Here is a 55533-nt window from a genome sequence, read left to right on the forward strand (position 1 = left end):
GGGTTGGTGGTGTGCGGTTGGTGGGGGGGGGGGCGTACCGGGGGGGGGGGGGTGGTTTGTGCAAGGCACCCCCCCCCCCCCCCCCGCTCAACTGCTGTCCGGCAGACGCCCGACCGGCAGCAGGAGCGTGGTCACCGCGCCCCCTTCGGGGGCGTTGGAGAAGCGCAGCTCGATGTCCAGCACCTCCGCCTGCCCGGCCGCGATGGTCAGGCCGAGCCCGTGGCCCCGTCCGCGTCCCGGATCCCCGGTGCGGAACCGCCGCGGCCCCTGCTCGATCAGCTCGGCCGGATAGCCGGGCCCGTGGTCGCGTACGGTCACCAGCGGGCCGGTGACGGTCACTTCGACCGGCGGCCGCCCGTGCTTGTGGGCGTTGACCAGCAGGTTGGCCAGGATCCGGTCCAGCCGGCGGCGGTCGGTGAGCACCACCGCGTCCCGCTCGATCCGTACCGCGACGGGCAGCCGGGTGCTCGCCGCCGCCCGCTCCACCGCGCGGCCGAGTTCCACCCGGGCCAGGTCGGCCCGTTCGACGCCCGAGTCCAGCCGGGAGATCTCCAGCAGGTCCTCGGTGAGCAGGTGCAGGGCGTTCAGCCGGTCGTTGATCATTTCTTTGGGCCGGCCCTCGGGCAGCAGCGCGGCCGCGGCCAGGGATCCCGTGAGCGGGGTGCGCAGCTCGTGCGCGACGTCCGCCGTGAACCGCTTCTCCGCCTCCAGCCGGGCCTGGAGCGAGGCCGCCATCGAGTCGAGGGCCTGGGCCACGTCCCGTACCTCGTCGCGGGAGCGCGGGCGCGGCCCCTCCCCGTCGGCCGGGAAGCCGACGCGTGCGTCGAGGTCCCCGGCGCTGATCCGGCGGGCCACGGCGGCCGTGGTGGCGAGCCTGCGGCTGATGCGGCCCGCGAGGAAGATGCCGGCGAGGGCGACCACCCCGGCGGCGAGGACGGCGGAGACCAGGATGGCGGTGTCGATCTCCCGGAGCCGGGTGCGGGTGCTGTCGTAGGGGACCCAGACGGCCAGGGGTCTGCCGTCGGCCGGTCCGGCCGCCCACATGACCGGTTTGCCATCGTGGGTGCCGGTCATGCTGCCGGTCTGTCCGCGGGCGACCAGGTCGCGCAGTGGGGCCGGGAGGCCGGGCGGGTCGAGGGCGCTGTTCCCGTCGCCGCGTGCGGTGCCGTACTCGTACTGGCCCAGGGCGTAGTCCAGCTCGCGGTTCACGTCCTTGCGGACCTCGCCGACGAGCTGGCGGGCGACCACGTTGTGCACGAGGATCCCGAGCGCGGCCGCGACGGCGCAGCACACCGCGGTGGTGGTCATGGCGATCTTCCAGCGCAGGCTGCTCGTCCGTCGCATTGGGGATCCGGCCTCCTCAGCCGTTTCCGGCGCCGGTGCCGGGGCCTGCGGCCGGGCAGGGGGCGTTGTCGCCCTGGTTCGTGCACTCGTCGAGGGTGAGCTGGGAGAGGTTCATGATCCCGGCCTCCGGGTCCCACACGTAGTCGGAGATGGAGACCTTCTTCGGGTTCGAGGTCGGCTCGCGCACGGCCAGGTGCTCGGCGGCCACCTCCACGCCCTCCAGGACCCCGCGCCGGGACAGGATGCGGGCGATGGTCCCGTCGTCCTGGACGGTGTAGACGCGCAGTTCGCTGAGCCGGCCGTCGATGTCCAGGGCGGTGATCAGCTCCGGTCGGCCGTTGCCCGTCACATCGGCCACCACCGCGGGCCGGACGGGGCAGTCGGGGCCGCCGTCCACAGCCTGTGTGCAGAGTGCGATGCGCTGGATCGCCCGGGGGTCGACGAGCCGGCCGGTGCCGGCGTCCGCGGCGTTGGCGGCGGTGATGTCGGCCCGTACGACGTCCACGGCGTTCACGCCCTGCATGGACAGCGAGGGGACCTTGGCGAGGCCGGGGACGGCGGTGGCCGTACCGGACTGCTGGCCGGGGGCCGGGGGGTCGGGGCGGATGTCCTTCCACAGGGTGCGGGGGGCTTTGGCCGTGCCGAGGTCGCCGTCGTTCTGGAGGCCCTCCACGTCCGCGCAGGCCGTCGCTGCCACCAGGGTGGCCATGGCGGCCGTGCGGAGGATCGCCCGGCTGTGCCGGCGGAGGCTCATGGTCCCGATGCTCCCCCGTGGGGCCGGGGCGGGCTCGGGGGCGGGGCCATTGGAGGGACGGCGCGGCGCCGCTGCCAGGGGCTCCGCCCCCGGACCCCCGCGCCTCAAACGCCGGCGGGGCTGGATTTGGCCGGGCCCCCGGTGGGTGCCGTGCGGCGCCGCTGCCTGGGGCTCCGCCCCCGGGCCCCCGCGCCTCAAGCGCCGGCGGGGCTGGATTTGGTGGGGCCCGGTGGGTGCCGTGCGGCGCCGCTGCCTGGGGCTCCGCCCCCGGACCCCCGCGCCTCAAGCGCCGGCGGGGCTGCGTTTGGCCGGGCCCCCGGTGGGTGCCGTGCGGCGCCGTTGCCTGGGGCTCCGCCCCCGGGCCCCCGCGCCTCAAGCGCCGGCGGGGCTGGATTTGGCCGGGCTAGGGGGAGTCCGTGGGGTTGGCGATGGCTCTGGCTGCTGTGAGTTCCTGGCGGACCGGGGAGAGGACGGAGGCTTCGTCTACCTCCGGGGGTGGGGTGGGGCGGAGCTGGGTGGGGGTGTCGGTGTGGCGGACGCCCTGGGCCAGGGCCCGGAGGTCTTCGGCGATCGCCTCGGCCTCCCCGGGGGCCGGGGACTGGGCGCCGTGGTTGACCCGGACCCGTGCGGCCGTCGTCGCGTCGACGATCCGCTCGACGGCCACCACCAGCGGCCACCACACGGCGGCCCGTTCCCCGGTCGGCGGCGGCTCGGTCAGCGCCCGCTGGAACTCGCTGCGCACGCCGGACAGCTCCCGGTAGATGCGGCGGCGGGCCTGGAGCCGGGCGGTGCGGGCCGCCCGCTGTCCCGCGTCGGTGTCGGGGGCGGGGCCGAAGGCGCGCTCCACGTACCGGGCGGCGTCGTCCACCGCGTCGGCGAGCCGGTCGCCGAGCCGGGTGTGCCAGCTCTCGGGCCAGAGCAGGTACCCGGCGATCAGGGTGATGGCGCAGCCGATCAGGCTGTCGAGCAGCCGGGGCCGGACCAGGTCGAAGCCCTGGTGGTTGAGCAGGTCGGAGAGGAGCAGGATGACCGGGGTGATCGCCGCGGTCTGGAAGGCGTAGCCCTTGACCGAGAAGACGGGGATGAGGGCCGCCAGGACCACCATGACGGGCACGTCCCACCACCCCCGCGGCACTTCCGAGAGCACGGCGGCCGCGACGACGAGCCCGCCCGCGGTGCCCAGCGCGCGCAGCACGGCCCGGGAGAACACCGAGCCGAAGTCGGGTTTGAGGACGAAGGTGACCGTGAGGGCGACCCAGTAGGAGCGCTCGATCTCGACCACCGATACGAGGGACTGCGCCAGCCCGATGCACAGCGCGAGCCGCAGCCCGTACCGCCAGGAGGCCTCGGAGAACATCATGTCGCGCACCGACCGGCGGGCCCGGACCCGCAGCGCGGCGGGCCGGCCGAGCCGGTCGTCGACGTTGTGCATGTCCGGCTCGGCCAGCGGAACGATCGTCGCGGCGTGCCGCAGGGCCGCGTCGATGGCCCGCTCGGACTGGCCGTCGGGCGCGGGCAGGTCCAGTACGGGGATGTCCGTGCGCCCCTCCTCGACGGCCGTCGCCAGTTCCCGTACGGCCGCCGGGATCGCGGGGGAGAGGGGCCTGCGGCGCAGGTGCGCGGCGGGCGCGGCCTCGACGAGCGGGATCAGCACGTTCAGCTGGGCCAGCATCCGCACGAGCGAGGGGCTGTGGCCGTGCACCCGGGCCCGGCGGCCCAGCACCAGGTCGTAGGCCTGGTTCAGGGCCTGGGTGAGCTGCTGGCGGCGTTCCTCGTACGCGGGTCCCGGTCCGCCCGCGGCCTCCAGGCTGTCGGCCAGGGCGCGGTAGGCGGCGGCGACGGCGGCCCGCTCCGGCTGCCGGCCGCGCAGGGGCCAGCCCAGCAGGGTGAGCAGGAGGACGAACAGGCCGCCGGCGCTCAGCAGGAGGGGGGCCGTCCACCAGGGGCTGGGCATCGGGAGGCCGGCGCCGACGACGGCGTTCAGGAGGAGCAGCAGCCCGGAGACGGAGGCCACCGTGCCGATGGAGGAGATCATCCCGGAGACCAGGGCGATCAGGGTGAGGACGCCGACCGCGACCCAGCCGTGCCCGAAGACCAGGGTGCCCAGGGCGACGCCCACGGCGCCGAAGAGCTGGGGCACGGCGATGTTCAGGATCCGCATCCGGTAGGCGTCCGCGGTGTCGCCGATGACCCCGGACAGGGCGCCCATCGAGACGAGTGCGCCGTACTCGGGCTCGTCGACGGCGAAGCCGACGGCCAGCGGCAGGGCCAGGGCGACGGCCGCGCGCAGCGCTGCGGCCCAGGGGATCGGCGCGGAGCTGGGCCGCAGCCCCTTCAGCAGCCAGGCGGGCGGTGCCAGCGGTAGGAACCGTCCGGCGGCCGTCGCCCCGGCGCGTCCGGTCGGCCCGCGCTGTCCGGTCGGCCCGCGCCGTCCGGCCCGCCCGGGCGGTATGTCTTCGGTGCGTTCGGTGCTCATTCCCGCTTCCGTGCCGCCGCTCGTGAATCGGTTCTTCTGTGCTGCTCTAAGGATTCTTCTACGGATTTGCGTGCCAATCCGCCCGTTCCGAGCTTATGGGGTGCGGCGCAGTCGGCCGGTCAGCCAGGCGGCCAGCGCGGCGGCCAGTCCGACGGCCAGCACCACCCAGACGGTGGTCCGCAGGAACGCGGTGAGCGCGTCGTACACCGCTTCTGCGGCCGCCCGGTCGATGTCGGCCGGCAGGTCGTCCAGGGTGAGGCGGCGGCACAGGGCCACGGCCCCCCACAGCAGGAGGGCCCCGACGGTCAGCCCCAGCCCGGTGGCCAGGACGGCCCGGCGGCGCCGGACGGCGACGGCGATCGCGACCGCGGCCAGCACCACGGTGAGCACGGGGAGCCAGACCCCGGCGATCTGCAGCATGCGGAACCCCTTCCGGAGCGCGCCGAGGTTGTCGTACTCCATGACCTTCACCGAGAGGTGGGTTTCCGGGATGCGGTCGGCGAAGGGCACCCCGTTGTCGACGAGATCGCCCTTGACGCTGGCGATCACGGGCGCGAGGTCGATGGTCACGGCGTTGCCGTCACCGGTGGTGAGCGCGTGGAAGAAGGCCCCGTGGGCGGCGCGGTTCGCCGCGTCCCAGGCGGTTTGGTAGGCCGGGGTGCCGACGAAGGAGCGCAGGGCCTCGCCGAGCAGGGCGTCGACCCCGCCCTGGAAGGGGCCGGCGTCGATCTGCCCGGAAAGGGCCCGGCCGGCCTGGGTGACGACGACGTTCTGCACGGCGGGATCCGAGGCGAGCGGGGACATCGCCGCGGTGTAGCGGTCGGCGCTGCCGAGTTCGTGGTCGGCCCAGTACGCGACGGCGCTCGCGGGCACCAGCAGGGCCACGAGCGCGATGAGTACCGCCGAGAGGAAGGTCCGCACGTCACCAGGGAAAGGGGGCCGGGCGCGCGGCGCGAGCCGGGTTGCTGCGGGCGGGTGGTGGGGGCGGGGGTGCGGGCGGGAGCGCGGGCAGGGGCGTGCTCCGGCGCGTTCCTCTTGCCCACAGTAATCTGGACATCTAATATCCAGATTATGAAGATGAGTGAGGGCGTCGAATGGGCCCTGCACAGCTGCCTCAACCTGGCCTGGAGCGGTGACGGCCGGGCGGTTTCGGCGGCCCGGCTGGCGGCCTGGCACGAGCTGCCCGCCGCGTACCTCAACAAGCAGCTCCAGGCACTGGCGCGGGCGGGCATCGTCAGCTCCACCCCCGGCCCGCGGGGCGGCTTCCGCCTCGCCCGCCCGCTGGACTCGATCACGCTCATGGACGTGGTCGCCGCCGTCGAAGGGCCCGACGAGGCCTTCCGGTGCGCGGAGATCCGGCAGCAGGGCCCCGGCGGCGGCGAGGAGCCGCCCGCGGCCGACTGCGCCATCGCGCACGCGATGGGCCGGGCCGAGCTGGCCTGGCGCCGCGCACTGGCCGCGCAGACCCTCGACGAGATCCGGCAGCAGGCAGAACGGCAGGCCCCCGAGGCCCCCGAACGCCTCCGCGCCTGGCTCGCCGCCGGCGCCCCCGCCGCCCCCGCCGCTCATCGGACATCGGACAACTGACCCAGGAGCTTGGCATGACGCGCAGCATCACCAACCCGGCAGAACTCCACGACCCCACCGGCTACGGCTACAGCCACGTCGTCTCCGCACCCGGGGAGCAGGTCTTCATAGCCGGCCAGTACGGCTCCGACCCGACCGGCCACGTGGTCTCCGACGATTTCGACGCCCAGGTCGGGCAGGCCTTCGCGAACCTCCGCACGGCCCTGGAGGCCGTCGGCCTGGGCCTCGGCGACGTGGCCCGCATCGGGACGTACGTCGTCGGGCACGACCAGGAGAAGCTGGAGGTGCTGCTGAAGCACCTGCACGCCGCCTGGGGCACCGAACTGCCCGCCCAGACGCTGATCGGCGTGGCCGCGCTCGCCCTGCCGGACATGCGCTTCGAGATCGACGCGGTGGCCGTACGGGCGGCCTAGGGGGACCGGGCCGGGGACTGCTCCGGTTGCCGGTCCCGGGTTGCGGGTGTGCCCTGGAGGATGGGAGAGAGGAGCCCGTCATGGCACATGCGGCACCCACCGCCCCCCGGGGGCACCGGCAGCAGGCGTCCGGTACGGCGGCCCACACGAGCAGGGCGGCCCTCGCGCGACCGCTGCTCATGGGACTGGTCTACGGCGTCTACGCCGCCTTCATGAAACGTCAGATGGGGCCCGTCGACGCGGGCAACGTCTTCTACGGGATCCTGTGCGGCGCGATCTTCGCCGCCTGCCTGGTGGCCCTGGCCCGGATCGGCCCGCGGCTGGCGCAGGAGCCGCACGCGGCGGCATACGGGATCTTCGCGGGCATCTCCTTCGGCTACCTGTACAGCCTGGCAGGCGAGTCCATCCTGAAGAGCTCGGGCCTGGGCCTGCTCGTCGGCGCGGGCGTCGGCGTGGCGGCCTTCTACCGCTATCACAGCCGCAGCAAGGCCTAGAAAGACCTCTGGAGGACCGAAGCCCCGGCCCCCGCTCGTTGCGGGGGCCGGGGCTTCGGCGTACGTGCCGCGAGGGCGTCAGCCGGTCGTGAAGTAGCCGAGGAGGTCGGTGATCACGTGGTTGGGGCCGCCGTAGCTGTTGAAGATGCTGACCTTGCCGCCGGGGCCGACGGGGGTCGTCACGTGGTTCGGGACCGTGCGGCCGGGGACGGCGTTGAGGCTGCTGGCGGCCGGCAGCGTGCCGCCGGAGGCGTACGCGGTGAGGAAGCCCGGAGCGGTGGTGTCGGTGGCGGTGATGTTGAGGACCGCGCCGAGGGCGTTGGCCGGGAGGCCGGAGACCGTGGTCGTGGCGCCGGGGGCGACCTTGCCGGTGGTGCGGGTGTCGGCGAGGCGCTTGGGGACGACCGGGGTGAACAGGGCCTTGGCGTCCTTGCCGTAGTAGCCCACCGCGTCCAGGATCAGGTGCGTCGAGCCGGTGTTCGTGAACAGGGTGATGGTGCCGTTCGGGCCGACCGGGACGATGGCCTGGTTGGACTTGTCCTTGCCCGGCTCCAGGTTCAGGTTGGAGGTGGCCGGGCGCTTCGCCGGGTCCGGGTAGGCGATGACGTGCGCCTGCTCCTTGGCACCCGTACCGGTCAGGTTCAGCGCGACCGCGGTGGCGTCCGCCGGGATGCCGTTGACGCCCGCGACCTTCACCGTGCGGGTCTTGCCACCGCCCAGCGCGCCGCCCGACGTACGGGTGTCCAGGACCCGGGTCGGCGCCAGCGGGGAGAACCGCTGCCCGGAGTTCGGCTGGTACAGGCCGACGTAGTCCACGATCAGCGAGGCCTTGCCGGAATTGAGCTGGGCCCGGATGTGGCCGTACGAGCCGACCGGGACGGTGACCGTGTTGGAAGAGGTGCCGCCCTTGACCACGTTGACGTTCGAGGTCGCGGGGCGGGGCTGGCTGTCGGGCCAGATGGTGAGGTGGGTGTCTTCGGTGGCGTCGGTGACGGTGACGTTCACGACCACCGCCGACATGCTGCGCAAGGGATAGACGCCCGGCGCGTAGACGTGGCTGAGGTCCACGGTCGTGGGCACCCCGCCCAGGACGGGCGCCTTGGTGATGCGGGTGTCGAGGAGGCGGCGCGGTTCACCGGCCGCGTAGCCGGACGGCGCGTAACCGACCGTCACACTCTGTTTGGCCGTGGACGTCGCACCCTTCGAGTCCTCCACGACGGCCGTCACCTCGTACGTGCCGGGCAGCTTGTAGACGTGGGGGTACCTCCCCAGAGCCGAGCTGCGGCCGCTGGTGCCGTCGCCGTACTCCACGCTCACACGCTTGATCGGACCTTCCGAGGAGGTCATCGTCGTATCGACCTCCACGACCAGCGGGCCGTGCTCCGCATCGGGGCGGTCCGGGCTCGGCAGGATCGATGCGGCTGTGACGACGGTGGTCAGCGGACCGGGGACGGTCGCGCGGATCTGCTGCTCCTGGGAGACCTTGGTGCCGACGCGGTTGTACGCCGTCATCCTGACCACGCAGTGGCAGGGTGAGCTGTACGTGTGGGTGGCGGTGAAGTCGGCCGGTCCGCCCGGGCGGACGAGGGCGGGGGCCGTCCCGTCACCGAAGTCCACCTTGTACGTCATGTCAGCCGGCCAGGTGCTGTCCGAGTTGCCCCGTACCGTCACCGGCGTGCCCACCGTGGCCCAGGGCCGGTCGATCTTCATCCATGCGGAGCTCAGGCCGTCGTTCGTCTCGTGGGCCCCGCGGTCCATGTAGCCACCGTTCTTGCCGGTGTTGGGCACGCGCGGGTCGTCCGCCGTCGGCTGGCCCTGGCTGTCGACGGGCAGCACGCCGGGGGCCGTCGCGTCGGCGGAGTCGACGAGGAGCGAACGGGAGAAGACGTCCTCGTGGATGGGGACCAGGATGTCGTGCGCGCCCTGCCCGCTGGCCGCCAGGAATGCCGCCGCGCTCGCGTGGGCGGTGCCGGCCCAGCGGTAGGGGACCGTCGAGACGCCCTTCGCGCCCGCGATCAGGTTGTAGTCGGCGCGGGTGCCGGATGCCGCGCTCTTCGACACGGTGAGCTGGGTGAGCGTGCAGCCCACGTGCCCGTTGCCGGCCTCGAGAAGGTTGTTGAACACCGAGGAGCCGGTCGAGGTGCCGCTGATCGAGAGGGTCGCCGGGCAGGTGCCCTTACCGGTCTCCTTGTCGCTGGCGCTGACGATGTTGTTGTTGGTGATGACGGTGCCGGGCGCGTCCACCACCGTGAGCGGTGGCGAGGTGCTCGCCAGGTAGTTGCGGCTGAGGACGGTGCGCCGGGACCCGCCTTCGATCCGGGCGTCGGCCAAGCTGGTCCGGGTGACCCGCACGTCCGTGCTGCCCCCGTCGACCAAGAGCGAGGGGAGCGTCTGCGGTGAGCCGTAGGAGACGTCCTCCAGCAGGACGTCGTGGGAACGGCTGACGTGCAGCTTTTGACGTATCCAGGCCCCTCGGAACACGACGTGCGAGGCCCCGCTGACGGTCAGCTGGTCGGCAGTGTCGTCCCAGCTGCCGTCGTCCATGAAGGAGAACGTGATCGGCTTGCCGGGCTCACCCGAGCGGTTGATCGTGACGTCGAAGGTGTACTGGTCGTGAGGGTAGATCCGCACGGTCTGGCCCGGCTTGACCGCCTTGACCGCCGCGTCGATCGTGCAGAAGGGGGCGCTCCGCACGCCGGACAGGTGGTCCCCGCAGTTCTTGTTCTTGTTCACGTACAGGTCGGGCAGGGGCTCGGCGGCGGCCGCGGAGGCCGGTATGCCGAGAAGGGTGACGAGGCCTGCGGTGAGCAGGGCCATCGTGCGGGTAGGGCGCACCAGCGGAGTCCTTCGGCGAAGAGGCGGCGGGGATCGACCGGGTGGCGCGCCGCCGAGCGAAGGGCGCCCGGACGTTCCCCCTGCAACGGCCGAGCACGCGCGAACCCAAAGATGGGCCATGATCGCTGGTCAGGGCAGGTTTTGTCACTGGGGACAACTCCACCGAGCGGTACTTTCGGCTGGGCAGATCGGGACAAAAGATTGAGGCCGGCGGGTGGGTCGGTGGCCGAGACTGGATGAGGCGCCGGTTCCCGTGCTCCGTGGTCGAACCTCACGTGACCACTCTCCGTTGCCGAGGGCGCGGGAACCGGTGCCTCCTCATGTCCTGATGCCCTACGCGGCCGTGTCGTCTCCGGTCGGGTCCTCGGAGGCGGTCTGGGTGCCGGTCTGGGCGGGCTTGGCGGGCTCGGGTTCCTGTCGGCGGACCGGCGGGGAGAAGCGGGAGGCCTCGGCGCGGAGCATGGCGTTCAGGGCGAGGTACGGGTCGAAGGGCATGGCGGAACCTCACGGTGTTTCGGGGGTGTGGGGGGACGCGCGCCCGGGGTGCTCGGGGGCAGGGTGAGCTGCCGGGTGTGCCCGGTGCCGGGTGCGCGGTGCTGCTGCGTGGACGCTCGGTCCGGTCAGCAGCGCAGGACCACACTCCGTACCGCCCGCAGGGATGCCGCCGGAGCGGCGGCCACGGTCGGGTGCGCGGCCGCCTCTTCGGGCCCGGACCGGGGAGGTTTCACGTGGAACACCGGCCGCTGGAGGCCCCGTACACCGGGGACGCCGCGTGCGGGAACCCGTACGGCCACCCGTACTTCGGGATCGCCCGCCGGATCGGCCGGTGCCTCGGTGGGCTCGGCCGGGGCGGTGGGGGCGGAGCGGGAGCCTTCGGCCGTCGCGGTGGACGGGCCGGCTCCGCCGACGCCGAACAGGCACAGCAGCACGGCGCAGAGCACTGTCAGGACCGTCATCAGGGCCCTGTCCGGTGCCGTTCGCGCGTGTCGCGCATGCCGCGTATGCGGCGTCCTGCTCATGCGGAGGGTGTGCCCCGACACGCGGGCCAACTCTCCCCCGGGACCGCAGCATCCCCCGACCGGGGGACGAAGACACCCCCCACGGCTGTCAGGTGGCCGCAGGGGGTGTCCGTCTTCCGGGGGGCGTCCGCCGGTCAACGCAGGGTGCGGCGGTGGCCGGTGAGGCGGGCGAGGACGGCCGTTTCGCCGCTGATCAGCCGGAGTTGGGCCCGGCCGGACGGCCCGCCCCGTCCGGAGATCCCGGGGGAGACCCGGGTCACGGTGAACACGGCCGTACGCCGGTCGGCGCGCGCCACCTCGATCGACTGCCCTCGGCGCAGTTCGCCGAGCCGCGGCAGGTCTCCGGAGACCACGGCGGTGCCGGCCGCGCCCGGGGCCGGGCCCGCGGAGTCCCACACGGCGCTGTCCTGGACGTGGGGCTTGGCGTCGGCCGCGCCGGCTTCGAGCTCCTCGGCGTACAGGCCGCCCGGTCCCGTGTCCGTCCCGCCGGTCGATGTACCGGAAGTTAGCGGTACGTCCGTTCCGAGCGCCGGGATGACCAGGCGCAGCGGCGGCGAGGCCGGCAGGGCGGTGACCCCCGACCGTCCGGGCCGCCGGGCGCCCTTGCCGGTGGTGTGTCCGCCGGAGTGCTCCAGCTGCCGGGCCAGCCGGCGCGGGCCGGACAGCCCCAGGACCCGCGAGGGCAGCGCGTCGCCCGCGGTCGGGGCGGCCGGCCGGCCGCCTTCGGTGGTGCGCAACACCCCCAGGCCGGTGCACAGCAGAGCCACCGTCAGTACGCCGACCACCCACTGGGCGCGGGGCATGGGAATCCCTCCTGGTCCGGCTCGGTCGGCCGGTCCCGAGAGCAGTGGACCCTTCCGCGCCCCCCGGCGGCGCGCGAAACACGGCGAACTGACGTCACGTCATCGGCGCGGCGCGCTCCCGCGGGCACGTCTTCGCAGATGGAGGCCGGTGGGCCGGGGCCGGACCGGGTGTGGAGGACGTGCGCCCGAACGGGTGAGAACGTCAAGGGCGAACCTTGGGCGTGTCGGATCGGCGGCACGTTCTGCCACATGCGAAAACCTGTCAAACAGGACGATATGACGGGCCGTCGGCCGGAGTTGCGGGGCGGGGGCGGGCGCCTTGTTCTTGGATCATGAACGATCCGTACGCATACGCCCTGGCCATGGGTCCCCATCACCTTCCGGCCTTCCCGACCCGGCCCGCCCCGGGATCCCCCGCGGGTGCGGAGGCCGCCTTCACCGGCGGCGTCCGGCCGTTGCCCAGGAAGCGCTCCGAGGCCGCCTCCCGCAGTGCGTCCGCCAGGCCGTCCACCACCCGCCGCTCCCGCCAGGGGCGCTCCGCCGCGCTCACACCCGCTCCGGGGTCCGGGCGGGGCGCCGGACGGGAGGCAGGACGGGCGCCGCAGCCCGGGTGAGGTACCCGGCACCGAGCGGCGGGCCGTCCAGCTCGGTCGGGGCGGCCGCGGGCTGGAGCCCCGAGAGGCGCCGGAGCAGTCCGGGGGCCAGCTCCGGGCCGACCGCCCGGGCCAGTGCGGAGGCCTCGGTGGGGTGCGCGTGCACCCAGCCGATGTGGCGCAGCCCCGACCAGCCCGGTTCCTCGGCGGCCTCCGCCAGGGCGCGGGCGGCGGGGGCCAGGGGCAGCAGCCTGACCGTCGCGGGGGCCCCGGGCTCCGGGTCCCGCGCGGGACCCGGCCGGACGGACTCGGCGACCGCGAGCCGGGTGAAGGCCGGCCGGGGCAGCTCCGCGTGGTCGGCCAGGTCGCTGACGGTCGGGGCCAGGCAGTGCACCCCGGCCGGGAACCCGTCCCGTACGGCCGCGGCGGCGACCGCACGCCCCGCCGGACCCGCGTCCCCGACGGTGACCAGGTGGAATGCCGTACGCCTCTCCCCTCCGGAGGCGAGGGGCAGCAGCGCGGCCGCGGTGGCGGCGGGCTGTTCCACGCACCAGACGGCGTCGAAGCGGCCGACGGGTGCGGGGGCCGGCGGGGCGGCCGGGGCGGCGGAGCCCGGTGGGACGGGTGCGGCGCCGGCCAGGACCTCGGCGCCCCGGCGCGCGTGGAGCCGGGCCGCGAGGAGGTCCACGTACTCGGGATACAGCCCGATCAGCGCGAGCTGACGGGCCAGCAGGAGCCTGCTCTGCCGTACGTCGCCGGCGGTGAGCAGGGTCAGGTGGTGGCCGCGGCCGAGCAGCTCGGCGGCGAGCCGGATGCCGGTGGGGCTGGCCGCCCCGGCGAGGGCGATGTGCACGGCGGTACTCGTTTCGAAGGAGGTGGGGCGCGTGCGTCTACGCGGTGGCGGTGTTTCCGGGGGCTCCGGGTGCCCGGGCGGGCTCGGTGGGCCGGGCGGCCCCGGCGGCCCGGACGGTCTCGACGGGCTCGGTGGCCCGGGCGTGTTCGGTGGGTGTGGTGGCCGCGGCCGGGACCGGGGGGAGTGGGGTGGTGACCGTGACCTCACCGGGGATTCCCACCCGTACGAGGAAGGCTCCGCGCTCCGGACCGGCGCCGATGACGGAGAAGCAGACGGAGTCGCCCGCCCCGACCAGGCCGTTCACCACGTCGGTGTAGAAGAGCACCGGGGTGGCCGAGGTGACGAGGTTGCCGAGCTCGCGGGCGTGCGCGGGGGCCTTGCGGGTGTCCAGGCCGGCGAGCTGGTGGTAGTCCTCGACCAGGGCCGGGCCGGCCTGGTGCGTGTAGATCCGCCGGACCTCGTCCACGAAACCGGGGCGGTGGGCGTCCATGGTCTCCTGGTTCATCATCATGCCGCGCGAGTAATAGCGGGCCAGCTCCGGTCCGTTGAGCCCGAATGCGGACAGCTCGGCGGAGCCGGGAAAGCCCGGCGGGTGGGCCGCTCCGCCTCCGGGGTAATGGATGAGCGGATCGCTGAATCCGGGCTCGCCCCCGAAATCGAGGGAATCGCGCGAATAGAAACCGAGACCGGCCTCGAAGCTGTCGTCCCGCTCGAATACCAGGGCGGTCGCGGCATCGGAGAACAGCGCCCCGGAGCACCACAGGGTGTGCGCGAAGGGATGCTCCCCGTCCGCGCCGCTGTACTGGGAAATGATGCCGTTCTCGTCGATTCCGATGGGGCTGGCGGCGTTGTACGAGATCACCAGCGCGCGGCGGGCCCCCGTACGGGCCAGGTGCGCGGCGACGCGGGAGAGCCCGCCGCAGCCGGCGCCGAGCTGGAAGGGGGGCACGCTGTCCGGGATGCGCAGGCGCCGCAGCAGGTTGAAGGCGTCCTGGTCGAGCATGATCTCGTACGGGGTGCACGTGGCCACGAAGACGGCGTCGACGTCCTCGGGCTCGGTGAGGGCGGACCGCAGTGCGGAGCGGGCGACGTCGACGACGGTGTCGAGCGAGGCGAAACGCTCCCGGTCCCAGCTCTTGGATTTGACCCCGAGTATGCGCTCGATATCGGTGCCGCTGATTTCCTTGCCGGCCCGCTTGCGGTGCGGGATGTGCGCGAGCCGGGCCCATTCCTCGACGGAGATGATCTCGCCGATCTGGGCGCCGACACCGGAAATCCGATAGGGGAACGGGTACGCGTACGCGGCGGGAGCGGGGGAATTGGCCGTATCCGAGGCAGACATGCTTCTCCGGTCCGTGGAATCCGATGGGGACGGCTCCAGCGAACACCAGCGGGCGGACGGGGAGAAGGGAATACGGGGGGTGGAGTGGTGAAAGCGTTGAATACGGGGCGGGCGTCGTGAGCGGGCAGCGGGTGGCCAACGCCTGGCTCGGGGACCTGCTGGCCGAGGCGGGCTGGAGCGGTGCGGAGCTGGCGCGGGCCGTGAACGCCCTCGGGACCCTGCACGGGCTGGCCCTGCGCTACGACCGGACCGCCGTGGCGCACTGGCTGTCGGGCACCCGGCCGCGCCGGCCCGTGCCCGAGCTGATAGCGGCGGCGCTGACGGAGCGGTGCGGGCGGCTGGTCACCGTCGCGGAGGCGGGCCTCGGTGCGAGCTCGACGGGACCCGGCGTACGGACCGACCCCGGCGGGGCGGCCGAAGACGGGGGCGAGGGCGGGGACGAGGGGCTGCTGCGGCTCGCGCTGCAGGCCAGGGCGGATGTGGACCCGCACAGCAGGCCGCCGCTGCTGCGCAGCCCGTACCAGCCGGTGCCGGTGCCCGTAGCCGCGTGGGACCCGGAACCGGAACCGGAAACGGAACCGGCGGAGGGCGGCCCCGGCAGCCCCGGCGGCGCGGGCACGCGTACGGGATCCGGCACCGGCACCGGCCTCCCGGAGCTCGCCGCCCGGCGGCATCTCGCGGCGCACGCCGAGCAGTTGAGGGCCCTCGCGGTGAGCTTCTCGGGCCTCTACCTCACCCACGGAGGCGTCCACACCCGTGCGGCCCTGGCGGCCTGGCTGGCCCAGGACGCGGGAGCCTTCGCCGCCCGCCACACGGCCGGCCGGGGGCCCGCCGCGCGCGGCCGGGGGGCGGCCGGGCAGGGGTGCGGGGTGCCGGACGTCTGGCGCGGGTACGCCCAACTCGCGCACCTGCTAGGGGAGATGACGGCGGACTCCGGGTACCACGGGCTCGCGCAGGAGTACCACGGCATCGCCCTCGGGCTGGCCCGGCAGGCCGGGGACCGGCGGATGTACGCCATCACCCTGCGCGCGATGAGCGCGCACGCGGGCCGGCTCGGGCAGTCCGCGCACGCGGTACGGCTCGCCCGTACGGCGGTGGAGACCGCGCCCGCCGACGGGGAGCCCGGCACACTGGCGTTCCTCCTGGTCCAGCGCGCGGCCGCGCACGCCCATGCCGGGCAACGGGCGGCCGCGGCCGCAGACTTGGCCGCCGCCGACCGGCTGTACGGGCGGCACGCGCTGAAGCCGTCCGACGGGCCCTTCGACTCGTACGCCCGGGCCGACCTCGACTTCGCCCGGGCCCGCACCCACCTCGCCCTCGGCGAGTTCCCGGCCGCGGCCGAGGCGCTGGAACGGTCCCTGCGCGGCCGCGCGGCCGGCCAGCACCGGGCCACCGCGCTCACGCACGCCGCGCTCGCCGAGACGCTGCTGCGCCTCGGGCACCTCACCCGGGCGTGCGAGCACTGGCGGGCGTTCCTCATCGCCGCCCCGGCGGTGCAGTCGCGTGCGGTACGCGAGGCACTCGGCCGGCTGCTGCGCGACCTGACCCCGTACCGACGGATGCGGGAGGCGGTTCCGACCGTCGCGATGGCCCGGGCCCTGGCGGACCGGCTGCCGTGAGCTCGGGGCCCACTCGGCGGCGGCGCCCGCTCAGTGCCCGCCTCCGCCCGCCGGGCGCCGGCCGCCCGCTCAGTGTCCGGCGGACGCCGCCCTGCGGTAGCGGACCTCGGGTACCGGGAAGCCGTCCGTCTCGTCGACGGAGAAGCCGCCGTCGGGGCGGAAGCCGGCGCGCTCGTAGAACCGGCGGGCCCGGGCGTTGCCCTCGAGCACCCACAGCCGTACCGCGGGGTAGGGCGCCCGGCGCAGCACCTCGGTCAGCAGGGCGCGGCCGACGCCGGTGCCGATGACGTCGGGCCGCGCGTACAGGGCGTACAGCTCGCCCTCGTCCGGCGCCGTGCCCTCGGGATCCGTGTCCTCGGGATCCGTGCCCTTGGCGGGCCCGAAGGCGGCCCACCCGACGATCGCGCCGTCGGGGCCCTCGGCCACGAGGTTGGTCACGGTGCCGGCCGGATCGGCGAAGGCGGCGCGCCGCTGCTCGGCGTACTCGGCGGCGCTGAGCCCGTCCAGGTAGGACTGCGGCATCAGCCCGGCGTAGGCGTGGCGCCATCCGCTCACGCGCACGGCGGCGACGGCGTCGATGTCGGGCTCGGTCATCTCGCGTACGCGAGGGCGGGGTTCATCCGCGGCGGTGGCGTCCATCCGGGGAGTGTGCCAGCGCGGGCGGCGCCCGGCACCGGGATTTCAGGGCCGGGCGGAGCCGTCGAGCCAGGGCCTGCGTCCCGGTCCGGTCGGGTGGGTGCCGGTGACGGCCATGACCACCGAGTAGAGGCTGGTCTCGGCGGTGATGAAGAGCCGGTTGCGCTTGGCCCCGCCCCAGGCGATGTTGGACACCGTCTCGGGGACGGCGAGCCGCCCGATCAGGGTGCCGTCGGGGTCGTAGCAGTGCACGCCGTCGCTCATGGCGGCCGCCCAGAGCCGGCCGCCGGCGTCGAAGCGGAGGTTGTCGAAGCGGGCTCCCGGACGGGCCGCCGCGTCGGCGAAGACCGTGCCGTCCGAGAGGGTGCCGTCCTCGCGCACGTCGAAGACCCGGATGCGGCCGCCGCGGGTGTCGGAGACGAAGAGCTGCCGTTCGTCGGGGGAGAAGACGAGGCCGTTCGGGGCCTCGAAACAGTCGGCGACCAGGCGGACTTCACCGGTGCCGGGGTCGATGCGGTAGACGTTGTTGGAGCCGATCTCGCTCTCGGCGACGTAGCCCTCGTAGTCGCTGGTGATGCCGAAGTCCGGGTCGGAGAACCAGATCGAGCCGTCGGACCGGACCGCGGCGTCGTTCGGGCTGTTCAGGCGCTTGCCCTGCCAGCGGTCGGCCAGCACCGTGACCGTGCCGTCGTGCTCGGTCCGCGTCACCCGGCGGTTGCCCTGCTCGCACGTGACCAGCCGGCCCTGCCCGTCGAGGGTGTTGCCGTTGGTGTGCCCGGCGCCCCGCCGGAACACGGAGACGGCTCCGGTCTCCTCGTCCCAGCGCAGCATCCGGTCGTTGGGGATGTCGCTCCAGACCACCTGCCGCCATGCGGGTACGTAGACGGGTCCCTCGGCCCAGCGGCAGCCGGTGTAGAGGACCTCGAGCGCGTCGTCCCCGTTCATGCACCGGCCGGTCCGGAACCGGTCGTCGAACATCTCGTACATGAGATTCCCCCTCATCCTGCACGAACCACAGACGCCGAATATCCTTCGGCTCAGAGGCAACATTGCAAGACTGCATATGGATCACACCACATCATTCCGAAAGGAGAGGTGTAGATCACAGGGATGGCCTCCCCGTCGGGGCGCGTGGGTACCGGCCGAAAGTACGAGGCGGAGCAGGGGGCTCGGCGGCCACTCTTCAAAGGGGAATAAAGACCCCAGACCGGACGTACCCCAGCGAAGGAGCACCATGTCAGCCTCCCCCTCCTCCCTGAAGTCCCTCGCGCGGCGCGTCCTGCGGGGCCTGAACCGCCCCGCCGCCGCGGTGCTCCTGGAGCCGGAGAACCTCCTGGTGCACACCCCCGGTCCGGGCACGGTCTGGCCGCGGGGCACCAGGCAGGCCGTCGCCTGGTACGTGGTGGGCCCGGCCGGCGACGTGGTGGACATCGAGCTCGTCACGATGAACGGCAGCCAGTCGAGGACGGAAGCCGTCCTCGCGACCGGCATCCAGACCCACCACACCGGCGCCACCGTGACGGTCCCCGACCTGGCCCCGGGCCGCTACCTCGTCCTGGTCACGGCCGCCTCGGGCGGGCTCGACGCCTACAGCCAGCCGGTCACCCTCACCGCTTGAGGTCCCGCAGGGCCGTGTTCAGCTCCAGGACGTTGACGCGCGGCTCGCCCATGAAGCCGAGGGTGCGGCCCTCGGTGTGGGCCTTCACCAGCTTCGCCACCTCCTCGACCGACAGGCCGTTGCGCTGTGCGACGCGGGCCGTCTGGAGCTCCGCGTAGGCCGGGGAGATGTCCGGGTCCAGGCCGGAGCCGGAGGAGGTCACCGCATCCGCCGGGATCCGGTCGAGCCGCGGGGCGTAGCCCGGGACGGTGTTGTCGAGCAGGACCTTGGCCTTGGCCTCCTGTACGGACTTCAGCAGCTCCGGGCTGTCGGCCGCCTTGTTGGTGGCGCCGGAGACCTGCAGTTCGTAGCGGGTGTTGACGGTGTTCTCGGCGAGTCCCGCCGCCGGGCGACCCTGGAACCAGCGCAGGTCGTCCCCGTACGACTGGCCGATCAGGGAGGAGCCGACGACCTTGCCGCTCGCGTCCTCGACCTCGGAGCCGTTGGCCTTGTGGCCGAAGGCGGCCTGGGCGACGCCGGTGACCGCGAGCGGGTAGAGGACCCCGCACAGCACGGTGAGGACGAGGAGGGCGCGCAGCCCGGCGCCGAGCAGGCGTGCGGTGTTGCCTACGGAGTTGTTCATGGGGATCAACACGTTCCTAAATTCAGCGCAGGCCGGGGATGAGGGAGACGACCATGTCGATGAGCTTGATGCCGATGAACGGGGCGATGAGGCCGCCGAGTCCGTAGAGGGTGAGGTTGCGGCGGAGCATTTTGTCGGCGCTGGTGGGCCGGTACTGGACGCCCTTCAGGGCGAGCGGGACCAGCGCGATGATGACCAGCGCGTTGAAGATGACGGCGGAGAGGATGGCCGACTCGGGGGAGTGCAGGCCCATGATGTTGAGCTTGTCGAGACCCGGGTAGACCACGGCGAACATGGCCGGGATGATCGCGAAGTACTTGGCGACGTCGTTGGCGATGGAGAACGTCGTGAGCGCACCTCGGGTGATCAGCAACTGCTTGCCGATCTCCACGATTTCGATGAGCTTGGTGGGGTTGGAGTCCAGGTCCACCATGTTCCCGGCCTCCTTGGCGGCCGAGGTGCCCGTGTTCATCGCGACGCCGACGTCGGCCTGAGCCAGAGCCGGGGCGTCGTTCGTGCCGTCGCCCGTCATGGCGACGAGCTTTCCGCCGGCCTGCTCGCGCTTGATGAGGGCCATCTTGTCCTCGGGGGTGGCCTCGGCGAGGAAGTCGTCGACGCCCGCTTCTTCGGCGATGGCCTTGGCGGTCAGCGGGTTGTCACCCGTGATCATGATGGTCTTGATGCCCATGCGGCGCAGCTCGTCGAACCGCTCCCGCATGCCCTCCTTGACCACGTCCTTGAGGTGGATGACGCCCAGGATCCGGGCGCCCTTCTCGTCCTCCAGCGCGACGAGCAGCGGGGTGCCGCCGGCGCCGGAGATCTCGTCCACCTTCGCCCGCGCGTCCGGGGCGACCGTACCGCCCTGTTCGCCGACCCAGGCGATGATCGAGCCGGCCGCGCCCTTGCGGACCTTGCGGCCGTCCACGTCGACGCCCGACATGCGGGTCTGCGCGGTGAAGGGGATCCATTCGGCGCCGACCAGTTCGCCCTGGTGGCGTTCGCGCAGGCCGTACTTCTCCTTCGCGAGGACCACGATGGAGCGGCCCTCGGGGGTCTCGTCGGCCAGCGAGGAGAGCTGGGCGGCGTCGGCCAGCTCGGCGGCGATGGCGCCGGTGACGGGGACGAACTCGGAGGCCTGGCGGTTGCCGAGGGTGATGGTGCCGGTCTTGTCGAGCAGCAGGGTCGAGACGTCGCCGGCGGCCTCCACCGCCCGCCCCGACATGGCCAGGACGTTGCGCTGTACGAGCCGGTCCATGCCGGCGATGCCGATGGCGGAGAGCAGGGCGCCGATCGTCGTCGGGATCAGGCAGACCAGCAGGGCGGTCAGCACGATCATCGACTGCTTGGCGTGCGCGTAGATGGCGAACGGCTGGAGGGTGACGACGGCGAGCAGGAAGACGATGGTCAGCGAGGCGAGCAGGATGTTGAGCGCGATCTCGTTGGGCGTCTTCTGCCGGGCCGCGCCTTCGACCAGGTTGATCATGCGGTCGATGAAGGTCTCGCCGGGCTTCGTCGTGATCTTGATGACGATCCGGTCCGACAGCACCTTCGTGCCACCGGTGACGGCCGAGCGGTCGCCGCCCGACTCGCGGATGACGGGGGCGGATTCGCCGGTGATGGCGGATTCGTCCACGGAGGCCACACCGTCGACGACGTCGCCGTCGCCGGGGATGATGTCGCCGGACTCGCAGACCACGAGGTCGCCGATACGGAGCTCCGTGCCCGGGACCTGCTCTTCCGTCGAGCCGTTCAGGCGGCGGGCGACGGTGTCGGTCTTGGCCTTGCGCAGGGTGTCGGCCTGGGCCTTGCCGCGGCCTTCCGCCACCGCCTCGGCGAGGTTGGCGAAGATCGTGGTCAGCCACAGCCAGGCGGTGATCGCCCAGCCGAAGAGGTTGCCCGGGTCGGAGATCGCCAGCGCGGTGGTCAGTACGGAGCCGATCAGCACCACGAACATGACCGGGGACTTGACCATCACCCGGGGGTCGAGCTTGCGCACCGCGTCCGGGAAGGACTTCAGCAGCTGCTTCGGGTCGAAGGTGCCGCCGCCGATCTTGGCCCTTTCGGGCTTGTGACCGCTGTGCAGGTCCCCGTGCGGGGCTCGGGTGGGGGTGACGGTGCTCATGAGGCGAGCCCTTCGGCGAGCGGGCCCAGCGCCAGGGCCGGGAAGTAGGTGAGGCCCGTGACGATGATGATCGTGCCGACGAGCAGGAAGGTGAACAGCGGCTTCTCGGTGCGCAGGGTGCCCGCGGTGGCCGGGACCGGCTGCTGTTCGGCGAGCGAGCCGGCCAGGGCCAGGACGAAGACCATCGGCAGGAAGCGGCCGAGCAGCATCGCCAGACCGGTGGTCGTGTTGAACCACTGGGTGTTGGCGTTCAGGCCGGCGAAGGCGGAGCCGTTGTTGTTGCCGGCCGAGGTGTAGGCGTAGAGGACCTCGGAGAAGCCGTGCGCGCCGCCGTTGGACATCGAGGTGACGGGGGTCGGCAGGGCCATCGCGAGGGCCGTGAAGCCGAGCACCAGGGCCGGGGTGATGAGGATGTAGCAGGCGGCGAACTTGATCTGGCGGGTGCCGATCTTCTTGCCGAGGTACTCGGGGGTGCGGCCGACCATCAGGCCGGCGATGAACACCGCGATGATCGCCATGATCAGCATGCCGTAGAGCCCGGAGCCGACGCCGCCGGGTGCGATCTCGCCGAGCTGCATGCCCAGCAGCTGGATGCCGCCGCCCAGTCCCGTGTACGAGGAGTGGAAGGAGTTGACCGCGCCGGTCGAGGTCAGCGTCGTGGCGACCGAGAAGATCGCGGAGGCGCCGATCCCGAAGCGGGCCTCCTTGCCCTCCATCGCCCCGCCCGCGGCCTGGAGCGCCGGGCCGTGGTGGCCGAATTCCGTCCACATCATCAGGGCGGTGAAACCGAGCCAGATGGTGACCATCGTGGCGAGGATCGCGTAGCCCTGGCGGACCGAGCCGATCATCCGGCCGAAGGTGCGGGTGAGCGCGAAGGGGACGAGGAGGATCAGGAAGATCTCGAAGAGGTTCGAGAAGGGGGTGGGGTTCTCGAAGGGGTGGGCGGAGTTGGCGTTGAAGTAGCCGCCGCCGTTGGTGCCCAGCTCCTTGATGGCCTCCTGGGAGGCGACCGCCCCGCCGTTCCACTGCTGCTTCACGCCGAGGCTGTGCCCATTCATGAACTGCCCGACCTCGTGGATGCCGGAGAAGTTCTGGATGACCCCGCAGGCCACCAGCACGACGGCGGCGATCACCGACAGCGGGAGCAGGATGCGGACGGTGCCGCGCACCAGGTCGGACCAGAAGTTGCCGAGCTCGCCGGTGCGGGAGCGCGCGAAGCCCCGTACGAGGGCCACCGCGACGGCCATGCCCACGGCGGCGGAGAGGAAGTTCTGCACCGCCAGGCCGCCGGTCTGCACGAGCGGGCCCATGGCCTGCTCACCGGCGTACGACTGCCAGTTCGTGTTCGCGACGAAGGAGGCGGCCGTGTTGAAGGCCTGGTCCGGCTTGATGGAGACGAAGCCGAGGGAGCCGGGCAGGTGGCCCTGCAGGCGCTGGAGCAGGTAGAGGAAGAGGACGCTCACCGCCGAGAAGGCGAGGACCGAGCGCAGGTAGGCCGGCCAGCGCATCTCGGCGTTCGGATTGGCGCCGACCGCCTTGTAGATCCACTTCTCGGGGGCGTAGTGCTTCTTCGAGGAGTAGACGCGGGCCATGTAGTCGCCCAGGGGGCGATAGGCGAGGGCCAGGGCCGCGACGAGCGCGAGCAGCTGGAGCACCCCGGCGAGGACGGGACTCATCGGCGCTAGAACCTCTCCGGGAAGACGAGGGCGACGACGAGGTAACCCAGCAGGGCGACGGCGACCAGCAGGCCGATGACGTTTTCGGCGTTCACAGCTTGGCCACCCCCTTGGCGACGAGGACCACCAGCGCGAAGACCGCGATCGTGGTGACGACGAAGGCCAGATCGGCCATCGTGAGCTCCAGGAGGGTTCGAGGACGGGCGTTTTCCGGACACCTCTGAGTGGAACGCCTTTTCGGCCGCTCACAGGCTTCCTTGACGGGCCCCATACGCCCGTCGGCGCGGCCTTGACGGGTCCCTAACGCGGGGGCCGTTCCACCGGCACACGAAAGATCGACTTCCATCTTGTGGAAACTCACTTCCGCCATGCGGTATCCGCGTTATGCTCCGGCCGTCCGCACCGGAAAGAAGCCCTGCAAAGAAGCCCTTCCAGGAGGCCTGCCATGTCCGAGACCCTCGCCGAGTCCGGCACCGAGACCCGAGTCGCCCTGATCACCGGTTCCTCCTCCGGCATCGGCGCCGGCATCGCCCGCAGGCTGGCCGCGGCCGGCATCCGCGTGGTCCTGAACTCGGCGCGCAGCGAGGACGCGGGCAAGGCGCTCGCCGCCGAACTGCCCGACGCGGTCTACGTACGGGGCGACGTCGCGGACGCCGACGACGCGCGGCGGATCGTCGGGACGGCGATCGACACGTACGGACGGCTCGACATCCTGGTCAACAACGCGGGCACCACCCGGTTCGTCCCCCTGGACGACCTGGAAGCGGCCGACGCCGCGGCCTGGCGGGAGATCTTCGAGGTCAACGTCGTCGGCACCTGGCAGATGATCACCGCTGCCGCCCCCCACCTGCGGGAATCCGGTGCGAACGGCTCCCCGGCCTCGATCGTCAACATCTCCTCGGTCTCCGCGACCCGCGCGCTCGGCAGCTCGATCCCCTACGCCGTCAGCAAGGCCGCGGTCAACCACATGACCCGGCTGCTGGCCTCCCAGCTCGGACCCGCCGTCCGGGTGAACGCGATCGCACCCGGCCTGATCGACACCCCCTGGTACGAGGGCGAGGACCAGGTCTGGGAGAGCTCGCGGGAGTGGATCACGCAGAACACCCCGCTGCGCCGCGTGGGCACCCCCGAGGACGTGGCCGAGGCCGCCCTCTACCTGGTCGACGCCGCCTACACGACCGGCGACGTGCTCACCGTCGACGGCGGCCGGCATGTCGTCTGACGCGCCCCGCCCGCTCCCGGCCATCCCCACCGGATTCCACATCGTGGACAACTACCCTCGGAATATGAACGCAGAAGCCGACGCACGCGATGCCGCCGCACTGGCCGCCTCCACCAAGGCCACGGTGAAGGACGACGACCGCAGTCACGTCTTCCACTCCTGGTCGGCCCAAGAGCTCATCGACCCGCTCGCCGTGGCCGGCGCCGAGGGTTCCTACTTCTGGGACTACGACGGCAACCGCTTCCTCGACTTCTCCAGCGCGCTCGTCTACACGAACATCGGCTACCAGCACCCCAAGGTGGCCGCGGCCATCGCCGAGCAGGCCGGCAAGCTCTGCACCGTCGCGCCCGGCTTCGCCGTCGACGTGCGCTCCGAGGCCGCCCGGCTGATCGCCGAGCGCACCCCGGGCGACCTCGACAAGATCTTCTTCACCAACGCGGGCGCCGAGGCCGTGGAGAACGCCGTCCGCATGGCCCGGGTGCACACCGGCCGTCCCAAGGTGCTGTCCGCGTACCGCTCGTACCACGGGGCCACCTCCACCGCGATCAACCTCACCGGGGACGCGCGCCGCTTCGGCAACGACACCGCCACCGCGGGCGTCGTGCACTTCTGGGGCCCCTTCGCCTACCGCTCGCCCTTCTACGCGGCCACCCCCGCCGAGGAGTGCGAGCGCGCGCTGCGCCACCTGGAAGACACCATCGTCTTCGAGGGCCCGCAGTCCATCGCCGCGATCATCCTGGAGACCGTCGGCGGCGCCCCCGGCGTGCTCGTGCACCCCGACGGCTACCTGGCCGGGGTCCGCGCGCTCTGCGACCGCTTCGGCATCGTCTTCATCCTCGACGAGATCATGGTCGGCTTCGGCCGCACGGGTAAGTGGTTCGCTTCCGAGCACTGGGACGTCACCCCCGACCTCATCTGCTTCGCCAAGGGCGTGACCAGCGGATACATCCCCCTCGGCGGGGTCGCCATCTCGGCCGCCATCGCCGAGACCTTCGCCCGCCGGCCCTACCCGGGCGGGCTGACGTACTCCGGGCACGTGCTGGCCTGCGCCGCCGCCGTCGCGACGATCAACGTCATGGAGGAGGAGGGCATCGTCGAGCAGTCCGCCCGCACCGGCGCGGAGCTGCTCGGGCCGGGCCTCGCCGCCCTCGCGGAGCGCCACCCGTCCGTCGGGGAGGTGCGCGGGCTCGGCACGTTCTGGGCCCTGGAGCTCGTACGGAACAAGGAGACGCGCGAGCCGCTGGTCCCGTACAACGCCGCCGGGGCCGACAACGCGCCGATGGCCGAGTTCGGGGCGGCCCTGAAGAAGGCCGGCCTGTGGCCGCTGCTCGCCGGGAACCGCATCCACGTCGCGCCGCCCTGCAACGTGTCGGCCGAGGACGTGGCCAAGGGGCTGCGGATCATCGACGAGGCCCTGACGGTGGCCGATGCGCACACCGTCTGACCTGCGCCGCTCATAAGGTCGCCCAAACCGTGGGTGCCTGTTCTCGGAGGATCCGCTCTCTTACGAACGGCATGTGAACGTGCTGGAATCAACAGGCACCTACGGACCGGGATGCACGTCAGTCCCGGGGCGGTCCACGCGAGGAATCGGCGTGACCGAACGGCGGGGGGCGGGCTGCGCGTCCGCCGGACGCCGGGCGTACGGGATCCAGACAACCGGACTCCGTGTTCCCGAGTACCCGAAGGAAGACAGCGCATGAGCAAGCACATCCTCGGCCAGAACCAGTACGGCAAGGCCGAGAACCGCATCGTCAAGGTCACCCGCAAGGGCAGCGACGGCTCCTGGCACGAGATCCGCGACCTCAACGTCTCCGTCGCGCTGCGCGGCGAGTTCAGCGACGTCCACCTCACCGGCGACAACGCCAACTGCCTGCCGACCGACACCACCAAGAACACGGTGTACGCGTTCGCCAAGGAGTACGGGATCGAGTCCCCGGAGGCCTTCGGCATCCTGCTCGCCAAGCACTTCGTCTCCTCCCAGCAGCCGATCCGCGGCGCGCAGATCCGCATCGAGGAATACGTCTGGGAGCGGATCCCGGTCCCGACGCGCAAGGAGCAGCACTCCTTCGTCCTCAAGGGCCAGGAGGTGCGCACCGCGCAGATCACGTACGGCGAGGACGCCGGTCTGCAGGTGATCTCGGGTCTGAAGGACCTGACCGTGATGAACTCGACCAACTCCGAGTTCCACGGCTTCATCAAGGACAAGTACACGACGCTGAAGGAAGCGTACGACCGCATCCTGGCGACCAAGGTCACCGCGCGCTGGGCGCACTCGGCGCTCGCCGCCGACGACGCCGAGTACGACTGGGACCAGTCGTACAAGAAGGTCCGCAAGAACATGCTGGAAGCCTTCGCGGAGACCTACTCGTACTCCCTGCAGCAGACCCTGAACCAGATGGCCGAGCGCGTGCTCGACAACTGCCCCAAGGTCAACGAGGTGCGCCTCAACCTCCCCAACAAGCACCACTTCCTCGTCGACCTGGAGCCCTTCGGCCTCAAGAACGACAACGAGGTCTACTTCGCGGCCGACCGCATGTACGGCCTCATCGAGGGCACCGTGCACCGCGACGGCGTGCAGCCGGTGATCGCGACGAGCGACTGGATCGTGGCGTAACGCCCGCTCCGCCCCTTCGGTAGTTCGGCCCGGACCGCGTCGCGGGGTCCGGGCCGTTCCGCGTGCTCAGTGCGGTGGCTCGGGCTGCCCCACGAGCAGGTTCCAGCGCCCGGAGCGCCCCGTCAGCGTCGTCGCCGACCCCGGCCGTACGTCGAGCCGCCAGAAGGCCGCCGCCGGCAGCTCCAGGGCCCACACCACGGCCGCCCGTACGACGCCCTGCCCGGCCACCACCGCCCGGTGCGTCCCCGGCTCCAGTGCGCCCAGGTGCGCGCCGACCCGCGCGATGAGCGCCTCCACCGACTCTCCGCCGCCCGGGGGCGCGTACGCGGTGTCGGTCATCCACCGCCGCAGCCCCTCGGGGTCCTCCCCGGCCACGTCGTCCATGGCCCGACCGGCCCAGGCGCCGTGATCCTGCCCGCGCAGCCCTTCGTGCCCGGGGCACGGATCCGCGGACGGGAAGCGGTGGAGGCGCCCCGCCTCGTCCAGAGGCGGAATCACGAGGCGGACTCGTACGGTGGTGGGGTGCACCGTCCGATGGTGCCGGGGTTTCGCACCGCGTTCAACCATCGGCCACCTGCCGGGCGCGGACATGACCATCAGCCCGGCGAGCGTCTTCCCCCTCAGGGCAAAACCCTTGTAAAGGAAGAACATTGACCATACGTTCGGCCGCCCGCGCCTCCGCACTGCTGCTCTGCACGGCACTTGCGGCATCCGTCGCGCTCCCGGCACACGCCTCCTCGATCAGCAGCATCCGGCCCCAGTCCGAGACCGCGCCGCTGTACGACGACGAGGCCGGCGGCGACGCCAACGCGGATGACCCGTCGATCTGGCGCAACGCCGCCGATCCGGGCCGCAGCCTGGTGATCGCGACCGCCAAGCAGGGGGGCTTGCGGGTCTACGACCTGGAGGCCCGGCAGGTGCAGTCGCTGCCCGCCCCGGCCGGACCGGGCGCCGACGACGCACCCGGCCGCTTCAACAACGTCGACCTGGTCGGCGGCCTGCGCCTGGGCGGCGGGCGCGCCGACGTCGCGGTGGTCAGCGACCGGGGCAACGACCGCCTGCGGATCTACCGGATCGACCGGAACCGGCCCGGCGGCCCGCTCACCGACGTCACCGACCCGGCGGCGCGCCCGGTCTTCTCCGCAGACCAGGCCGAGATCAACGAGCAGAAGACCGCGTACGGCCTGGCCACCTGGACGGACCGCAGGACCGGGCGGTCCTACGCGGTGGTCAGCCAGCGCAACCGCACCCGGATCGCCCTGCTGGAACTGGTAGCCACCCCCGCGGGCACGGTCGACTACCGCCAGGTCCGCACGCTCGACCTGCCGTCCTCCTTCCGCCTGCCGAACGGCGCCGCCTGGACGCCCTGCGCCGAGCCGGGCGAGCTGCCGCAGATCGAGGGCATGGTCGTCGATCCCGCGGACGGCACCCTGTACGCGGGGCAGGAGGACGTCGGGATCTGGCGCATCGACGCGGGCCTCACCGGCACGCCGAAGCTGATCGACAAGGTGCGCGAGTACGGAGTGCCCGGCACCTACGACGAGGAGACCGAGGAGTGCACGCCCGGCGCCGATCCCGGCTACGGCGGCAAGCGCCTGAAGGCCGACGTGGAGGGCCTGACCCTGGTCACCGAAGCCGACGGCGACGGCTACCTGCTCGCCTCCAGCCAGGGTGACGACACCTTCGTCGCCTACGACCGCGAGCGCGCGGACCACAACGAGTTCGAGGGCGCCTTCCGCATCACCGCGGCCTCCGCCGCCCTCGACGGCTCCGAGGTCTGCGACGGTGCCGCCGCCCTCAACGCCCCTCTCGGCACGCGTTACCCACGCGGCCTGCTCGTCGTCCAGGACGGCCGGGAGACCCCCGGAGACGGCGACCGCGAGGCGACCGGCTTCAAGTTCGTCGACCTGGGCCAGGTGGTCGACGCCATCGACTGAAGATGAGACGGAGCCCTCCTGCCGGGACGCTGTAAGGCCGCAATAAAGAGCGGTACCGTAGCGGACGACAAGACGACGGTATGACGGAAGTCCGGTTGAGAATCCGGCACGGTCGCGCCACTGTGAATCCTCCCGGAGGGGGAGGAAAGTCAGACCCGCCACCGTCGTCGAAAGCACCACTGACCGGGACGCGTGTTCCCTCTGGAGGCTCCTGCCATGGCCAACTCCGCCGTGCCCACGACTGCCGCACCCCTGGCCGTCGCACCCATCTCCCTCACCGCTCTGGCCCCTTGGGCGCTGTTCGTCGGCGTCCTGATGCTGGTCCTGCTCTACCTCGTCGGCGCCGAGCAGGGCGCCACCGCGATCTTCGAAGGCGACACCATCCACGAGTGGATGCACGACGGCCGCCACCTCCTCGGCTTCCCCTGCCACTGATCCACCGATCCGCAAGGGACCGAAAACTTCATGAACCCCATTTCCCCCCGCGTGCTCCTCATCAGGGGCATGCTCGCCGGCCTGCTCGCCGGAGTCGCCGCGTTCCTCGTCGCGTACCTCCTGGGTGAGTCCCAGGTCGACGCGGCGATCGCCATCGAGGAAGCCGGAGCCCACGATCACGGCGACGCCGAGGCGGCCCCGGTCAGCCGGGCCCTCCAGGCCACGGCCGGGCTGGGCACCGGAACCCTGCTCTACGGGATCGCGCTCGGCGGCATCGCCGCGCTCGTCTACTGCTACGCCCTGGGCCGGATCGGCCGCTTCGGCCCCCGGGCCACGGCGCTGCTGGTATCCGGCGGTCTGTTCGTCACCGTCACCCTGGTGCCGTTCTTCAAGTACCCCGCCAACCCGCCGGCCGTCGGAGACCCCGAGACCACGGTGCAGCGGACCACGCTCTACGTCCTGATGCTCGCGCTCGGCCTGCTGCTCGCGGCGGCCGCGCTGATCCTGGGTCGGCGCCTCGCGCCGAGCCTGGGCAACTGGAACGCCTCGGTCGCCGCCTCGCTCGCCTTCGTGGTGGCCGTCGGCATCGCCTACGCGTTCCTGCCCGGCGTCAACGAGGTGCCGGCGGGCTTCCCGGCGGCGCTCGTCTGGCAGTTCCGGCTCGCCTCGCTCGCCATCCAGGCCGCGATGTGGGGCACTTTCGGCCTGGCTTTCGGATTTCTTGCCGAACGGGCTCTTGTCCCCGCCGGAACTCCCAAGGAGGCTGTACAGCCTGCGAGTTGACGTCTTGCGTGCAAGTGACTGAAAGGCTGGTGACGGCGCGGTGACGACGGCGACCCGAGAGCTCGGGGACCACCGAAGACCCAAAGACCGCCGGGAGGGGCCGCGCCGCCCGCACCTGCTCCACCTGCCGAACCGGCAGCAGTGGCGAGAGGTGCGGGAATGGCGGGGCTGGACGGGCGCCGCCCCGTTCTGGCTCAACGGGGTGATCCTGCTGCTGACCCCCTTCACCGCCGTCACCCTGCTCGCGCAGATCGGCATCATCGCGGGCCTGACCGCCATCGGCGGCCTGGCCCGCCACCTCTGGTCGGGTGACTACGGCCATGCAGCCATCCACTCCGCCGCCGTGCTGATGGGCGCGGCGGCGGTGACGGTCGTCGTGGTCTGACGAGGGGCTCGCCGGGGGGCTAGCCCCCCGAACGACCCTCCCGGCCACCGGATGGGGTGGCCGAGGATGCTCAACCATCCTCGTTCCATGACCACTTACCGCAGCAAGACCGCAATCGTCGCCCTCTGCGCCACGGCCGTGGCGGCCACGCTGACCGGTACCGCCGGCGCCGCGGCCGCCGGCCCGGCGACCGCCGCCCGGGGCGCCGCGCCCGCCCTGGCCTGGACGGCGTGCACCCACACGGGCCACCTCGACGGCCAGCAGTGCGCGAAGCTGTCCGTCCCCCTCGACTACGCCGACCCGGCCGGCCCGCACGTCGACCTCGCCGTGTCCCGGCTGCCCAGCACCCGTCCCGCCGCCCGGCGCGGGACGCTGGCCGTGGTGCCCGGCGGCCCGGGGAGCTCGGGCGTGCAGCGGCTCTCGCAGAAGGGGGCCGCGCTGGCGGGGCAGTTGGCCGGTGCGTACGACCTCGTGGCGCTCGACCCGCGCGGAGTCGGCGGCAGCGTCACCGCCGAGTGCGGCCTGGACGCGGCCGACCGGCGGCTGACGACCCTGCGCTCCTGGCCCGGCGCCGACGGGGGCATCGCGGAGAACGTCGACCGCTCCCGCCGGGTGGCCGAGGCCTGCGCCGCGAACGGCGGCGCGGAGCTGCGCAGTTTCACCACCATCAACCAGGCGCGCGACATGGACCGCTTCCGGGAAGCGCTCGGCGAGCGGAAGCTCTCGGTCTGGGCCGTCTCCTACGGGACCTACGTGACGGCGGTGTACGCGCAGAAGTTCCCGCAGCGCACCGACCGCCTGGTGCTGGACAGCAGCGGGGACCCCGATCCGCAGCGGGTCGAGCGCGGCTGGCTCGCGAACATGGCACAGGGCGCCGACGACCGCTTCCCCGACTTCGCGGCCTGGGCGGCGGACCCCGCGCGGGCGCCGGAGGGGCTGCGGCTCGCCGAACACCCGGACGACGTAAGCCCGTTGTTCCTGGCCCTCGCTGCGGAGTTGGACCGGTCCCCGAAGCCCTCGAACGTGCCCGGTCTGCCGCTGACGGGCACGATGCTGCGCCAGGCCATGCAGCTCGCCCTGTACGGCGATGCCCAGTTCCCCGCCTTCGCCCGCCTCGTCCGCGCGGCCCAGCTCCCCGCGGCGGTCCCGGAGCTGCCCCAGGAGCTCGCCGCGGTGCTGCCCGACTCGGACGCGGCGCTGATGGTGGGGGTCATCTGCAACGACGTGGCCTGGCCGGAGAACGTCTCCTCGTACGAGCAGGCAGTGGCCGCGGACCGGGCCGCGCACCCCCTGACGGCCGGGATGCCCGCGAACATCACCCCGTGCGCCTTCTGGAAGGACGCCCCCGCCGAACGCCCCACCCGGATCACCGACCGGGGTCCCTCGAACATCCTGATGGTCCAGAACCTCCGCGACCCGGCGACCCCGTACGCGGGCTCCCTGAAGATGCGCGAAGCCCTCGGCTCGCGCGCCCGGCTGCTCACCGTCGACCACGGGGGCCACGGGGTCTACCTCGGCAACGGCAACGCCTGCTCCGACCGCACGGTCACCGCGTACCTCACGACGGGGGAGCGTCCCGCGCGGGACTCCGTGTGCCCGTCCTGAAGATCCGGTCCAGGTGGTGGCGCAGCACCGCGACGGCCGACTCGGGGCCCCGCTGGCCGACCAGGATGCTGGTGCCCATGGTCGCCGCCATGGCGAGCAGGCTGATCGCCTCCGTGCGCGCGTCGACGTCCGGGTCGGCCAGGCCGGATTCCTGGGCCTGGGCGATCAGCCCGGCCACCGCGTTCTCGGCGGCTTCGGGGTTGTCGATGAAGGGCTGGGCGGCGAGGGCCTCGTCGGTCACGGACAGGATCGAGTAGGAGCTGTAGAGGAGGTGGAAGGTGCGGCTCTCCTCGTCGGTCGGCAGGGAGGCCAGCAGCAGTGCCTCGATCGTCGCGCGCGGGCCGGGGGCGGGGCCGGCGGCGGCGAGGCGTGCGCCGACCCGTGCGGTGAAGCGGTCGGTCAGGTGCTGGAGGCCGTAGAAGAGCAGCTTCTCCTTGGTCTGGAAGTAGTACTGGACCAGGCGCAGGGAGACCCCTGCCTCGGCCGCCACGTCGCGCATGCCGACCGCGTGCAGCCCGCGGCGTCCGGCGACGCGGATGAGTGCCTCGGCGATCTGGGTGCGCCGTTCCTCGTGGTCCACGCGTTTCGGCATGTTGGTGTCTCCGCCCGTCGGTGCCCGTGGGTGATGAGCCCCCGGCTCGTTTTCATGGTACCGCCGTATCAACATTATGGTACGGTCGTATCACGAAGAACGGATCCCCGGTCCTCCAGGAGGTGCCCCGTGCCCGACAACAAGCCCCGCCGAGACATCGGCCGCTACGTGAGCGACGAGCTGCGCGACCGCTACTTCGCCGCCTGCGACGCGCTCTACGCGAAGGGAGCGCCCGCCCGCTCCGAGACGGACGTGGAGACCAGCTTCGGGACCACGCACGTCTACCGGTACGGCCCCACGGACCCGGCGGCGGCGTCCCGTACGCCCGTCGTCCTGATCCACGGCTCGGGCGGCTGCTCGGCCCAGTGGTACCCCAACACCGTCGCCCTCAGCGCCGACCGGCCCGTCTACGCCCTCGACACCCCCGGCGACCCGGGCCGCAGCGTCCAGCGCGAGGTGATGTGGCAGCCCGAGCGCGCGGCCCAGTGGATGGACGAGGCCCTCGACGCGCTGGGCCTGGACCGCGTCCACCTGGTCGGGTCCTCCTACGGCGGCTGGCTGGTCATCAACCAGGTGCACCTGCGCCCCGGCCGGCTCGCCTCGGTCACCGCGCTGGACCCGGGCGGCCTGGAGAAGGTGGGGCTGCGCTTCTTCGTGTGGATCTTCGCCAGCCTCTTCGCGACCTTCGCCCCCAAGGCGCTGCGCCCGACCCTGGCCAAGTGGCTGGAGCAGCCGGTGCTGATCGACCCCGAACTGCGCGCGATGATCCAGACGAGCGTCCGCGCCTTCCGGATCAAGCGGCCCGCCCCGCTGCCGCTGTCGGACGCGGAACTGGGCACGATCCGGACGCCGTTCTACCTGATCATGGGCAAGCGGAGCCTTCTCGTGCACCCCAAGCGCCAGCTGGAGCGGGTGCCGCGGCTGATCCCGGGAGCCCGCGCCGAGATCGTCTCCGCGACCGGGCACGGCCCGCAGATCGACCACCCCGAGCTGGTCAACGCCCGGATGCTCAGCTTCTTCGAGGAGGTCGACTCCCTCGACCCGGCCGCGCGCAGGGCCGCGTAGCGCGGGCGGGGGCAACGCTCAGGCCGCCCGGGCCGTCCGGAAGCGGAGCCGGTACTCCGTCGGCGTGGTGTCGAGCGTGCGGCGGAACGCCCGTACGAGGGTGTCGGCCGTGCCGAACCCGCAGGCGGAGGCGATCCGGTCGAGCGTGGCATCGGTGGTTTCGAGCTGGCCCCGCGCCAGCTCCACGCGGGCCGACTCGACGTAGGCGGCCGGGGTCGTGCCCAGCTCGGACTTGAAGATCCGGGCCAACTGCCGCTCGCTGACGTGCGCGTACGCGGCGATGTCGGCGAGGCTGAGCCGGTCGCCGAGGTGCCGCCCGATGAAGTGCCGCAGGTCCTCGCCGCGCCGCGTCGCCGAGACGGGCTCCAGGGGGACGCTGAACTGGCTCTGCCCGCTCGGCCGCTTCAGGTACATCACGAGCTGCCGGGCCACGCGCAGGGCGACGCCCTCGCCGAAGTCCTCGGCCACCAGGGCGAGCGAGAGGTCCAGGCAGGCGCTGATCCCGGCGCCGGTCCACACCTCGCCCTCCCGGATGAAGATCGGGTCGGCGTCCACCTCGACCTCCGGGTGGTCGGTGGCGAGCTGCTGCGCGGTGGACCAGTGGGTGGTGGCCCGCTTGCCGTCGAGCAGCCCGGCCGCGGCCAGCAGATGGGCCCCCACGCAGACGGACGCGACCCGGCGCGAGCGCGCGGCGAGCGTCCGCACCCGGTCGACGACCTCCGGGTCGGTGAGGGCGCGGACCCGGCGCTCGGCGTCCAGCTCGACCGCGCCGGGCACCAGGAGCGTGTCGATGCTCCGCGCGGCGGCCTCGCGGAAGGTCAGGTCCGGCAGGATCCGCACCCCGGCCGAGGTGGTGACGGGGTCGAGCGTCCGCGCCGCCAGGACGACGCGGTAGCCGGCCGCGTCCTGCGTCTCCCGTGGCACCAGGGAGAACACCTCCGGAGGTCCGGTGACGTCCAGCAGGTCGACGCCCTCGAAGAGCACGATCACGATCAGTCGGGCGACGGGCCCCAGGGGCGCGCGCTCCGCGGAATCGAGGTCCAGCCGGTGTCCATAGCTCTCCATGACGTCTCCGTGGGTGCATCTCGGCAGGCGCTCCCGAGCAGGTGTGTGCAGCGCTCACATGGATCGTAAGCGATGATTGCGATCCATGTGAGCGCTGCTACCATCGACGTCATGTCTACGGCCCGAGAGCGCATGCTGGAAGCCACCGAGGAGCTGCTCGCCACCAAGGACGCGGCGGCGATCTCCACCCGGGCCATCTGCGACCGGGCCAAGGTCGGCATGCCCGAGATCTACCGCCAGTTCGGCGACAAGGAGGGGCTGCTCACCGCGGTGGCCGACATCGGCTTCGAGCGCTTCCTCGCCAACAAGCGGCGCAATCCGCAGACCGACGACCCGGTGGCGGACCTGCGCACGGCCTGGGACAGCCACGTCGCGTTCGCCCTCGGCAACCCGCACCTCTACCGGCTGATGTTCACGCCGGCCGGGACGGCCAGGCCGCAGGCGATCGGGGAGGCGCAGGCCCTGCTCCTGACGGCCGTGGGGCGGTGCCGCGACGCCGGCCGGCTGCGGACGACCCCGGCGCTGGCCGGACAGTCGATCCTCTCGGCGAACGTGGGCGTCTGCCTGATGGCCCTGTCCTTCCCCGAGCTGTACGGGGGCCCGGACATCTCGGTGTCGGTCCGTGACGCGGTGATCGGAAAGGTCACCGGCGACGAGCGGGAGGACACCAGGATCGGCGCCGCGACCGTCCTCGCCCAGGCCCTGGTGGACACCCTCACCGGAGCGGCGCCGGCATAAGGCCTTGTGGCCCTGCCGACGGTCGGCGATGATCTGGGTTTTCCATCGGTCGGGGGCGTTGTCGGTGAGTGGTTGGGTTTTTCTGGTCGCGGTGGTCGCGCTGGTGGTGTTCTGCGTCTCGCTCGGGATCTACCTCCACGCGAGCCCGCTGCTGAAGCGGGGCATCCGGCACTCTGCCGTCTGCGTCAACGTGGGCCAGATCGCGCAGGGTTCGATGCTCCTGCTCGAGTACACCCCGGTGGGCTCACCCGCACGCCAGTACACCGTGGGCCCGTACGTCTTCCCGCCGGTGCAGATCGGGGGCCGGATGGACGTCATCTACGACCCCAAGCGCCCGCAGACGGTGACCCTGCCGGACCGGCTGCCCCGCGGCACCCGTGGCGCGGCCATCACCAGCGCCGTGTCCGGCGCCGTGCTCGCGGCCTGCGTGCTGCGGATCGTGCTCGCCGTACAGGGCTGAGCGGCGCTAGGTCGTCTCTTTCGGATCTTGCGGGCCCGGCAAGATCCGAAAGAGACGGCCTACGCCCGCCCCGCGCGGGTGAAGCCGTCGACCAGCTCGACGAACTCGTCCTCCTTCTCGAAGAAGGCGACGTGCCCGGCCTCGATCTCGGCGTACGAGCTGTGCGCGATCGCGGCGTGCAGCGCGCGGCTGTTCTCCACCGGGACGGTGATGTCCAGGGTGGCGCCGATGACGAGGGTCTCCGCCTCGATGAGCGGCAGCAGTCCGCGGATGTCGATGCGGGAGTCGAGGTCGACGTGGCGCAGGGTGCCGGGGGTGGGGGGCAGGTTCGGGATCAGGAGCTCGACCTGTTCGCGGCCGATCGCGTTGAGGAACCCCCGGCTGAAGCCGGTCATGGTCACGGCGCGCCCGAAGGCGGCCGGGTCGGAGGCGCCGAGCTGCTGCCACAGCGTGAAGACGTTGCGCAGGTACTCGTCCCCCTCGGTGTGGGCCCAGCCGGAGACCAGGATCAGCCGCCGCACGAGGTCGGGGCGCAGCGCGGCGACGGCGGCGGACACCGGCGCGCCCATGGAGAAGCCGAGCAGGTCCACCGGCCCGGTGCCCGCGTCCTCGATGACGGCGATGACCTGCGCGGCCAGCCCCTCCACGGTCAGCGGACCGCCGTCGTCCGTGGTGCGGTCGGTGCCGGAGAGGTCGGGGGTGATCACCGTGTGGCCGGCGGTGAAACGGGGCCGGGTCTGCCCCCAGTTGACGGCGGAGCCGCTCGAGCCGGTGCCGTGCACGAGGACGAGCGCGGGGCCGGTGCCGGTGCGCTCGTAGTAGACATCGGCGTCGGCGACGCGCACGGTGGCGCTCACGATGGCGTCGGCGTCGGCGGGGGCGATGAGGGTCGTGGACATGGCTGCTGTTCCTCCTGGTCGGTGTGGCCGCCGGGGGCGTTTCCCCTCCGGCTCGACCAACAGTGCCGCCGGACCCCGGAGGGCGGGAGAGAACCCGCGAACCTGGGACTGGCGATCCCTGGATGGGCGGCGGCCCCGTCCACGACGTGATCACCGCGTAGGCCGCGCCGGAGACGTCCGGCAGGATGATCGACATGACGATCGACCGCCGTGAGCTCGCCGATTTCCTCCGCCGTTCGCGCGACCGGGTCCGCCCGCAGGACGCGGGCCTCACCGCCGGGCCCCGGCGGCGCACGCCGGGGCTGCGGCGCGAGGAGGTGGCCCAGCTCGCGGGCATGTCGGCCGACTACTACATCCGGCTGGAGCAGGCCCGCGGCCCCCAGCCCTCACCGCAGATGCTGTCCGCCCTCGCCCGCGCCCTGCGCCTCGACGACGACGCGCGCGACCACCTCCACCTGCTCGCCGGGCACCGCCCGCCCGCGGCGCGGGTCGCAGGGGACCAGGTCGGGGCGGGACTGCTGCACCTGCTGGACCAGTTGCCCGGGATTCCGGCGCAGGTCCTCAGCGGCCTGGGCGACGTACTGGCCCAGAACGAGATGGCCCGCACCCTCCTGGGCGGCGTGTGCACGGTGTCCGAGCACGGCCGCAACGTCGTCTGGCGCTGGTTCGCCGGCCCGGCCGCGCGGGCCGCGTACCCGGCGGAGGAGCACGAGCACTACAGCCGGCTCCACGTGGCGGACCTGCGGGCGGCCGTCGGCCGGCGCTCCTCGGACCCGGCCGCCACCCGTTTGGTGGAGCGCCTGCGGGAGGCCAGCGCGGAGTTCGCCGCCCTGTGGGAACTCCATGAGGTCGCCGTCCGCCGGCACAGCCGCATGCGGGTGATCCACCCGGTCGTCGGCCCCGTGGACCTCGACTGCCAGGTGCTGCTCGCCCCGGAGGGCGACCAGCGCCTCGTGTTCCTGACGCCCCCGCCCGGCACGGACTCGGCCGAGCGGCTGAACCTCCTCCGGGTTGTCGGCACCGAACAGTTCACGCGGCCGGGCTGACGTACCGCCCGGGTAAACCACCTCTCCCCATAAAACATCCCAAAGTGCACCCCACCGGGTCTGCTGTTGAGATGGGGCGATGCACGGCGTCGACCCCCGCGGAATGGAGCGAGAGATGGCCAACCTCCCCCTGGAGAAACTCCCCTTTGACGACGTGACCGACTTCGAGAACGCCGACCGCGGATTCATCGGCGCCCTCGTGCCCGCCGTGGTCAAGGGTGCCGATGGCCGCACCGTCTGGGACAACGACGCGTACGCCTTCCTGAAGGCCGAGTGCCCCGACACCGCGAACCCCAGCCTGTGGCGGCAGGCGCAGCTCACCGTGAAACAGGGCCTGTACGAGGTCACGGAGGGCGTCTACCAGGTACGGGGCCTCGACCTCTCGAACATGACCCTCGTCGAGGGCGACCGCGGGGTCGTCGTCATCGACCCGCTCATCTCCGCCGAGACCGCCGCCGCCGCACTGGCGCTGTACCGCGAGCACCGCGGCGACCGCCCGGTCACCGGCCTGATCTACACCCACTCGCACGGCGACCACTTCGGCGGCGCCCGCGGCGTGCTCCCGGACGGCGCCGAGGAGGGCGTGCCGATCCTCGCCCCGGCGGGCTTCCTGGAGCACGCCGTCAGCGAGAACGTCTACGCCGGCAACGCCATGACCCGCCGTGCCCTCTTCATGTACGGGGACCAGCTGCCCAAGGGCCCCGACGGCCACATCGGCGCGGGCCTGGGCATGACCACCTCCACCGGCAGCGTCGGCCTGATCCCGCCCACCGTGGACATCACCGCCACCGGGCAGGAGGAGACGGTCGACGGCGTACGGATCGTCTTCCAGCTCACCCCGGGCACCGAGGCGCCGTCCGAGATGAACTTCCTCTTCCCCGACAAGCGGGCGCTGTGCCTGGCGGAGAACGCCACGCACAACATGCACAACATCCTGACCCTGAGGGGCGCCGTCGTCCGCGACTCCCGCATCTGGTCGCGCTACCTCGACGAGGCGATCGAGTACTTCGGCGACGACTACGACGTGGCCTTCGCCTCCCACCACTGGCCCACCTGGGGCCGGGAGAACGTCGTCGCATTCCTCGCCACCCAGCGCGACCTGTACGCGTACATGCACGACCAGACCCTGCGGCTGCTCAACGACGGCCTGACGGGACCGGAGATCGCCGAGGAACTGCAACTGCCGCCCGCACTGGAGAACTCCTGGCACGTGCGCGGCTATTACGGCTCCCTCTCCCACAACGTCAAGGCGATCTACCAGCGTTACCTCGGCTGGTTCAACGGCAACGTCGCGACGCTCTGGGAGCACCCGCCGGTGGAACTCGCCAAGCGCTACGTCGACTCGATGGGCGGCCCCGAGGAGACCCTCGCGAAGGCCCGCGCCTACGCCGACTCCGGCGACCTCCGCTTCGCGGCCACGCTCCTGAACCACCTGGTCTTCGCCGATCCCGGCCGTACGGACGCCAAGGAGACCCTCGCGGGCGTCTACGACCGGCTCGGCCACGGCGCGGAGAACGGCCCCTGGCGCAACTTCTACCTCACCTCCGCCATGGAACTGCGGCACGGCGAGAACGCGGCCCAGGTCGACACGGCCACCCCGGAGATGCTGATGGCCCTGACCACCGAGATGCTCATCGACTCGGTCGCCATCCGGATCGACGGACCCCGGGCCTGGGACGAGAACCTCACCATCGACCTCGTCCTCACCGACGAGGGCAGCCACCACCGGCTCACCCTCCACAACGGCGCCCTCACCCACCGCACCGTCACCGATCCCCGCACCCCGGCGGGCCTGACCCTCACGCTCACCAAGCCCCAACTCCTGGCCGTCCTCTCGGGCCGGGCCCCGGACAGCATCTCCACCACGGGATCCCCGGCCCTCCTCAGCCGCTTGTTCTCCTACGTGACGAAGGCCGACACGGCGTTCCCGATCGTCACGCCGTGAGGCCCTGAGGCCCTGAGTTCGTCAGGCCGCGCGGCACAGGTCCGAGGCCGTGGGCGCCGTGCGGTGGGTGCGGACGGTGTGCACGGCGGCCGCGGCGGAGGTGGCGTCCGCGGCCTTCGAGCGGTGCTGCGCGAAGACGACGAGGCGCAGCACCGCGAACCGCGCGATGCCGGCGAGCGCGGAGGCGGACAGGTAGACGATCTGTTCGCGCACGGCACTGGGCGAAGCCTCGAGCTGCCGCAGGACGAGCATCGCCGCGCAGGTCACGCCGTACGCGGCCGCCGCGGATCCGGCCGACTGCGCGTGCTGGCGCCAGGTCGCCCGTCCGCCGGCGCCGAAGGTGAAGCGGGCGTGCAGTTCGGTGGCGAGGAGCGTGGAGGCCGCGGTGATCAGGGCGTTGGCCAGGACCCAGGGGATCCAGGAGGCGAGGCCCGCGACGGCGAAGCTGGAGGCCACCCCCACGCCTCCGCCGCAGACCACGAAGCGGGTGAAGGCGGTGAGGGCGCCGGTCGCGGTCCGCGTCCCGCTCTGCACTGTCTCCATGGTCCGACCCCTCCGGTGGTGACTTCGTGAACGTGTGGGCTATGCCGCGCACCAGGAAGGTGTGCCGCAGTGGTGTCATGATGGCACACACGTGGCACCACAGCTAGGCATTAATGGCGCTGCGCCTGCCCCAGGTGGTGCCATGAGGGCGGTCAGGCGAGGGCGGCGACGGTCAGGAGGTCAGCGCGGAGCCGGCGAAGGAGGAGTGCGAGCGTGGAGAAGATCCAGGTCGGGGTGGCCGGAGCCTGGCGGCAGCGCGAACCGGACGCGGCGCTCGTCAGCGACTGGTGAGGTGTACCGGGGGGCGTCCGGTCCGCGGGCGGGGCCGGTCGGCGTTCATGTGCAGTTGGGGTTCAGGGTCAGCGAGGCCGACCCGTCGAGCATCCAGGCGTCGAACTCCTCCTGCGTTCCGTAGACCGGCTGTCCTCCGAACCGCCGCGTGAGCTCGGCGAGTTCCGCGAGGGCCAGAGCGGGACGGTCCCCGGCCAGCGCGGACTGCACGCGGCGGAACCGGGGGAGCACCTCCCTGGCCACGTAGGCGTTGCGTTCCCCGGCCAGTCGCTCCGTCGCACGGCGCAGGGCGTCGGCCACGAGGACCGCCGTGGCGGCCTCCTGTTCCAGGAGCCGGACCCGGGCTTCCGCCGCGGCGTCCGCACGGGCCGCGACGACGGCGATCTGGAGGCCCTGGACGAGGATTCCGGCAGCCACCTGACCCACCACCCCTCCCACCAGCGCGCCCACGACGGGCACGGGCAGGAGCGTCTGGCCGACGACACCGCAACCCCAGGCGAGGCCGGTGGAAACGGCTGCGGTCGACGCGCTCGCGGCGAACTGCCGCGGGTTGATCCTTCCCCGCGCGAGGTCCAGCCCGGCCTCTGCCACCGCGAACGCGGCCTGCGCGGTGGCCCCGGGGAGCGACCCGCCCCCCAGCGCGGCCGGCAGGACACCCGCGGCGGCGGAGATCCGGACGGCTTCGCCGAGCGCGGCCAGCCCACCGGAGCGGGCGGCCCCACCCACGGCCGACCCGACCGCGGTGAAGGCGGCGACGGAGGCGGAGGTCTCACCGGCCCGCACGCGGGCCGTCTCGCGCACCGCCGCGCTCACCCCGGCGGTGATCCCGCCCAGCAAGGCCGCGGACCTGGCGGCACCCGCCAGCTGCTGCGCCCCGGCGCGCGCGGACTGCCGGTCCGCCCACCGGCGCGGGTCGCGCGCCGCCCGGTGGGCTTCGTCGAGCGTGATGCCCTCGCTGCGCACGCCGTCCCGTTCGAGGTGGTCGGTCACATGGGCGCGGGCGTCCTGGTAGTTCTCGTACCGGAGCCCCTCCCGGGGCATGGTGAGCCGCTTGTCCAGGAGGTTCTCCACGTCCGCCAGCCGGTCGGCGGCCACCAGGCGCTGCATGCCGTCGTAGTGCGGCCGGGACAGCTGCTCGGCCGTGGGGGACGCCCGTTGGTAGAGCTTCGCCTGCGCCTGCCCCACGAGGCGGCCCGCGTCGAGGAGGTTCAGGTCGGCCGGGTCGGTCTGCGAACCGCCCGCGGCCCACTCGGTGACGACGGCGCGCAGCGAAGAGCCCTTGTCGACGGCGGACAGGTTGAAGGACAGCGCATGCATTACCTCGAAGAGGTGCCCCGCGCGCTGCTCGTTGCCGATGTTCACGTAGCGGGTGGCCAGGGCTTCCGCCGTGTCCTTGGTCCGCAGCGTCTCCAGGGTGGCGAGGGCCAGCCGCCGGGTCGCCCGATCGGCCAGCGCCCAGGCGGCGGCATCGATCCCACCGGGCAGCGCCCGCCCCGGCACCGGCTGCGCCTGCGCGTCGCGCACTTCCGGCTCGGGCACCTCTCGCTCGGGCACCTCCCGCTCACGCACTTCCCGCTCGCTCACGGGGCGTCCACGAGGGCTCCGAGCCGGGCACGGCTGTCCTTGACCACGCGCTCCGACAGGTCGGTGACATCGCCGTTCTCGTCGGTGAGCGGAGTTGCCATGACGGCGGCCATGACACCGGCCAGCGCGACGAGTACGGCCACCTCGGCCCGCTGCTCGGGCGTGTAGGCGTCGTAGTCCTCCTGCCCCTCCACCAGGTCCCGGAAGGAGGGCAGTCGGCGCCGGATCTCCTTGCGGAGCCCGTTCAGCAGCTGCCGCACCTGGCGGCTGCGCTTGCCCGCCGCCGCGCCGCGCGCTTCCCGGAGACGGAGTTCGGCGGCGGCCTTCTTGAGTTCGGCAGCCTCGACACGCTGCTTGCGCAGATCCTTGCGGCCCTTCCACTCGAAGAAGCCGCCCGCCGCCAGCAGGACCGGCAGGGCCACGATGCCCGTGAGCACCGCCGTACCCGCGGCGACCCCGCCGCCGCCCGCCGCCAGCGAGCCGCCGCCCAGCCAGGCGAGCGTGGCGCTCGTCGCGGCCGCTCCGGACAGGGTGGAGATGGCCGTTCCCGTGGATGCGGCGGCGAACGCCCCCACCGCGGCGAACGTCCCCGCGGCCGCACCGGCCCCCACGGCGACACCGCCCGCCACGGTGAGCACCCCGGTCACCGCGTCCAGTTGGATGCGGCGCACCTCCACGTCCACCAGCTCCGCCACCGGGGGCTCGGCGAGGGCCGCCAGCTCGGGCAGATCCACGTTCTTCAGCCGGGAGAACACCTCGGCGAACGGCACGAGCGCCTTGCCGTAAGCCCTGCGCCGCGCCCGCTCCTGCGCCTTCGCTTCGGCCAGGAGCCCCTCATTGAGCTGCTCTTGACGCTGGATCAGCCTCTTGCGCCGCTTGCCGTTCTTCTTCTCCAGCCCCATGGCGTCGAAGATCGCTATGCCCACTGAGCTGCCCCCCGTCCTCGGCGCGCGGAACTCACCCGCGATCCCGGATCCCCTGATCCGCCCCATTTTGCAAGAAGCCGGCGACTCCGGCAGCCGTTCTCATCCGGTCAACAGTCGGAGAAATTCCAGAACATCCCCACCTCGCTGTCCGTGACGACGATCAGACCGCAGTCCTCCGCGTACACGCTCAGCGGGCTGTACCCCCAGTTCCGCGTGGTGAAGTCGAGGGTGCCGGGGAGGTGTCCGGGCCTGTCGACGTTGGTGTGGAACGTCGCGGCGTTCCCGTACCGCGCGAGGATCGTGCGCGCCATGGCCCGCAGTTCTTCCTCGCTCTCCCCGAAGCGCTTGAGGTTGGACAGGGTGCAGCAGTCGTCCGTGAGGGCCAGGAGCAGGTTCTCGGCGCTGTCCCGGTCGATCTCCCGGAGGCGCGGCGCGACGTACTCCGGAGGGTGGACGGCGAACGGGAACGTGGGGAAACCCTCGCGCTCGGGGGCCTGCGCCGCATCGTCGAGCCCGGTCCAGCCCCGCGGGTCCGGGACTCGGCCCATCAGCGCGAGGACGTCGAGGACCCAGTCCTCGTGGCGGCGCGGACCCGTGGCGTCGTACGGGTACGCGTCCTCGAAGAGATGGCGGACCGCGGCTTCCCAGGACCTCTGGTCGACGGACATGGGGTGGCGGCCCTTCTCGGTGGAGCGCTACGGCTTGTAGGGCATGGACATCATGACGGTCGGCCCCGCCGCCGCCCCTGCAGGACGCGAACCGGCCCCGGATACGATCTCAACTCCGTGATCATCGAGGGGGAATTGAATGGCGACCGCCGACCAAGCCGTGCTGAGTCCACTGGGGCCGAACGATCCGCAGGAGATCGCCGGCTACCGGCTGCTCGCGCGGATCGGCGAAGGCGGAATGGGGTCGGTCTACCTCTCCCGAACCCGGGGCAACCAGCCGGTCGCGCTGAAGGTCATCCGGCGTGAGTTCGCCCAGGAGCAGGACTTCCGTGCCCGCTTCGAGCACGAGGTCCAGGCCGCGCGCCGGGTGCAGGGCTACCACATCGTGCCGGTCGTGGATCACGACACCAGTGGTGAACAGCCCTGGCTCGCCAGCGCCTACGTACCCGGTCTGGCTCTCGACGATGCGCTCGCCGCCCATGGGCCGCTCCCGATGCCCGCCGTATTCCAGCTGATCGGCTGCGCCGCGCTGGCCCTGCAATCCGTACACGCCGCGTCGGTGATTCACCGCGACCTGAAGCCCAGCAACATCCTGCTGAGCTCGAACGGCCCCTGGGTGATCGACTTCGGCATAGCGCGCGCCACCGACGCCACCCAACTCACGCGCAGTGGTGGGTTCATCGGGACTCCGCAGTACATGTCGCCCGAGCACGCGCTGGGCCACCAGGTCACTCCCGCCACCGACATCTTCGCGCTGGGGCTGATCGCCGCGGTCGTTGCCACGGGCCGCCACCCGTACGGCGAAGGCGCAGGAATCTCGATCGCCGCCTCGATCGCCAACACCCCGCAGCAGGCACCGGACCTGAGCGGCTACCCGGATCCGCTACGGCCGTTGCTGGAGCGCTGCCTGGCGGCCGATGTCTCCCAGCGGCCCGGCCCTGCCGAGCTGGCCGAGTGGTGCGGGCGGGCGGCGGGCCGCCCCCTGCGCGAATTCAAGGACTGGCTGCCCGCCGGGCTCACGGCGGAGATCGCGCGACGGGAGCAGCTCGCGCAGACGGCCCCGCAGACGGCCGCGCAGACCCCGCCGCCGCCCTCGTACCAGCCGACGTACGTGCCGACGCAGGCATCCGTGCCGGGCCATCCGACGCAGGGGACACCCCACCCCCAGGCTGCGTTCTACGGCGCCGCCACCACCACTGCTCCCGCTCCGGCCCCCTCCCCCTACCCTTCCGCCTACCCTTCTCCCTCCCCCACTCCCGCTCCCGTCCCCGCTTCCCCGAGCCGTGGCCGCAGCCGGGTGCCCCTGGTCGTCGGCGCAGGGATCCTGGCCGTCCTCCTGGCCGCGGGCGGCGCCTGGTACGTCACGCGCGACGGCGACAAGAGCGCGAAGGAGGGCAAGGGCGGGGACAAGGCGGCGGACCAGCCGAATCCCGCATCGTCCGAACCGCAGTCCCCGTCCCAGGCATCGGCGTCCGCGCAGCCGCAGACCTCTGCCGCTCCCGCTTACACGGTGGTGTTCAAGGACAAGGCGCTGAAGCTCCTGGCTCCCAGGGAATTCGGCAAGTTCAACGACGTGGACCTCGACTTCCCGAAGGTGGCGCCGTTCGGAGAGATCTCCGGCAACAACCGGGAACTGCAGATGGGCTACGACGCCGTCGAAAGCGGAACGACGTTCGGCAAGAGCGCGGGCCCCGCCCCGGAGCAGTGCGCGACGGGAGCCGCCACGAACCCGATCCCGGACAGGCTGACCAGCGATGCCCTCACCGGAGCGGACAGCACCATCGTTCGGGGGGATCTGCTCTGCACGGTGACGTCGAAGGGCAACCTCGCGATGGTGAAGATCGTCGGCGTCGAGGCCTCGACCAGCAAGCAGTACGACATCCCGACCTACCTCACCGAAGTGACGCTCTGGAAGAGCCAGTCGTAGCGGCGAAGTGCGAGGTCAGGGCCTGGGACGGATCGCAGATGCCGGCTCCGGGACCTGGTGTGATCGTCCACTGGGTCCGTCATCCGGGGTCCGTCAGACTGCCCATATGACTGCTGACCCCGAACATCCGGTTGCCGCCCCGACGCGCGGAGGCCGGGCGTGATCGACGTGGCTGCGGACGAGAGCCTCGTGGCATCCGCACGGCTGCGGTCGGCACCGCTGGTCTTCGGCGCCGGCGCGCTGGTGGGTGTGCTGGGCGGGATGATCGGACTGGGTGGCGCGGAGTTCCGCCTCCCGCTCCTGATCGGGATGTTCGGCTTCGCGGCGCTGTCGGCGGTCATCCTGAACAAGGCGATGAGCCTGGTCGTCGTGGTCACCGCCCTGCCGGCCCGGCTCGCCGCGGTCCCGTTCGGCGACCTGGGTGCCCACTGGACCGTCGCGGCCAACCTCCTGGCCGGCAGCCTGCTCGGTGCCTGGGCGGGAGCCTCGTGGGCGGTGAAGATGAGGTCCGCGACCCTCTACAAGGTCCTCGCCCTCCTCATGGTGAGCATGGCCGCCGCCCTCGTCGTGACCCACACCGCCGCCGTCGGATCACTCGGCCTTCCGGAGCCGGTGCAGGTGGTGGCCGGTGTGGTGGCCGGGTTCGGCATCGGTGTGGTCGCGGCCCTCATGGGCGTCGCGGGCGGCGAGCTCCTGATCCCCACGATCGTGCTGCTCTTCGGCACCGACATCAAGCTCGCCGGAAGCCTGTCCCTGCTGGTGTCCCTCCCCACCATGCTCGTCGCCTTCGCCCGCTACAGCCGCGACGGCAGCTTCGCCGTCCTCGGCGCCAGCCTCCGCTTCGCCGCCCTCATGGCCACGGGCTCGATCGCGGGCGCGCTCCTGGGCGGACTCCTGCTCGGAGCGGTCCCCGACCTGCTCCTCATCCCCGGCCTCGCGATCATCCTGCTGATCTCGGCGGTCAAGGTCGCCCGCCACGCGTAGTCCCTTCATTCCGTTCATTCCGTGTACGGCAGCCAGGCGTTGTCGTTCGCGTTGTACCAGTAGCTGTGGCCGGTGTTCAGGGCGACCGTGCGGAACGGGCGGCCGTGGTCGTCGATGCGGGTGGTGCCCTTGCGGTCGCCGCTGCTCCAGGCCAGCTCGAGGTACCAGCTGACGTCCTGCCCGAGTGTGGCGGCGTCGATGTTCAGCACCTGGGGGTCGGTGGCGGAGACCTTGTACGGGAAGTCGCTCGAGCCCGTCGTCCGCTCGCCCTCCTTGCCGGGTACGGGCCTGGTCCTCGGGGAGGAGTCGTCCAGGTTCACGGCGAAGGACGCCGGCACCAGTGCGCCGCCGCAACCGGAGCCCATGGTGTACGCGTTCCAGCCGGGAGCCTTGTGGCCGCTCACGACTCGGACGTACAGCGCGTGCAGGACCGCAGCCTTGCCCTCGGTGCCCTGGACGGTCAGCTGCATGCGCAGGTGCCCCGCCGGTACGGCGTCCAGGGCCCGGGCCCACCCTTCGGTCGCCTGCCCGGCGGGGGGCGGGGGGACCGTGCCGGGTGCCTTGTTCAGGGCGAACCACTGGTCGCAGGGGCTGTCCCAGTTGTCGGGCAGGACGTTGACCGTGAACGGGGCGGCGGGGGAGGCCCCCTCCTTGGCGGCGGTCGGCGAGGTGGACGCGGACGTGGCCGAGTCGGCCCCTGACGGTGCCGAGGGGGAGGACGGTCCGGGGCTGGACGGGGGTGCGGAATCGGCTGCGGTCGTGGGTGACGACGACCCGCCGGACGGCAGGGCCGGGCCCGCCGCCTGCTCGCCCGAGGACGACCGGACGGCGCCGCGGCGCGCGTCCCCGTGACCGCCGTCTCCCATGGCGGAAACGGCGGCGGCGGTCCCCGCCACCGCGGCGGTGGCCACGGCGGCCGCAATGGCGAGCAGCAGCCGCGGACGCCGGGCCCGCGGTACGGAGGCCCGGGCGGGGCCCGGCTGGACAAGGGCGACGGGGGCATGCGCTTCCGCTTCCGCTTCCGCTTCCGCTTCCGCCTCGGCCTCGGCCTCGGCCTCGGCCTCCGTCGATGCCGACGCGGGAGCGGGGACAGGCGCCGGGGCGGGTGCCTCCGCAGCGGCAGGTCCGGGTGCCGGGGCTGGTGCGGGGCCGTCAGTCTCCGCCTGAGGCGGGACCTCCGAAGCCTCGCCGGCCTCCCTGGTCTCCCCAGCCACCACCTCCGCCGATGCAGCCGGCACCTCCGGCGCGGCGTCACCGCCCCGCGCCGCCGTGGAGTTCGCCGCCCCCGACCCCGGGGCCTGCCCCTCGGTCACTCCCCGCCGCCGCTCCACCAGCGCCAGCAGCCACTGTTGGTGCAGCGCGAGCAGTTCGTCGGCCGAGGCGCCGCAGACCCGGGCGAACCGCTCCACCGGGGCGTAGTCCGTGGGCACCGCCGCGCCGCTGCAATAGCGGTGCAGCGTCGAGTTGCTGGAGTGCAGCCGCTTCGCGAGCGTGCCGTAGCTGCGCCCCGATCGCTCCTTGAATCCGCGCATCAGCTCCGCGAACCGTTCCGTCTCCGTGGCCATTCCACCCTCCCCCTCATCCCGGAAGCACGTTCCAGGCTCACCCGATCGCCCAGGTGAGAGGGGTCGGGAGCGTTCCAGGGTTTCTACTATCCCGGCCCAGCCGCCACTGGGACAAAACCCGCCCCACAGTTGCGTCATCAGCCCGTCGGTCCGCCGGTCGGATCGGCGGGCGGATTCGGCAGTCGCAAGGGGAGGGCCCCCACCCGCCCCCACCGACCGTCCCGGTCGCCTGCGACACGGCAGGCGACCGGAACAGCAGCCCCACCTCACGTCTCGTCAGGCGGAAGCCGAAAACCTCAACCTGACGACCGCATCGATACGGAGAGTTCCCATGCGCACCTACCGACTCCGCACCACTGCCCTGGCCACCGTCACCGCCGGCCTCGCTCTGGCCCTGACCGCCTGCGGCGGCTCGAACAGCGCCGACGGGCCGGCCGCGAACCCCACCGCGACCAACACCGCGGACAAGCCGGTCTCGACCGGAACCGTGACGCCGTCCGGGGAGGGCGCCTCCGCCACCCCTTCCGACGGCAAGGCCACCGGAACGGGGACGTCCACCACCGTCACCCCGGCGAAGGCCGGTCCGGGCGCCAAGAACACGGGGGACACCACCGGTGACGCCTACGCCTACACCCACCCCTGCTCGGCCCGCAACCTGACCGTCAAAGTCACCTCCCCGGCGGGGACTCCGGCCACCGTCCGCATCATCACCGTGACCAACAACGGTTCCACCTCCTGCGGTCTGGACTACTTCCCCACCGTCGGCTTCAGCGCCAAGGGCAGCGCGCTCGGTCTCCAGGCCACTGCCCCCGGCGGACTGGGCGGCGCCCCGGCCTACCCGGTGCGCCCCGGCGCCACCGCCTACGCGGCCGTGAACCTCAACCCGTCGGGCGCCAACGGCCCCGTAGCCGACGAGATCAACGTCCTGGCGGACCAGGAGCACATGTCGAACGCGGACGGCGTCAGCCTCCGTCTGACCAAGCCGGGCAGCGTCGCCAACCCGAAGGTCGGCCTGTACCGCACCACCACCCGCGACGCCCTGACCGCCTTCTGAAGGGCCTTCCGGGGGCTGCGGCCCCCGGGCCGCCCCACGGGGTGCAGCGCGGGGCGGGCGCCGGCTCCGCGGTCCGCCGGCCGGCCAGGGCCCGGACGGTGTCGACCATGAGGCAGACCCCGGTGTCCTCACCCGCCCGGTCGGGCTCCTCGCCGCCATCGCCCCCGGAATGCTCACCACGGCATGTGCCCTGGTGACGTCGGCGGCCTTCCTGGGTCTGCCAGTACCAGGTTCGGCCTCGGGGCACCGCCTAGGCTCACGGGCATGGACAACGGCGTCAGTGGTTTCCTGCAGTCGAGGCGCGCCCGCATCCGGCCCCAAGAGGTGGGCTTGCCCTCGCACGGTCGGCGCCGGGTGCCGGGACTGCGCCGTGAGGAAGTCGCGCAGCTTGCCGGGGTGAGCGTCGACTACTGCATCCGCCTCGAGCAGGGTCGCGCGCAGAACATGTCGGACGCGGTCCTGGAGGCGATCGGCAGGGTGCTTCGACTGGACGAAACCGAGCAGGCGCATCTGCGGGACCTGATCCGCCCGGCGCGGTCCGGCCGCCGGGCCGTGTCCCGCGGGCGACAGGGCGTCCGCCCGGGACTCCAACTGCTGCTGGACAGCATGGCCGGCACACCGGCCTTCGTACTGGGCCGACGCATGGACGTGCTGGCGTGGAACGCGCTTGCCGATGCCATCGCGGGTTTCTCCGGCAAGCCGCCCGCCGAGCGCAATCAGGCCCGTCAGGTGTTCCTCGACCCCAGCGCGCCCGTCTGCTACCCGAACTGGGCCGCGGTCGCCGCCGAAACGGTGGCGTTCCTGCGGCTGGCCACAGGCCGCCACCCGGACGACCCGGCCCTGTCCGCACTGGTCGGCGAACTCTCCTCGAAAAGCACGGACTTCCGGCGGCTGTGGGTCGACCACCAGGTCAAGGAGAAGACCTACGGGACGAAGCGGCTGGTGCACGACGTCGCCGGGCAGCTGGAGTTCGGCTACGAGACCCTGGCCCTCCCCGGCGACCCGGACCAGCTGCTCGTCGCCTATACCGTCGTACCCGGCTCGGCAACGGCTGAGCGACTGGCTCTGCTGGCCAGTTGGTCGGCATCCGGGACACAGCGGGCTGAAGCGTCCTGACGCAACCCCAGCCCGCTGCCGGCCGGTCAGGGGGTCAGGACGTCTGGCGGGGTGCCTTCAGGGAGTCGAGCCAGCGGAGGAGGCGGGCCCCCTCGCGGGTCATGATGTCCGGGTCGCGCAGGGCGTTGGCCAGCAGCGACATGCCCTGATAGGCGGAGATGAGCGTGACGGCGAGGTCGTCCGGGTCGGGCAGGCCCAGGGCGCGGAACTGCTGTCCGGCCCAGTCGAGCAGGCGTCGGATCACCGCCCCGGCCTCCGCGTCGAGGGTCCCGTCAGCACGCTTGTCGAGTTCGACGGCCAGGGTGCCGGTGGGGCAGCCGTAGCGGGCGGCGATGTCGCGCTGGCCGACCCAGGCTTCGATCAGGGCCTTGAGACGGTCGAGGGGGTCGGCCAACTCATCCAGCTGGCGGGTGAGCTCGTCCAGATGGGAGCTGTGCTCGGTCAGTGCGGCCTGGACCAGCTCGTCCTTGGTCTTGAAGTAGTAGTAGACGTTCCCGACGGGGACGTCGGCCACGCGCGCGATGTCGGCGAGGGTGGTCCGTTCGACGCCCTGCTCGTGCAGGACCTGGGCTGCCGCGGCCGTGAGCCGTCGGCGCTTGTCGGCCCCCCGCGTCGCCCGGGGCTTCACTGAGTCAGTCACCCAACCAACTATAGACAGCGCCCCCGGAGATGATTCATGCTAGGTTCCACCTAAGTCAGCCAACTAACTAACTAACTAACTGCGGGGGGTCGCAATGATCGTGGTGACGGGTACGACCGGCAACATCGGGCGGACGCTGGTGCCGCTGCTGGCCGAGGCCGGCGAGGAAGTCGTGGCCGTCTCGCGGCAGCCGCAGTTCGCGGGGCTTCCGGCCGGCGCCCGGCACGCCCGGGCCGACGTCGGAGACGCCGAGAGCATGCGGCCGGTCCTCGATGGCGCCGACGCCTTCTTCATCCTGCTGGGCGGCGAGCTCAACGGCCGCGGCGAGAGCCCGAAGGCCCTGTTGGACGCAGCCGAGGCTGCCGGGGTCAAGCGGGTCGTCCTGCTCTCCTCCCAGATCAACTCCACCCGCCCCGAGGCCCTCTCGCACACCCGCCTGCGCGAGTTCGAGGCTGCCGTGCGCGCGTCCGGACCGGAGTTCACCATCCTGCGCCCGGGCGGTTTCGCCTCCAACGCCTTCGCCTGGTCCGAGTCGGTCCGCACGAAGCGCACGATCTTCGCCCCGTTCGGTGATGTGGCGCTGCCCGTCGTCGACCCGGCGGACATCGCCGGGGTCGCCGCGGCCGCGCTGCTCGAGGACGGCCACGCGGGCCGTACGTACGAGCTGACGGGCCCCGAGGCGATCAGCCCCCGGCGGCAGGCCGCAGTGATATCCGAGGCCTTGGGCGAGGAGGTGACCTTCGTGGAACTGTCCCGCGAGGATGCCCACGCCCACATGGCGCAGTTCATGCCGGAGGAGGTCATCGCCGGCACCCTGGACGTCCTCGGCGTCCCGCTGCCGGCCGAGAGGGAGATCAGCCCCGATGTGGAGAGCGTCCTCCACCGTCCGGCCAGCCCCTTCGCCGAGTGGGTCGCGCGCTCCCTGCCGGCCTTCCGGTAGCAGCAGTTCCTGCGGCCCGGCTGAACTCGGCCTGGTGAGCGGCGACTTATGGCGCACACGGGGAGCGGTGAGCCCGGAGAGATCTGGACAACGAAGCAGACCCAGGTCGCTGACCTGGGCCTTCTTCAAAGAGCGGATGACGGGAATCGAACCCGCGCCATAAGCTTGGGAACTCCTCCTCCCCGTCCAGGGCCGTTTGCGTGAGCGGACGTTTCAGCGGGCTCCGCGAAGCCTGCCGATGGATCGGTACGATCCGGCACTTGTCCTGGATCCTCCGCTGCGATCTCGGCAGCCTTGCAAAGGTTGGCGGTGGCCTCACGGGCAGCCGCCCACATCGCTTCGGCTACGCCGAGGGTTGTTGCTGGGTCGCACAGTGCATGGTTCCGCCGCCGCTTGCGATGCCGTCACTGGTGATCTGGATGACCGTGCGGTCCGGATAGAGGCCCTGGACGGTCTTGTACGCCTGCCGGTCCAGGTCGACGTCCCCGCACTGCGCCATGATCACGCAGCCGTTGGCCTCGTAGTACCCGACGTAGCCGGCGGCCGAGGTGAGGATGAACTCCTCCAGGCCGCGCTCGGTGATCGACGGGGTGTTGCGTGCGGCGAAGGCCGTGAAGACCTTCTTCTGGTCGGGGACCGGGAGTTCGTGGGTCTTCAGGGTCGCCGTCGCTGAACCCAGGTAGCGGGCCTTCTCGTCAGCGGAGAGGGCGTTGATCTGGGAGACCGCGGCGGCCAAGGCCTTCTGGTTGCGCTGGTCCTCGGGCTCGAAGTTGGTGTCGAACGCGAAGAGCAGGTCGGACGGCGAGGTGAAGCGCGCGGTGAAGTCGATGTGCCAGTCGGTGAGTTCCTCGCCCTTGACGCCCGGCAGCCACAGCATCTTCTCGACCCCGAAAAGGCGGCGGAGTTCCGCCTCGATCTCCGCCCTGGTCTTGCCGGGGTTGCGGTTGTCGTTGACGATGTTGCTCTCGCAGGCGATGCCCAGGCCTCGGCCGTTGACCTCCAGGCCACCGCCCTCCATCGTCAGCCACGTCTTCACCCCGGGGGCGCGGACGTAGCGGTTGACGGCCTCGGCGACGTGACGGTCTCCGTCGATGGGCTGGTCGATCACCCCGTTCTTCGTCTTCTCCGGGTCCTTCGTCCAGCCGGGGAGCCCCGTCGTCAGCGGAGACTGGCCCCAGCAGTTGAAGTTCAGGTCCACGCCGTGGAGCCGGCCGTCCGCATCGAGGGCGAAGACGGGAGCGGTGTCACGGGTCCACAGGTCGTTGATGTGCTGGACGACGAAGGTGATCGGGTGCTTCCTGATCGGCGGCAGGTTCGCGGGCGACTTCCCCTCGCCTAGATGGATCCGTCCGGAGCCGTCCACCGTGTCATGGAACTGGTCCTTGGCCGAGGTCTGGGCGACGATGGCCTCCAGGTACCCGGTTGCCTGGGCCTTGTCGGCGTCCGAGTCAACCAGCATGAACACCGGCTCGAAGCGCGAGAGGTTGGCCGCGAGGCGCATCAGGTCTTGGCGAGCGATGGTCCGGCTGTTGGACAGGTCGCGCCCGAAGGGGCTGGTGGTGTCGTCCCCCCATGCCGAGACCGTGGCTCCGTAGGCCATCCAGGTTGCGGCGTGCGGCGCCGACTCCGCCGGCATCCTCAGCCCTGCGGGGGCGGAGCCGGACCCCTCCGGCGCATTGCTCATGGGTGATTTCTTCCGCCCCGCGGAATCCGTACACCCCGCAAGGCCGACCAGAAGCCCGGCTGCGGCCACCCCGGACCCCGCCATCAGGAATCTTCGACGCTCGAGCAAGACCACCACTCCCTCGATTCAGCCAAACTGACTAAAAATTCAGTCTGTGTGATGGCGGGGACTGTACGGGAACCACCACCAACCCGACAAGAGCGGACCCACGGCTTCCCCCATCCGCAACCAGATCGCAGTCAGCGATGTCGCCACCGGTGGCGACATGGGCTCCGCCGAGGCCGGCGACACGGTCCTGCCGACTGATGAGGGGAGCGAGAGCCCAGGTCAGAACCCCCACATGCGTGCGCGATGAGTGGGCGGACGGGGAGGCATCGGGCGTCAGGTGTTGCAGGGAGCCCTCTGGCCTACCTCGGGCACGAGCCGGAGCGTCCTGCCAGGTGGTTCAGGCGCATCACGAGAGCGAACTCGGTTTCCGGGGTGGTGGGACGGCGCGAAGGAGTTCCCACAGGGGGCGCGAGCCGCCGGCCCACTGGGCGAGGAGGTGGCGGTCGACGAGGTGGAGGTGCTGGGACTTGGCGAAGTCGAGGGCGGGGCGGGAGAAGCGGCCGTTGGTGAGCATGACGAGGACGTCGCCGCCGTGTATCTGGCGGCCGGTGCCGTTGAGGACCTGGAGGTCGGGGGTGCCGACCGCTGACCCTTGCCAGCCGGCCTTCCGGTGCTTGCACTGGATGACCCAGCGGCGGCCGTAGGGGTCGGTGGCTTTGACGTCCGCGCCGTTGTCGCCCCGGCCTCCGACCTTCTCGGCGTCGGCGCAGCCGTCGCGGTGCATGAGGTCCCGTACGGCGAACTCGAAGTCGTTGTGATGGAGGCTGTCGAGGTGTTCGACGGCGTAGCGCAGGCCCTGGGCACGGGCCTGGTCCCATCGGGCAGCCTCTTGGCGCCGGCGCAGCCACAGCGCGCCCGCGGCACCGGCTGCGAGAAGGCCGAGTACCAGAACCCAGGGATGGGCGGCCAGCCACGACATCACCGCCACGACGAGACTGAGGGCCACGAGGCCGACCAGGCCGATGAGCCACAGCTCCTCCGAGCCGGTGGCCTTCCGGCGCCGGGCTGTGCTGGGGCGCCTGCGCCTCTTCGCGGGTGGGCGGGGGCTCACCTGCCGCTCCCCGTGCTGGGGAAGACGATCGGATAGGAGACCGTCGGTACGGGTTGGGGCGCTGGGCGGTTTTCCCACGCCGGCCACTTGATCGGGTAGACCACCGTCGACTGCGGCCTGGGTAACTCCTGACCCGAGCCTGCTCCGGCCCCCGCGGATGTTGTTCCGTTACCGAAGACGATCACTCCGGCGACGATCAGGCCGAGTGTCGCAGTCTCCCGCCGGGCCCCGGCAGGGAGCCGGACGTGGCCTTTGACCCGAGTGCCGTCTGCTCGGAAGTAGTCATTGATCCAGGGCACAGCTGTATCCCCCCACCAGTCGCGATGCGCCTCCCTGCGCACCGGATCCATGAAAGCACTCGCCACTGACAACGCGTCACATACTTGTCACCACTAGTGATCATCTGTCGAATCGGGGCGAGGCCGCCGGCGCTTCGACGGGGAGTGCCTTCGGGGGCATTCGGAGGGGCGGAGGGAGCGTCGCGCCGTCGCCAACTTCGCCGTGCGGACGGTGTGGTTGAGGGCTGCCTTCAGGGTTGCGAACAGGTGAATCCGGGCGACTGTGTGGCGCGGGGCGCATGAAATGCGTCTCGTGATCCGAGGCGATTCCGCGTCCGAGTGGTGCAGGTGGTGCACGGAAGGCCCTCCGGACAGAGCGTTTCTGCGAGTTGGGGCACGCGGAGGGCGCGGAAGGGTTTGAGAGGTCTGGACAACGACGAAGCCCCAGGTCGCTGACCTGGGGCTTCGTGGAAGAGCGGATGACGGGAATCGAACCCGCGCTATAAGCTTGGGAAGCTCATGTTCTACCATTAAACTACATCCGCATAGTGGCCCAGTTGCCTGGAGCGCTATC

Annotated in this window: 53 protein-coding genes and 1 tRNA gene; 23 read left to right on the forward strand and 31 right to left on the reverse strand. The window is 72.1% G+C overall.

Annotated features, from left to right (window positions below; genetic code table 11):
- Positions 1–87 precede the first annotated feature (87 nt).
- The 4 genes from ACFRU2_RS36010 to ACFRU2_RS36025 form a co-directional block, all read right to left on the reverse strand.
- Positions 88–1344, reverse strand: a complete 1257-nt coding sequence (locus ACFRU2_RS36010; RefSeq protein WP_382980254.1) for a sensor histidine kinase — start codon at positions 1342–1344, stop codon at positions 88–90.
- A gap of 16 nt (positions 1345–1360) precedes the next feature.
- Positions 1361–2098 carry a hypothetical protein gene (locus tag ACFRU2_RS36015; RefSeq protein ID WP_382980256.1) on the reverse strand — a complete coding sequence of 246 codons (738 nt, stop codon included), beginning with the start codon at positions 2096–2098 and terminating at the stop codon, positions 1361–1363.
- Positions 2099–2501: 403 nt separating this feature from the next.
- Positions 2502–4574, reverse strand: coding sequence for an FUSC family protein (locus tag ACFRU2_RS36020; protein ID WP_382980258.1), 2073 nt, complete (start codon positions 4572–4574; stop codon positions 2502–2504).
- A 93-nt stretch (positions 4575–4667) separates the two neighbouring features.
- Complete coding sequence (locus ACFRU2_RS36025) at positions 4668–5495, reverse strand: hypothetical protein (RefSeq protein ID WP_382980260.1); 828 nt, start codon at positions 5493–5495, stop codon at positions 4668–4670.
- Between the two features lie 156 nt (positions 5496–5651).
- Here ACFRU2_RS36025 and ACFRU2_RS36030 point away from each other — a divergent pair, with 156 nt between their 5' ends.
- From ACFRU2_RS36030 to ACFRU2_RS36040, 3 genes are all read left to right on the forward strand, one after another.
- On the forward strand, positions 5652–6161 hold the full coding sequence (locus ACFRU2_RS36030; protein ID WP_382980363.1) for an RrF2 family transcriptional regulator: 510 nt from the start codon (positions 5652–5654) through the stop codon (positions 6159–6161).
- Positions 6162–6175: 14 nt separating this feature from the next.
- A complete protein-coding gene (locus ACFRU2_RS36035) occupies positions 6176–6574 on the forward strand; it encodes a RidA family protein (RefSeq protein WP_382980262.1) in 399 nt (132 codons plus the stop codon).
- Positions 6575–6654: 80 nt separating this feature from the next.
- Positions 6655–7068, forward strand: coding sequence for a hypothetical protein (locus tag ACFRU2_RS36040; RefSeq protein WP_382980264.1), 414 nt, complete (start codon positions 6655–6657; stop codon positions 7066–7068).
- A gap of 78 nt (positions 7069–7146) precedes the next feature.
- Here the strand turns inward: ACFRU2_RS36040 and ACFRU2_RS36045 are convergent, their stop codons facing one another.
- From ACFRU2_RS36045 to ACFRU2_RS36075, 7 genes are all read right to left on the reverse strand, one after another.
- Positions 7147–9903 carry a PKD domain-containing protein gene (locus tag ACFRU2_RS36045; RefSeq protein ID WP_382980266.1) on the reverse strand — a complete coding sequence of 919 codons (2757 nt, stop codon included), beginning with the start codon at positions 9901–9903 and terminating at the stop codon, positions 7147–7149.
- A gap of 333 nt (positions 9904–10236) precedes the next feature.
- Positions 10237–10398, reverse strand: coding sequence for a hypothetical protein (locus ACFRU2_RS36050; protein WP_382980268.1), 162 nt, complete (start codon positions 10396–10398; stop codon positions 10237–10239).
- 125 nt (positions 10399–10523) lie between these two features.
- Positions 10524–10859, reverse strand: a complete 336-nt coding sequence (locus ACFRU2_RS36055; RefSeq protein WP_382980270.1) for a hypothetical protein — start codon at positions 10857–10859, stop codon at positions 10524–10526.
- A gap of 197 nt (positions 10860–11056) precedes the next feature.
- Positions 11057–11725 carry a hypothetical protein gene (locus ACFRU2_RS36060; protein ID WP_382980272.1) on the reverse strand — a complete coding sequence of 223 codons (669 nt, stop codon included), beginning with the start codon at positions 11723–11725 and terminating at the stop codon, positions 11057–11059.
- 373 nt (positions 11726–12098) lie between these two features.
- Positions 12099–12275, reverse strand: a complete 177-nt coding sequence (locus ACFRU2_RS36065; RefSeq protein ID WP_382980274.1) for a hypothetical protein — start codon at positions 12273–12275, stop codon at positions 12099–12101.
- Entirely contained in the window at positions 12272–13171 is a 900-nt protein-coding gene (locus ACFRU2_RS36070) for a hypothetical protein (RefSeq protein WP_382980276.1), read from the reverse strand. The genes ACFRU2_RS36065 and ACFRU2_RS36070 overlap by 4 nt, the downstream gene beginning before the upstream one ends.
- 37 nt (positions 13172–13208) lie before the next feature.
- Positions 13209–14513 carry a 3-oxoacyl-[acyl-carrier-protein] synthase III C-terminal domain-containing protein gene (locus tag ACFRU2_RS36075; protein WP_382980278.1) on the reverse strand — a complete coding sequence of 435 codons (1305 nt, stop codon included), beginning with the start codon at positions 14511–14513 and terminating at the stop codon, positions 13209–13211.
- Positions 14514–14629: 116 nt separating this feature from the next.
- Between ACFRU2_RS36075 and ACFRU2_RS36080 the strand changes: the two genes are divergently transcribed.
- Positions 14630–16132, forward strand: coding sequence for a hypothetical protein (locus tag ACFRU2_RS36080; protein ID WP_382980280.1), 1503 nt, complete (start codon positions 14630–14632; stop codon positions 16130–16132).
- A 69-nt stretch (positions 16133–16201) separates the two neighbouring features.
- Here the strand turns inward: ACFRU2_RS36080 and ACFRU2_RS36085 are convergent, their stop codons facing one another.
- Positions 16202–16771 carry a GNAT family N-acetyltransferase gene (locus ACFRU2_RS36085; protein WP_382980282.1) on the reverse strand — a complete coding sequence of 190 codons (570 nt, stop codon included), beginning with the start codon at positions 16769–16771 and terminating at the stop codon, positions 16202–16204.
- A 42-nt stretch (positions 16772–16813) separates the two neighbouring features.
- On the reverse strand, positions 16814–17755 hold the full coding sequence (locus ACFRU2_RS36090; RefSeq protein ID WP_382980284.1) for an SMP-30/gluconolactonase/LRE family protein: 942 nt from the start codon (positions 17753–17755) through the stop codon (positions 16814–16816).
- Positions 17756–18002: 247 nt separating this feature from the next.
- Between ACFRU2_RS36090 and ACFRU2_RS36095 the strand changes: the two genes are divergently transcribed.
- The gene (locus ACFRU2_RS36095) at positions 18003–18386 is read left to right on the forward strand and encodes a GPI anchored serine-threonine rich family protein (protein ID WP_382980286.1); all 384 of its coding nucleotides are present in this window, start codon (positions 18003–18005) and stop codon (positions 18384–18386) included.
- Here ACFRU2_RS36095 and kdpC read toward each other — a convergent pair.
- Genes kdpC through ACFRU2_RS36120 form a run of 5 tightly spaced genes read right to left on the reverse strand, consistent with a single transcriptional unit; the run spans position 18376 to position 23176 of the window.
- Positions 18376–19008, reverse strand: coding sequence for a potassium-transporting ATPase subunit KdpC (gene kdpC, locus ACFRU2_RS36100; RefSeq protein ID WP_382980287.1), 633 nt, complete (start codon positions 19006–19008; stop codon positions 18376–18378). The genes ACFRU2_RS36095 and kdpC overlap by 11 nt on opposite strands.
- Positions 19009–19030: 22 nt before the next feature.
- Complete coding sequence (gene kdpB, locus ACFRU2_RS36105) at positions 19031–21130, reverse strand: potassium-transporting ATPase subunit KdpB (protein WP_382980289.1); 2100 nt, start codon at positions 21128–21130, stop codon at positions 19031–19033.
- A complete protein-coding gene (gene kdpA / locus ACFRU2_RS36110) occupies positions 21127–22806 on the reverse strand; it encodes a potassium-transporting ATPase subunit KdpA (RefSeq protein WP_382980291.1) in 1680 nt (559 codons plus the stop codon). The genes kdpB and kdpA overlap by 4 nt, the downstream gene beginning before the upstream one ends.
- A 5-nt stretch (positions 22807–22811) precedes the next feature.
- Complete coding sequence (gene kdpF / locus ACFRU2_RS36115; RefSeq protein ID WP_243330869.1) at positions 22812–22901, reverse strand: K(+)-transporting ATPase subunit F; 90 nt, start codon at positions 22899–22901, stop codon at positions 22812–22814.
- Positions 22898–23176, reverse strand: a complete 279-nt coding sequence (locus tag ACFRU2_RS36120) for a hypothetical protein (protein ID WP_382980293.1) — start codon at positions 23174–23176, stop codon at positions 22898–22900. The genes kdpF and ACFRU2_RS36120 overlap by 4 nt, the downstream gene beginning before the upstream one ends.
- Positions 23177–23251: 75 nt before the next feature.
- On the opposite strand from ACFRU2_RS36120, the gene ACFRU2_RS36125 reads away from it, so the two are divergent.
- From ACFRU2_RS36125 to pucL, 3 genes are all read left to right on the forward strand, one after another.
- On the forward strand, positions 23252–24028 hold the full coding sequence (locus tag ACFRU2_RS36125) for an SDR family NAD(P)-dependent oxidoreductase (protein ID WP_382980295.1): 777 nt from the start codon (positions 23252–23254) through the stop codon (positions 24026–24028).
- A gap of 64 nt (positions 24029–24092) precedes the next feature.
- Positions 24093–25472, forward strand: coding sequence for an aspartate aminotransferase family protein (locus tag ACFRU2_RS36130; RefSeq protein WP_382980297.1), 1380 nt, complete (start codon positions 24093–24095; stop codon positions 25470–25472).
- A gap of 255 nt (positions 25473–25727) precedes the next feature.
- The gene (gene pucL / locus ACFRU2_RS36135) at positions 25728–26645 is read left to right on the forward strand and encodes a factor-independent urate hydroxylase (RefSeq protein ID WP_382980299.1); all 918 of its coding nucleotides are present in this window, start codon (positions 25728–25730) and stop codon (positions 26643–26645) included.
- Between the two features lie 66 nt (positions 26646–26711).
- Here pucL and ACFRU2_RS36140 read toward each other — a convergent pair whose 3' ends face one another.
- Positions 26712–27173, reverse strand: coding sequence for a histidine phosphatase family protein (locus ACFRU2_RS36140; protein WP_382980301.1), 462 nt, complete (start codon positions 27171–27173; stop codon positions 26712–26714).
- A 122-nt stretch (positions 27174–27295) separates the two neighbouring features.
- Between ACFRU2_RS36140 and ACFRU2_RS36145 the strand changes: the two genes are divergently transcribed.
- The 5 genes from ACFRU2_RS36145 (at position 27296) to ACFRU2_RS36165 (ending at position 31790) form a co-directional block, all read left to right on the forward strand.
- Entirely contained in the window at positions 27296–28582 is a 1287-nt protein-coding gene (locus ACFRU2_RS36145; RefSeq protein WP_382980303.1) for a phytase, read from the forward strand.
- 216 nt (positions 28583–28798) lie between these two features.
- The gene (locus ACFRU2_RS36150; protein WP_382980305.1) at positions 28799–29017 is read left to right on the forward strand and encodes a CbtB-domain containing protein; all 219 of its coding nucleotides are present in this window, start codon (positions 28799–28801) and stop codon (positions 29015–29017) included.
- A 30-nt stretch (positions 29018–29047) separates the two neighbouring features.
- A complete protein-coding gene (locus ACFRU2_RS36155; RefSeq protein ID WP_375951200.1) occupies positions 29048–29800 on the forward strand; it encodes a CbtA family protein in 753 nt (250 codons plus the stop codon).
- Positions 29801–29840: 40 nt separating this feature from the next.
- Positions 29841–30185, forward strand: a complete 345-nt coding sequence (locus ACFRU2_RS36160; RefSeq protein ID WP_382980307.1) for a hypothetical protein — start codon at positions 29841–29843, stop codon at positions 30183–30185.
- An 87-nt stretch (positions 30186–30272) separates the two neighbouring features.
- Complete coding sequence (locus ACFRU2_RS36165; protein WP_382980309.1) at positions 30273–31790, forward strand: alpha/beta hydrolase; 1518 nt, start codon at positions 30273–30275, stop codon at positions 31788–31790.
- On the opposite strand, the gene ACFRU2_RS36170 is transcribed toward ACFRU2_RS36165, so the two are convergent.
- On the reverse strand, positions 31744–32382 hold the full coding sequence (locus ACFRU2_RS36170) for a TetR/AcrR family transcriptional regulator (protein WP_382980311.1): 639 nt from the start codon (positions 32380–32382) through the stop codon (positions 31744–31746). The genes ACFRU2_RS36165 and ACFRU2_RS36170 overlap by 47 nt on opposite strands.
- Positions 32383–32511: 129 nt before the next feature.
- Here ACFRU2_RS36170 and ACFRU2_RS36175 point away from each other — a divergent pair, with 129 nt between their 5' ends.
- Positions 32512–33447 (forward strand): alpha/beta fold hydrolase, encoded by a 936-nt coding sequence (locus tag ACFRU2_RS36175; protein WP_382980313.1) that lies wholly within the window; start codon positions 32512–32514, stop codon positions 33445–33447.
- Between the two features lie 18 nt (positions 33448–33465).
- Here the strand turns inward: ACFRU2_RS36175 and ACFRU2_RS36180 are convergent, their stop codons facing one another.
- On the reverse strand, positions 33466–34461 hold the full coding sequence (locus ACFRU2_RS36180; RefSeq protein ID WP_382980365.1) for a GlxA family transcriptional regulator: 996 nt from the start codon (positions 34459–34461) through the stop codon (positions 33466–33468).
- Between the two features lie 162 nt (positions 34462–34623).
- Here ACFRU2_RS36180 and ACFRU2_RS36185 point away from each other — a divergent pair, with 162 nt between their 5' ends.
- Positions 34624–35250: a TetR/AcrR family transcriptional regulator gene (locus tag ACFRU2_RS36185; protein ID WP_382980315.1), complete on the forward strand. Its 627-nt coding sequence runs from the start codon at positions 34624–34626 to the stop codon at positions 35248–35250.
- A 64-nt stretch (positions 35251–35314) separates the two neighbouring features.
- Entirely contained in the window at positions 35315–35710 is a 396-nt protein-coding gene (locus ACFRU2_RS36190; protein ID WP_382980317.1) for a hypothetical protein, read from the forward strand.
- A gap of 59 nt (positions 35711–35769) precedes the next feature.
- On the opposite strand, the gene ACFRU2_RS36195 is transcribed toward ACFRU2_RS36190, so the two are convergent.
- On the reverse strand, positions 35770–36609 hold the full coding sequence (locus ACFRU2_RS36195) for an alpha/beta fold hydrolase (RefSeq protein ID WP_382980319.1): 840 nt from the start codon (positions 36607–36609) through the stop codon (positions 35770–35772).
- A gap of 185 nt (positions 36610–36794) precedes the next feature.
- Between ACFRU2_RS36195 and ACFRU2_RS36200 the strand changes: the two genes are divergently transcribed.
- Together ACFRU2_RS36200 and ACFRU2_RS36205 are read left to right on the forward strand one after the other, a co-directional pair.
- Positions 36795–37655: a helix-turn-helix transcriptional regulator gene (locus ACFRU2_RS36200; RefSeq protein WP_382980321.1), complete on the forward strand. Its 861-nt coding sequence runs from the start codon at positions 36795–36797 to the stop codon at positions 37653–37655.
- 115 nt (positions 37656–37770) lie between these two features.
- Complete coding sequence (locus tag ACFRU2_RS36205; RefSeq protein ID WP_382980323.1) at positions 37771–39600, forward strand: alkyl/aryl-sulfatase; 1830 nt, start codon at positions 37771–37773, stop codon at positions 39598–39600.
- A 21-nt stretch (positions 39601–39621) separates the two neighbouring features.
- Here the strand turns inward: ACFRU2_RS36205 and ACFRU2_RS36210 are convergent, their stop codons facing one another.
- The 4 genes from ACFRU2_RS36210 to ACFRU2_RS36225 all read right to left on the reverse strand — a co-directional run bounded on the left by ACFRU2_RS36210 (position 39622) and on the right by ACFRU2_RS36225 (position 43612).
- A complete protein-coding gene (locus ACFRU2_RS36210) occupies positions 39622–40143 on the reverse strand; it encodes a hypothetical protein (RefSeq protein ID WP_382980325.1) in 522 nt (173 codons plus the stop codon).
- A 336-nt stretch (positions 40144–40479) separates the two neighbouring features.
- Entirely contained in the window at positions 40480–42018 is a 1539-nt protein-coding gene (locus ACFRU2_RS36215; protein WP_382980327.1) for a hypothetical protein, read from the reverse strand.
- The gene (locus tag ACFRU2_RS36220) at positions 42015–42944 is read right to left on the reverse strand and encodes a hypothetical protein (RefSeq protein ID WP_382980329.1); all 930 of its coding nucleotides are present in this window, start codon (positions 42942–42944) and stop codon (positions 42015–42017) included. The genes ACFRU2_RS36215 and ACFRU2_RS36220 overlap by 4 nt, the downstream gene beginning before the upstream one ends.
- A gap of 107 nt (positions 42945–43051) precedes the next feature.
- On the reverse strand, positions 43052–43612 hold the full coding sequence (locus ACFRU2_RS36225) for a hypothetical protein (RefSeq protein WP_382980331.1): 561 nt from the start codon (positions 43610–43612) through the stop codon (positions 43052–43054).
- Between the two features lie 139 nt (positions 43613–43751).
- Here ACFRU2_RS36225 and ACFRU2_RS36230 point away from each other — a divergent pair, with 139 nt between their 5' ends.
- Positions 43752–45539, forward strand: coding sequence for a protein kinase (locus ACFRU2_RS36230; protein ID WP_382980333.1), 1788 nt, complete (start codon positions 43752–43754; stop codon positions 45537–45539).
- Between the two features lie 159 nt (positions 45540–45698).
- Positions 45699–46523, forward strand: coding sequence for a sulfite exporter TauE/SafE family protein (locus tag ACFRU2_RS36235; RefSeq protein ID WP_382980335.1), 825 nt, complete (start codon positions 45699–45701; stop codon positions 46521–46523).
- 14 nt (positions 46524–46537) lie between these two features.
- Here the strand turns inward: ACFRU2_RS36235 and ACFRU2_RS36240 are convergent, their stop codons facing one another.
- On the reverse strand, positions 46538–48088 hold the full coding sequence (locus tag ACFRU2_RS36240) for a helix-turn-helix domain-containing protein (RefSeq protein WP_382980337.1): 1551 nt from the start codon (positions 48086–48088) through the stop codon (positions 46538–46540).
- A 331-nt stretch (positions 48089–48419) separates the two neighbouring features.
- Between ACFRU2_RS36240 and ACFRU2_RS36245 the strand changes: the two genes are divergently transcribed.
- A complete protein-coding gene (locus tag ACFRU2_RS36245; RefSeq protein WP_382980339.1) occupies positions 48420–49142 on the forward strand; it encodes a DUF4232 domain-containing protein in 723 nt (240 codons plus the stop codon).
- Positions 49143–49406: 264 nt separating this feature from the next.
- Positions 49407–50258: a helix-turn-helix transcriptional regulator gene (locus ACFRU2_RS36250; protein ID WP_382980341.1), complete on the forward strand. Its 852-nt coding sequence runs from the start codon at positions 49407–49409 to the stop codon at positions 50256–50258.
- Between the two features lie 34 nt (positions 50259–50292).
- Here the strand turns inward: ACFRU2_RS36250 and ACFRU2_RS36255 are convergent, their stop codons facing one another.
- Positions 50293–50898: a TetR/AcrR family transcriptional regulator gene (locus tag ACFRU2_RS36255; protein ID WP_382980343.1), complete on the reverse strand. Its 606-nt coding sequence runs from the start codon at positions 50896–50898 to the stop codon at positions 50293–50295.
- Between the two features lie 94 nt (positions 50899–50992).
- Here ACFRU2_RS36255 and ACFRU2_RS36260 point away from each other — a divergent pair, with 94 nt between their 5' ends.
- The gene (locus ACFRU2_RS36260) at positions 50993–51838 is read left to right on the forward strand and encodes an SDR family oxidoreductase (RefSeq protein WP_382980345.1); all 846 of its coding nucleotides are present in this window, start codon (positions 50993–50995) and stop codon (positions 51836–51838) included.
- 343 nt (positions 51839–52181) lie between these two features.
- On the opposite strand, the gene ACFRU2_RS36265 is transcribed toward ACFRU2_RS36260, so the two are convergent.
- The 3 genes from ACFRU2_RS36265 to ACFRU2_RS36275 form a co-directional block, all read right to left on the reverse strand.
- Positions 52182–53522: an agmatine/peptidylarginine deiminase gene (locus ACFRU2_RS36265; protein ID WP_382980347.1), complete on the reverse strand. Its 1341-nt coding sequence runs from the start codon at positions 53520–53522 to the stop codon at positions 52182–52184.
- A gap of 454 nt (positions 53523–53976) precedes the next feature.
- On the reverse strand, positions 53977–54681 hold the full coding sequence (locus ACFRU2_RS36270) for a restriction endonuclease (RefSeq protein WP_382980349.1): 705 nt from the start codon (positions 54679–54681) through the stop codon (positions 53977–53979).
- Positions 54682–55433: 752 nt separating this feature from the next.
- Positions 55434–55504: transfer RNA gene (locus tag ACFRU2_RS36275), tRNA-Gly, on the reverse strand.
- Positions 55505–55533: the final 29 nt, after the last annotated feature.

This window comes from Streptomyces sp. NPDC056883, assembly GCF_042788835.1.
GTDB lineage: Bacteria > Actinomycetota > Actinomycetes > Streptomycetales > Streptomycetaceae > Streptomyces > Streptomyces stoeckheimensis.

Coding starts and splice junctions, on each gene's coding strand:
- ACFRU2_RS36010 (WP_382980254.1), bottom strand. CDS start 1,344: ATGCGACGGACGAGCAGCCTGCGCTGGAAGATCGCCATGACCACCACC.
- ACFRU2_RS36015 (WP_382980256.1), bottom strand. CDS start 2,098: ATGAGCCTCCGCCGGCACAGCCGGGCGATCCTCCGCACGGCCGCCATG.
- ACFRU2_RS36020 (WP_382980258.1), bottom strand. CDS start 4,574: ATGAGCACCGAACGCACCGAAGACATACCGCCCGGGCGGGCCGGACGG.
- ACFRU2_RS36030 (WP_382980363.1), top strand. CDS start 5,652: ATGAGTGAGGGCGTCGAATGGGCCCTGCACAGCTGCCTCAACCTGGCC.
- ACFRU2_RS36035 (WP_382980262.1), top strand. CDS start 6,176: ATGACGCGCAGCATCACCAACCCGGCAGAACTCCACGACCCCACCGGC.
- ACFRU2_RS36040 (WP_382980264.1), top strand. CDS start 6,655: ATGGCACATGCGGCACCCACCGCCCCCCGGGGGCACCGGCAGCAGGCG.
- ACFRU2_RS36050 (WP_382980268.1), bottom strand. CDS start 10,398: ATGCCCTTCGACCCGTACCTCGCCCTGAACGCCATGCTCCGCGCCGAG.
- ACFRU2_RS36055 (WP_382980270.1), bottom strand. CDS start 10,859: ATGACGGTCCTGACAGTGCTCTGCGCCGTGCTGCTGTGCCTGTTCGGC.
- ACFRU2_RS36060 (WP_382980272.1), bottom strand. CDS start 11,725: ATGCCCCGCGCCCAGTGGGTGGTCGGCGTACTGACGGTGGCTCTGCTG.
- ACFRU2_RS36075 (WP_382980278.1), bottom strand. CDS start 14,513: ATGTCTGCCTCGGATACGGCCAATTCCCCCGCTCCCGCCGCGTACGCG.
- ACFRU2_RS36085 (WP_382980282.1), bottom strand. CDS start 16,771: ATGGACGCCACCGCCGCGGATGAACCCCGCCCTCGCGTACGCGAGATG.
- ACFRU2_RS36090 (WP_382980284.1), bottom strand. CDS start 17,755: ATGTACGAGATGTTCGACGACCGGTTCCGGACCGGCCGGTGCATGAAC.
- ACFRU2_RS36095 (WP_382980286.1), top strand. CDS start 18,003: ATGTCAGCCTCCCCCTCCTCCCTGAAGTCCCTCGCGCGGCGCGTCCTG.
- kdpC (WP_382980287.1), bottom strand. CDS start 19,008: ATGAACAACTCCGTAGGCAACACCGCACGCCTGCTCGGCGCCGGGCTG.
- kdpB (WP_382980289.1), bottom strand. CDS start 21,130: ATGAGCACCGTCACCCCCACCCGAGCCCCGCACGGGGACCTGCACAGC.
- kdpA (WP_382980291.1), bottom strand. CDS start 22,806: ATGAGTCCCGTCCTCGCCGGGGTGCTCCAGCTGCTCGCGCTCGTCGCG.
- ACFRU2_RS36120 (WP_382980293.1), bottom strand. CDS start 23,176: ATGGCGGAAGTGAGTTTCCACAAGATGGAAGTCGATCTTTCGTGTGCC.
- ACFRU2_RS36125 (WP_382980295.1), top strand. CDS start 23,252: ATGTCCGAGACCCTCGCCGAGTCCGGCACCGAGACCCGAGTCGCCCTG.
- ACFRU2_RS36130 (WP_382980297.1), top strand. CDS start 24,093: ATGAACGCAGAAGCCGACGCACGCGATGCCGCCGCACTGGCCGCCTCC.
- pucL (WP_382980299.1), top strand. CDS start 25,728: ATGAGCAAGCACATCCTCGGCCAGAACCAGTACGGCAAGGCCGAGAAC.
- ACFRU2_RS36150 (WP_382980305.1), top strand. CDS start 28,799: ATGGCCAACTCCGCCGTGCCCACGACTGCCGCACCCCTGGCCGTCGCA.
- ACFRU2_RS36155 (WP_375951200.1), top strand. CDS start 29,048: ATGAACCCCATTTCCCCCCGCGTGCTCCTCATCAGGGGCATGCTCGCC.
- ACFRU2_RS36165 (WP_382980309.1), top strand. CDS start 30,273: ATGACCACTTACCGCAGCAAGACCGCAATCGTCGCCCTCTGCGCCACG.
- ACFRU2_RS36170 (WP_382980311.1), bottom strand. CDS start 32,382: ATGCCGAAACGCGTGGACCACGAGGAACGGCGCACCCAGATCGCCGAG.
- ACFRU2_RS36185 (WP_382980315.1), top strand. CDS start 34,624: ATGTCTACGGCCCGAGAGCGCATGCTGGAAGCCACCGAGGAGCTGCTC.
- ACFRU2_RS36195 (WP_382980319.1), bottom strand. CDS start 36,609: ATGTCCACGACCCTCATCGCCCCCGCCGACGCCGACGCCATCGTGAGC.
- ACFRU2_RS36200 (WP_382980321.1), top strand. CDS start 36,795: ATGATCGACATGACGATCGACCGCCGTGAGCTCGCCGATTTCCTCCGC.
- ACFRU2_RS36205 (WP_382980323.1), top strand. CDS start 37,771: ATGGCCAACCTCCCCCTGGAGAAACTCCCCTTTGACGACGTGACCGAC.
- ACFRU2_RS36210 (WP_382980325.1), bottom strand. CDS start 40,143: ATGGAGACAGTGCAGAGCGGGACGCGGACCGCGACCGGCGCCCTCACC.
- ACFRU2_RS36225 (WP_382980331.1), bottom strand. CDS start 43,612: ATGTCCGTCGACCAGAGGTCCTGGGAAGCCGCGGTCCGCCATCTCTTC.
- ACFRU2_RS36230 (WP_382980333.1), top strand. CDS start 43,752: ATGGCGACCGCCGACCAAGCCGTGCTGAGTCCACTGGGGCCGAACGAT.
- ACFRU2_RS36240 (WP_382980337.1), bottom strand. CDS start 48,088: ATGGCCACGGAGACGGAACGGTTCGCGGAGCTGATGCGCGGATTCAAG.
- ACFRU2_RS36245 (WP_382980339.1), top strand. CDS start 48,420: ATGCGCACCTACCGACTCCGCACCACTGCCCTGGCCACCGTCACCGCC.
- ACFRU2_RS36250 (WP_382980341.1), top strand. CDS start 49,407: ATGGACAACGGCGTCAGTGGTTTCCTGCAGTCGAGGCGCGCCCGCATC.
- ACFRU2_RS36260 (WP_382980345.1), top strand. CDS start 50,993: ATGATCGTGGTGACGGGTACGACCGGCAACATCGGGCGGACGCTGGTG.
- ACFRU2_RS36265 (WP_382980347.1), bottom strand. CDS start 53,522: ATGAGCAATGCGCCGGAGGGGTCCGGCTCCGCCCCCGCAGGGCTGAGG.